The 56,821-nt window shown below is 71.7% G+C and carries 54 protein-coding genes and 1 pseudogene (1 of these 55 cut by a window edge); 21 read left to right on the forward strand and 34 right to left on the reverse strand.

From position 1 onward, the window contains the following. Both E1269_RS21950 and E1269_RS21955 read right to left on the reverse strand, forming a co-directional pair. Positions 1–781: sensor histidine kinase (locus tag E1269_RS21950; protein ID WP_203433967.1), on the reverse strand; the 781-nt coding region annotated here is incomplete at its 3' end. Next, the gene (locus tag E1269_RS21955; protein WP_131898531.1) at positions 778–1,815 is read right to left on the reverse strand and encodes a hypothetical protein; all 1,038 of its coding nucleotides are present in this window, start codon (positions 1,813–1,815) and stop codon (positions 778–780) included. The genes E1269_RS21955 and E1269_RS21950, both read right to left, overlap by 4 nt. 227 nt (positions 1,816–2,042) lie before the next feature. On the opposite strand from E1269_RS21955, the gene gatC reads away from it, so the two are divergent. From gatC to E1269_RS22005, 10 genes are all read left to right on the forward strand, one after another. Then, complete coding sequence (gene gatC, locus E1269_RS21960; protein WP_131898533.1) at positions 2,043–2,342, forward strand: Asp-tRNA(Asn)/Glu-tRNA(Gln) amidotransferase subunit GatC; 300 nt, start codon at positions 2,043–2,045, stop codon at positions 2,340–2,342. Continuing rightward, complete coding sequence (gatA, locus tag E1269_RS21965; protein WP_131898535.1) at positions 2,339–3,898, forward strand: Asp-tRNA(Asn)/Glu-tRNA(Gln) amidotransferase subunit GatA; 1,560 nt, start codon at positions 2,339–2,341, stop codon at positions 3,896–3,898. The genes gatC and gatA overlap by 4 nt, the downstream gene beginning before the upstream one ends. Continuing rightward, on the forward strand, positions 3,895–4,113 hold the full coding sequence (locus E1269_RS21970) for a hypothetical protein (protein ID WP_131898537.1): 219 nt from the start codon (positions 3,895–3,897) through the stop codon (positions 4,111–4,113). The genes gatA and E1269_RS21970 overlap by 4 nt, the downstream gene beginning before the upstream one ends. Further along, on the forward strand, positions 4,114–5,613 hold the full coding sequence (gatB, locus tag E1269_RS21975) for an Asp-tRNA(Asn)/Glu-tRNA(Gln) amidotransferase subunit GatB (protein ID WP_131898539.1): 1,500 nt from the start codon (positions 4,114–4,116) through the stop codon (positions 5,611–5,613). Between the two features lie 112 nt (positions 5,614–5,725). Next, positions 5,726–6,457 carry a M50 family metallopeptidase gene (locus tag E1269_RS21980; RefSeq protein WP_162606562.1) on the forward strand — a complete coding sequence of 244 codons (732 nt, stop codon included), beginning with the start codon at positions 5,726–5,728 and terminating at the stop codon, positions 6,455–6,457. Positions 6,458–6,483: 26 nt separating this feature from the next. Further along, positions 6,484–7,074, forward strand: coding sequence for a TetR/AcrR family transcriptional regulator (locus E1269_RS21985; protein WP_203433968.1), 591 nt, complete (start codon positions 6,484–6,486; stop codon positions 7,072–7,074). A 71-nt stretch (positions 7,075–7,145) separates the two neighbouring features. Further along, positions 7,146–7,529 (forward strand): nitroreductase family deazaflavin-dependent oxidoreductase, encoded by a 384-nt coding sequence (locus E1269_RS21990; RefSeq protein WP_131898543.1) that lies wholly within the window; start codon positions 7,146–7,148, stop codon positions 7,527–7,529. Positions 7,530–7,570: 41 nt separating this feature from the next. After that, a complete protein-coding gene (locus E1269_RS21995) occupies positions 7,571–8,653 on the forward strand; it encodes an FAD-dependent oxidoreductase (RefSeq protein ID WP_131898545.1) in 1,083 nt (360 codons plus the stop codon). Positions 8,654–8,686: 33 nt separating this feature from the next. Then, positions 8,687–9,529, forward strand: a complete 843-nt coding sequence (locus tag E1269_RS22000; RefSeq protein WP_131898547.1) for an LLM class F420-dependent oxidoreductase — start codon at positions 8,687–8,689, stop codon at positions 9,527–9,529. Positions 9,530–9,601: 72 nt separating this feature from the next. After that, complete coding sequence (locus E1269_RS22005; protein ID WP_131898549.1) at positions 9,602–10,423, forward strand: AraC family transcriptional regulator; 822 nt, start codon at positions 9,602–9,604, stop codon at positions 10,421–10,423. On the opposite strand, the gene E1269_RS22010 is transcribed toward E1269_RS22005, so the two are convergent. Beyond that, a complete protein-coding gene (locus tag E1269_RS22010; protein ID WP_131898551.1) occupies positions 10,407–11,078 on the reverse strand; it encodes an NADPH-dependent F420 reductase in 672 nt (223 codons plus the stop codon). The two genes, E1269_RS22005 and E1269_RS22010, sit on opposite strands and share 17 nt — an antisense overlap. A 148-nt stretch (positions 11,079–11,226) precedes the next feature. On the opposite strand from E1269_RS22010, the gene E1269_RS22015 reads away from it, so the two are divergent. The 3 genes from E1269_RS22015 to E1269_RS22025 all read left to right on the forward strand — a co-directional run bounded on the left by E1269_RS22015 (position 11,227) and on the right by E1269_RS22025 (position 13,647). Continuing rightward, the gene (locus tag E1269_RS22015; protein ID WP_131898553.1) at positions 11,227–11,616 is read left to right on the forward strand and encodes a hypothetical protein; all 390 of its coding nucleotides are present in this window, start codon (positions 11,227–11,229) and stop codon (positions 11,614–11,616) included. 505 nt (positions 11,617–12,121) lie between these two features. Next, complete coding sequence (locus E1269_RS22020; protein ID WP_162606563.1) at positions 12,122–12,697, forward strand: hypothetical protein; 576 nt, start codon at positions 12,122–12,124, stop codon at positions 12,695–12,697. Between the two features lie 182 nt (positions 12,698–12,879). Continuing rightward, on the forward strand, positions 12,880–13,647 hold the full coding sequence (locus tag E1269_RS22025; protein ID WP_131898557.1) for a hypothetical protein: 768 nt from the start codon (positions 12,880–12,882) through the stop codon (positions 13,645–13,647). Positions 13,648–13,760: 113 nt separating this feature from the next. Here the strand turns inward: E1269_RS22025 and E1269_RS22030 are convergent, their stop codons facing one another. Together E1269_RS22030 and E1269_RS22035 are read right to left on the reverse strand one after the other, a co-directional pair. After that, positions 13,761–14,573, reverse strand: a complete 813-nt coding sequence (locus E1269_RS22030; RefSeq protein ID WP_131898558.1) for a DUF4097 family beta strand repeat-containing protein — start codon at positions 14,571–14,573, stop codon at positions 13,761–13,763. Between the two features lie 119 nt (positions 14,574–14,692). Continuing rightward, the gene (locus tag E1269_RS22035; RefSeq protein WP_203433969.1) at positions 14,693–15,871 is read right to left on the reverse strand and encodes a PQQ-dependent sugar dehydrogenase; all 1,179 of its coding nucleotides are present in this window, start codon (positions 15,869–15,871) and stop codon (positions 14,693–14,695) included. A gap of 40 nt (positions 15,872–15,911) precedes the next feature. Between E1269_RS22035 and E1269_RS22040 the strand changes: the two genes are divergently transcribed. Continuing rightward, positions 15,912–16,871 carry a 2-hydroxyacid dehydrogenase gene (locus E1269_RS22040; RefSeq protein WP_131898561.1) on the forward strand — a complete coding sequence of 320 codons (960 nt, stop codon included), beginning with the start codon at positions 15,912–15,914 and terminating at the stop codon, positions 16,869–16,871. 48 nt (positions 16,872–16,919) lie between these two features. Next, positions 16,920–18,011 carry a WD40/YVTN/BNR-like repeat-containing protein gene (locus E1269_RS22045; protein WP_131898563.1) on the forward strand — a complete coding sequence of 364 codons (1,092 nt, stop codon included), beginning with the start codon at positions 16,920–16,922 and terminating at the stop codon, positions 18,009–18,011. A gap of 17 nt (positions 18,012–18,028) precedes the next feature. Here the strand turns inward: E1269_RS22045 and E1269_RS22050 are convergent, their stop codons facing one another. Both E1269_RS22050 and E1269_RS22055 read right to left on the reverse strand, forming a co-directional pair. After that, the gene (locus E1269_RS22050) at positions 18,029–19,561 is read right to left on the reverse strand and encodes an MFS transporter (RefSeq protein ID WP_131898565.1); all 1,533 of its coding nucleotides are present in this window, start codon (positions 19,559–19,561) and stop codon (positions 18,029–18,031) included. After that, positions 19,558–20,112, reverse strand: a complete 555-nt coding sequence (locus E1269_RS22055) for an alpha/beta hydrolase (RefSeq protein WP_162606564.1) — start codon at positions 20,110–20,112, stop codon at positions 19,558–19,560. The genes E1269_RS22050 and E1269_RS22055 overlap by 4 nt, the downstream gene beginning before the upstream one ends. Positions 20,113–20,220: 108 nt before the next feature. On the opposite strand from E1269_RS22055, the gene E1269_RS22060 reads away from it, so the two are divergent. Next, complete coding sequence (locus tag E1269_RS22060) at positions 20,221–21,447, forward strand: alpha/beta hydrolase fold domain-containing protein (RefSeq protein ID WP_131898569.1); 1,227 nt, start codon at positions 20,221–20,223, stop codon at positions 21,445–21,447. A gap of 25 nt (positions 21,448–21,472) precedes the next feature. On the opposite strand, the gene E1269_RS22065 is transcribed toward E1269_RS22060, so the two are convergent. From E1269_RS22065 to E1269_RS22100, 8 genes are read right to left on the reverse strand one after another with little or no spacing between them, the layout of a single operon-like run. Beyond that, entirely contained in the window at positions 21,473–23,581 is a 2,109-nt protein-coding gene (locus E1269_RS22065; protein WP_131898571.1) for an MGH1-like glycoside hydrolase domain-containing protein, read from the reverse strand. Positions 23,582–23,589: 8 nt separating this feature from the next. After that, on the reverse strand, positions 23,590–24,381 hold the full coding sequence (locus tag E1269_RS22070; RefSeq protein ID WP_131898573.1) for an HpcH/HpaI aldolase family protein: 792 nt from the start codon (positions 24,379–24,381) through the stop codon (positions 23,590–23,592). Positions 24,382–24,399: 18 nt separating this feature from the next. Then, on the reverse strand, positions 24,400–25,317 hold the full coding sequence (locus E1269_RS22075; RefSeq protein WP_131898575.1) for an aldo/keto reductase: 918 nt from the start codon (positions 25,315–25,317) through the stop codon (positions 24,400–24,402). 26 nt (positions 25,318–25,343) lie between these two features. Next, entirely contained in the window at positions 25,344–26,183 is an 840-nt protein-coding gene (locus E1269_RS22080; RefSeq protein WP_131898577.1) for an ATP-binding cassette domain-containing protein, read from the reverse strand. Next, positions 26,180–26,989: an ABC transporter ATP-binding protein gene (locus tag E1269_RS22085; protein WP_131898578.1), complete on the reverse strand. Its 810-nt coding sequence runs from the start codon at positions 26,987–26,989 to the stop codon at positions 26,180–26,182. Before E1269_RS22085 ends, E1269_RS22080 begins: the two co-directional genes overlap by 4 nt. Then, positions 26,986–27,894 carry an ABC transporter permease gene (locus tag E1269_RS22090; RefSeq protein ID WP_131898580.1) on the reverse strand — a complete coding sequence of 303 codons (909 nt, stop codon included), beginning with the start codon at positions 27,892–27,894 and terminating at the stop codon, positions 26,986–26,988. The genes E1269_RS22085 and E1269_RS22090 overlap by 4 nt, the downstream gene beginning before the upstream one ends. After that, positions 27,891–28,826, reverse strand: coding sequence for an ABC transporter permease (locus E1269_RS22095; protein ID WP_131898582.1), 936 nt, complete (start codon positions 28,824–28,826; stop codon positions 27,891–27,893). Before E1269_RS22095 ends, E1269_RS22090 begins: the two co-directional genes overlap by 4 nt. 3 nt (positions 28,827–28,829) lie before the next feature. Continuing rightward, entirely contained in the window at positions 28,830–30,383 is a 1,554-nt protein-coding gene (locus E1269_RS22100; RefSeq protein WP_203433970.1) for an ABC transporter substrate-binding protein, read from the reverse strand. A 188-nt stretch (positions 30,384–30,571) separates the two neighbouring features. Between E1269_RS22100 and E1269_RS22105 the strand changes: the two genes are divergently transcribed. Genes E1269_RS22105 through E1269_RS22115 form a run of 3 tightly spaced genes read left to right on the forward strand, consistent with a single transcriptional unit; the run spans position 30,572 to position 33,638 of the window. Continuing rightward, positions 30,572–31,765, forward strand: coding sequence for a four-carbon acid sugar kinase family protein (locus tag E1269_RS22105; RefSeq protein WP_131898584.1), 1,194 nt, complete (start codon positions 30,572–30,574; stop codon positions 31,763–31,765). Continuing rightward, the gene (gene pdxA, locus E1269_RS22110; RefSeq protein ID WP_131898586.1) at positions 31,762–32,763 is read left to right on the forward strand and encodes a 4-hydroxythreonine-4-phosphate dehydrogenase PdxA; all 1,002 of its coding nucleotides are present in this window, start codon (positions 31,762–31,764) and stop codon (positions 32,761–32,763) included. Before E1269_RS22105 ends, pdxA begins: the two co-directional genes overlap by 4 nt. A gap of 14 nt (positions 32,764–32,777) precedes the next feature. Further along, a complete protein-coding gene (locus E1269_RS22115; protein ID WP_131898588.1) occupies positions 32,778–33,638 on the forward strand; it encodes a DeoR/GlpR family DNA-binding transcription regulator in 861 nt (286 codons plus the stop codon). A 98-nt stretch (positions 33,639–33,736) separates the two neighbouring features. Here the strand turns inward: E1269_RS22115 and E1269_RS22120 are convergent, their stop codons facing one another. The 12 genes and pseudogenes from E1269_RS22120 to E1269_RS22170 form a co-directional block, all read right to left on the reverse strand. Next, positions 33,737–35,344, reverse strand: coding sequence for a flavin monoamine oxidase family protein (locus E1269_RS22120; protein WP_203433971.1), 1,608 nt, complete (start codon positions 35,342–35,344; stop codon positions 33,737–33,739). A gap of 132 nt (positions 35,345–35,476) precedes the next feature. Continuing rightward, positions 35,477–36,550: a hypothetical protein gene (locus E1269_RS22125; protein ID WP_131898590.1), complete on the reverse strand. Its 1,074-nt coding sequence runs from the start codon at positions 36,548–36,550 to the stop codon at positions 35,477–35,479. A 178-nt stretch (positions 36,551–36,728) separates the two neighbouring features. Continuing rightward, a pseudogene (locus E1269_RS34370) lies at positions 36,729–36,884 on the reverse strand (IS982 family transposase); the annotation flags it as partial. Positions 36,885–36,982: 98 nt separating this feature from the next. Continuing rightward, positions 36,983–38,485 carry a hypothetical protein gene (locus E1269_RS22130; RefSeq protein WP_131898592.1) on the reverse strand — a complete coding sequence of 501 codons (1,503 nt, stop codon included), beginning with the start codon at positions 38,483–38,485 and terminating at the stop codon, positions 36,983–36,985. 440 nt (positions 38,486–38,925) lie between these two features. Continuing rightward, complete coding sequence (locus E1269_RS22135) at positions 38,926–39,699, reverse strand: sugar isomerase domain-containing protein (protein ID WP_203433972.1); 774 nt, start codon at positions 39,697–39,699, stop codon at positions 38,926–38,928. Between the two features lie 4 nt (positions 39,700–39,703). After that, the gene (locus E1269_RS22140; RefSeq protein WP_131898594.1) at positions 39,704–40,987 is read right to left on the reverse strand and encodes a hypothetical protein; all 1,284 of its coding nucleotides are present in this window, start codon (positions 40,985–40,987) and stop codon (positions 39,704–39,706) included. Further along, the gene (locus E1269_RS22145) at positions 40,984–41,655 is read right to left on the reverse strand and encodes an N-acetylmannosamine-6-phosphate 2-epimerase (protein WP_131898596.1); all 672 of its coding nucleotides are present in this window, start codon (positions 41,653–41,655) and stop codon (positions 40,984–40,986) included. Before E1269_RS22145 ends, E1269_RS22140 begins: the two co-directional genes overlap by 4 nt. Beyond that, the gene (locus tag E1269_RS22150) at positions 41,648–42,598 is read right to left on the reverse strand and encodes an N-acetylglucosamine kinase (protein ID WP_203433973.1); all 951 of its coding nucleotides are present in this window, start codon (positions 42,596–42,598) and stop codon (positions 41,648–41,650) included. Before E1269_RS22150 ends, E1269_RS22145 begins: the two co-directional genes overlap by 8 nt. Next, on the reverse strand, positions 42,595–43,470 hold the full coding sequence (locus E1269_RS22155; RefSeq protein WP_131898598.1) for a carbohydrate ABC transporter permease: 876 nt from the start codon (positions 43,468–43,470) through the stop codon (positions 42,595–42,597). Before E1269_RS22155 ends, E1269_RS22150 begins: the two co-directional genes overlap by 4 nt. Then, complete coding sequence (locus E1269_RS22160) at positions 43,467–44,381, reverse strand: carbohydrate ABC transporter permease (protein ID WP_131898600.1); 915 nt, start codon at positions 44,379–44,381, stop codon at positions 43,467–43,469. The genes E1269_RS22155 and E1269_RS22160 overlap by 4 nt, the downstream gene beginning before the upstream one ends. 4 nt (positions 44,382–44,385) lie before the next feature. Beyond that, a complete protein-coding gene (locus E1269_RS22165; protein WP_162606565.1) occupies positions 44,386–45,684 on the reverse strand; it encodes an extracellular solute-binding protein in 1,299 nt (432 codons plus the stop codon). 73 nt (positions 45,685–45,757) lie between these two features. Further along, positions 45,758–46,540 carry a GntR family transcriptional regulator gene (locus E1269_RS22170; RefSeq protein ID WP_131898604.1) on the reverse strand — a complete coding sequence of 261 codons (783 nt, stop codon included), beginning with the start codon at positions 46,538–46,540 and terminating at the stop codon, positions 45,758–45,760. Positions 46,541–47,330: 790 nt separating this feature from the next. Between E1269_RS22170 and ilvD the strand changes: the two genes are divergently transcribed. Next, positions 47,331–49,022, forward strand: a complete 1,692-nt coding sequence (gene ilvD, locus E1269_RS22175; protein WP_131898606.1) for a dihydroxy-acid dehydratase — start codon at positions 47,331–47,333, stop codon at positions 49,020–49,022. A 56-nt stretch (positions 49,023–49,078) separates the two neighbouring features. On the opposite strand, the gene E1269_RS22180 is transcribed toward ilvD, so the two are convergent. The 7 genes from E1269_RS22180 to E1269_RS22210 are packed head-to-tail and all read right to left on the reverse strand — an operon-like array spanning position 49,079 to position 56,267. Continuing rightward, the gene (locus E1269_RS22180; RefSeq protein ID WP_203433974.1) at positions 49,079–49,975 is read right to left on the reverse strand and encodes an NAD(P)-dependent oxidoreductase; all 897 of its coding nucleotides are present in this window, start codon (positions 49,973–49,975) and stop codon (positions 49,079–49,081) included. Next, entirely contained in the window at positions 49,972–50,667 is a 696-nt protein-coding gene (locus E1269_RS22185) for an SDR family NAD(P)-dependent oxidoreductase (RefSeq protein WP_131898608.1), read from the reverse strand. The genes E1269_RS22180 and E1269_RS22185 overlap by 4 nt, the downstream gene beginning before the upstream one ends. After that, positions 50,660–51,574: a cupin domain-containing protein gene (locus E1269_RS22190; protein ID WP_131898610.1), complete on the reverse strand. Its 915-nt coding sequence runs from the start codon at positions 51,572–51,574 to the stop codon at positions 50,660–50,662. Before E1269_RS22190 ends, E1269_RS22185 begins: the two co-directional genes overlap by 8 nt. Further along, a complete protein-coding gene (locus E1269_RS22195; protein WP_131898612.1) occupies positions 51,571–52,938 on the reverse strand; it encodes an amidohydrolase family protein in 1,368 nt (455 codons plus the stop codon). Before E1269_RS22195 ends, E1269_RS22190 begins: the two co-directional genes overlap by 4 nt. A gap of 37 nt (positions 52,939–52,975) precedes the next feature. Continuing rightward, complete coding sequence (locus E1269_RS22200; RefSeq protein ID WP_131898614.1) at positions 52,976–53,956, reverse strand: alpha-ketoacid dehydrogenase subunit beta; 981 nt, start codon at positions 53,954–53,956, stop codon at positions 52,976–52,978. Then, on the reverse strand, positions 53,944–54,951 hold the full coding sequence (locus E1269_RS22205) for a thiamine pyrophosphate-dependent dehydrogenase E1 component subunit alpha (protein WP_131898616.1): 1,008 nt from the start codon (positions 54,949–54,951) through the stop codon (positions 53,944–53,946). Before E1269_RS22205 ends, E1269_RS22200 begins: the two co-directional genes overlap by 13 nt. Beyond that, on the reverse strand, positions 54,948–56,267 hold the full coding sequence (locus tag E1269_RS22210; protein WP_131898618.1) for a M24 family metallopeptidase: 1,320 nt from the start codon (positions 56,265–56,267) through the stop codon (positions 54,948–54,950). Before E1269_RS22210 ends, E1269_RS22205 begins: the two co-directional genes overlap by 4 nt. Before the next feature lie 148 nt (positions 56,268–56,415). On the opposite strand from E1269_RS22210, the gene E1269_RS22215 reads away from it, so the two are divergent. Further along, positions 56,416–56,821, forward strand: partial view of a helix-turn-helix domain-containing protein gene (locus E1269_RS22215; RefSeq protein ID WP_131898620.1) — the 5' portion only. Its footprint extends 350 nt past the window's final position; 406 of the gene's 756 nt are visible here — the first part of the coding sequence; it begins with the start codon at positions 56,416–56,418; its stop codon lies beyond the right edge, outside the window.

Here is a 56,821-nt window from a genome sequence, read left to right on the forward strand (position 1 = left end):
CGGACTCGAGGTCCATGGTGAGGCGGACCAGCCGCTGCTGCGGGCCGTCGTGGATGTCGCGCTCGACCCGTCGCAGCGTGTCCGCCTCGGCCTGGACGACGGCCTCGCGGCTGCGGCTGAGCTCCTCGGCGCGGGCCCGCAGCGCCGCGTTCTCGTTCGTCAGCATCCCCCACACCAGCGACGACTCCGTGACGGCCATGGCGCGCAGCATGTACGGCAGGGTGATGAGGAAGACGAGGCCGATGCCGGTGGTGAGCAGGATGTCGGCCAGCCGGCCGTCGCCGATGCCGATGAGCTCGGCCAGCGTCTCGTTGTCGGCGTCGTCGCGAGGCAGCGCCCACTCCCACAGGCCGTACGTGGTGCCGCCGAGGGCCGTGCTGGTCCAGGCGATCGTCATCGACCAGGTGAAGCAGCGGATCGGCAGGATGAGGATGCCGAATCCCCACTCCCGCCACGACAGCGGGTCGCGCAGGTAGCTGAACAGGCGGCCCAGGCCGCTGCCCGACGGCCGCCGGTGGTAGGCCGGCCCGACCGAGCGGCCCTCCATTGCGCCGACCCGGGCGCGCTCGGCGGCCGCGAACCCGCGGGCCACCCCGAGCGTCGCGATCCAGATGGCGAGGCCGAGGAACGCCAGCACGAACAGGCCCAGGCCCAGGGAGAACCCGGTGACCATGAGGGTGAAGGACGCGATGGCGATGGGGAGGCCCGGCAGCAGGTAGCCGACGTCGCGCGGGACCTGTCGCCAGCCGGCTCGGGGCCGGTCAACAGATGGCGTGTTCATGCCTCCACCTTTCCTGTTGCAGCGAGGGTAGACGAGCCGGTCAGCCGGTGGCTTCGACGTGGGGTTGTCCCTACCGCCGTGCCCGCTACGACCCGCTCGATCCGGCCCGCGACCTGGACCAGCACCGCGAGCACGGTGGCCGTGGCCACCAGCCGCGCGCCGAGGTCGTCGCCGGTGCCGAGCCGGCCGGCTGCCCCGGCGACGGCGGCGGCCGCCGGCAGATGCCAGAGCTGGACGGCGGGGAGCCGGCGGGCCACCCAGGCCAGTCCGCCCCCGACGGTGACCGGCGCGGCCCACCGGCGGATCAGCGGCCGGACGGCCAGCGCCAGGCCCACCTGCGCGGCTGTCGCGGCGAGCACCAACGCCGCGGATGGCAGGTCGGTCGTGTGGTCGGTGCCGGCCAGGGCGCCGAGGACCAGGGTGACGGCGACGACGCAGCCGCCCGCCGCGGCCAGGCCCAGCGCCGCGCTCGGCCGCACCCGGTCCTGCCGACCGGCCGCGATCAGGACGCCTGCCTGGTAGGCGGCGACCCAGGCCGCGAGCACGCCGAACCCGCCCACGACCTCGCCGCCGTACCCCTCGACGCCGAGCCCGACCACGTCGGCGGCGGCGGCGACCCCCGCGAGTCCCACGACCTCCACCCCGCGCCAGCGCCGGTGCAGACGCCGCAGGGCCGGTGCCATCGAGGTCACGAGCAGGAGCGCCGCCGGCAGCCACAGCAGCCGGGCGGCGCCCTCGATCAGCGGCAGTGCGATCGCCGCGAACGGTACGACCAGCGCCGCGAGTCCGCGTGCCTGCTCGCTCAGCCGCCGTACCGTCGCGGTGCGGCCGGCGGCCGCGGAGACGAAAGCGAGCGGTGCGGTGAGGACGATCGCCACCGGCCCGGCCGCGGCGACCGTCCCGCTCCCCGCCGGCTGCGGCCCGAGCCAATGCACCGCGACCAGCATCGCGGCGGCCGCCACCCCGACGACGTCCGCGAATCCGTCCCGCGGCGCCGGTACCTGCGCCGCTCTCGGGGACGCCGCTGTTCGCACGACACCCAGCCTGTCCGTCGGCGCCGTCTCGCACATCGCGGCCGACCAGACACTTCAGGGTGGGGCTATCCCCACCCCCGTCGCCTCGCCCCCTCACGGTGATCACGTCCCACCCGGGGTTCCCGCTGACCCGGAAGGCGGGTTGGGCCATGATCAACGGGGGAGGCTGGCGTAGGATCGCTGGGTCTGGCTCGCCGGCGTTTCACCACGGAGGAGTACCGCCCATCATGCCCTCGATCAGCCGCGAGGAGGTCGCGCATTTGGCGCGGCTGGCTCGTCTCGACCTCGCTCCCGACGAGCTCGACCATCTGGCCGGTCAGCTCGACCAGATCCTGGGCGCGGTGGCGCAGGTGACCGAGGTCGCGGCCGACGACATCCCGCCGACGTCGCACGCGCTGCCGCTGACCAACGTGTACCGCGACGACGAGCCGCGGCCGTGCCTGCCCGCCGAGTCCGTGCTGGCCGCCGCCCCCGCCGCGGAGGACGGCCGGTTCCGGGTGCCGCAGATCCTGGGGGAAGAGGCATGACCCTCACTCGCAAGACCGCCGCCGAGCTGGCGTCGTCCATCAAGTCCGGCGAGGTCAGCGCCGTCGAGGTCACTCGGGCGCATCTGGACCGCATCGCCGAGGTGGACGGCCCGGCCGAGTCCGGCGTCCACGCGTTCCTGCACGTCGACACCGACAGCGCGCTCGCCGCGGCCGCCGTCGTCGACCAGAAGCGGGCCGACGGCGACGAACTGGGCCCGCTGGCCGGCGTCCCGCTTGCGCTCAAGGACGTCATCACCACCGCCGACATGCCGACGACGGCCGGCTCCAAGCTGCTCGAGGGCTGGCGACCGCCGTACGACGCCACGATCACCCGGCGGTTGCGCGAGGCGGGCATCGTCATCCTCGGCAAGACCAACCTCGACGAGTTCGCGATGGGCTCGTCGACGGAGAACTCCGCGTTCGGGCCCTCCCGCAACCCGTGGGACCTCACCCGCATCCCGGGCGGCTCCGGCGGTGGCAGTGCGGCCTCGCTCGCGGCGTTCGAGGCGCCGCTGGCCATCGGCACCGACACCGGCGGCTCCATCCGGCAGCCGGCGGCCGTCACCGGCACCGTCGGCGTCAAGCCCACTTACGGCGGGGTGAGCCGGTACGGGCTGATCGCCTGCGCGTCCAGCCTCGACCAGGCCGGCCCGTGCGCCCGGACGGTGCTCGATGCGGCGCTGCTGCACAGCGTCATCGCCGGGCACGACCCCAACGACTCCACCAGCATCGACCAGCCGGTGCCCGACATCGTCGCCGCCGCCAGGAAGGGCGCCGACGGCGACCTCTCCGGGCTGCGCGTCGGCGTGGTCAAGGAGCTGGGCGGCGAGGGTTACCAGGCCGGCGTCGAGGCGCGTTTCAACGACGCGGTCGCGCTGCTGTCGAAGCTGGGCGCCGAGGTGGTCGAGGTGTCGTGCCCGCACTTCGCCTACGCGCTGCCGGCCTACTACCTGATCCTGCCCAGCGAGGTGTCCTCGAACCTGGCGCGGTTCGACGCCATGCGCTACGGGCTGCGGCTCGGCGACGACGGCACCCGCAGCGCCGAGGAGGTCATGAGCCTGACCCGCGGCGCCGGGTTCGGTGCCGAGGCCAAGCGGCGCATCATGCTCGGCACCTACGCGCTCTCCTCGGGCTACTACGACGCCTACTACGGCCAGGCGCAGAAGGTCCGCACGCTCGTGGCGCGCGACTTCGACGCCGCGTTCGCGAAGGCCGACGTACTGGTGTCGCCGACGACGCCCACCACGGCGTTCCCGATCGGCGAGAAGGTCGACGACCCCCTGGCCATGTACAAGAACGACCTGTGCACCATCCCGAGCAACCTCGCCGGCAACGCGTCGGCGTCGTTCCCGTGCGGCCTGGCCGACGAGGACGGCCTGCCGGTCGGCCTGCACGTGATGGCGCCGGTGCTGGCCGACGACCGCCTGTACCGTGTCGGCGCGGCGGTCGAGCAGGCATACGCAGCGCAATGGGGGGGAACGTTGCTGGAGCAGGCGCCCGCGTTGGACGGGCGCCGCGGTGAGAGCGCGACGGCGGACAGGGGAGTCGTATCGTGAACGTGAAGTATCTGGCCAAGTTCGGTGGTTCGGCGCTCGGCGCGGTCGGCGCGGTGCGCAGCCTCGCCAAGGCCCGCCGCGAGAACGACCGGCTGCGCTTGATCGACGCAGTGCTCAGCGTCCTCTCCGTCGCCGTCACCATCGCGATCGTGGTGCGCGAGCTGCGTGAGCAACAGAACACCAACTCCCGCGTGATCGAGCTCGAGGACCACTAGATGACCGTGACCACCGCCCTCCCCACCTTCGACGAGGCCATCGCCGCGTTCGAGCCCGTCATGGGCATGGAGGTCCACGTCGAGCTGGGCACCGCCACCAAGATGTTCTGCGGCTGCTCGACGACGTTCGGCGCCGAGCCGAACTCGCAGGTCTGCCCGGTGTGCCTGGGGCTGCCGGGCTCGTTGCCGGTGGTGAACCGGGTGGCCGTGGAGTCCGCCATCCGCATCGGCCTCGCGCTGAACTGCAGCATCGCGGAGTGGTGCCGGTTCGCCCGGAAGAACTACTTCTATCCGGACATGCCGAAGAACTTCCAGGTGTCCCAGTACGACGAGCCGATCGCGTTCGACGGCTGGATGGACGTCACGGTCGACGCCGAGACCTATCGCATCGGCATCGAGCGAGCCCACATGGAGGAGGACACCGGCAAGTCGCTGCACGTCGGCGGCGCCACCGGACGCATCCATGGCGCCAGCCACTCGCTGCTCGACTACAACCGCTCGGGCATCCCGCTGATCGAGATCGTCACCAAGCCGATCGAGGTCCCGCCCGCCGTGGCGCCGGCCGTCGCCCGCGCCTACGTCACCGAGCTGCGTGAGTTGATCCGCGCGCTGGGCGTGTCCGAGGCGCGCATGGAGCTGGGCCAGCTGCGCTGCGACGCGAACGTCTCGCTGCGCAAGGCCGGTGACCCGTACGGCACGCGGACCGAGACCAAGAACGTCAACTCGCTGCGGTCGGTCGAACGAGCCGTCACCTTCGAGATCCGCCGCCAGGCCGCGGTGCTCTCCGACGGTGGCCGCATCGTGCAGGAGACCAGGCACTGGCACGAGGACACCGGCGAGACCACCTCCGGCCGCACCAAGGAGGAGGCCGAGGACTACCGCTACTTCCCGGAACCGGACCTGGTGCCGGTCGCGCCGTCGCGCGAGTGGGTGGACGAGCTGCGGGGCACGCTGCCCGAGCCGCCGGCCGCGCGCCGGGCCCGGCTGCAGGCCGAGTGGGGCTTCACCGACCTCGAGATGCGCGACGTCGTCAACGCCGGAGCGGTGTCGCTGGTGTCGGCCACGGTGGAGGCCGGCGCGCCGGCCGGTGGTGCGAAGAAGTGGTGGCTCGGCGAGATCGCCCGGGTGGCCAACGAGCGCGGGGTCGCGCTCGAGGACGCCGGCATCGCGCCGGCCGACGTCGCCCGGGTCGAGGAGCTGATCGCGGCCGGTGCGCTCAACGACAAGCTCGCCCGTCAGGTGGTCGAGGGCGTGCTGGCCGGCGAGGGCGGGCCGGACGTCGTCGTGTCGGCGCGCGGTCTCCAACTGGTCAACGACGACGCCGCGCTCGGCACCGCGGTCGACGAGGCCATCGCGGCCCAGCCGGACGTCGCGGACAAGATCCGCGGCGGCAACCTCGGCGCCGTCGGCGCGCTGATCGGCGCGGTCATGAAGGCCACCCGGGGCCAGGCCGACGCCAAGCGCGCCCGCGAGCTCATCCTGGAGCGCCTCCAGCCCTGACCCATGGGAAATGATCACGTTCAGCACGAGATCTCGTGTCGCACCATGCTTGCAGGCATGGTGACGCACGGGATCCGCTGGTGATGGGCCGCCGATCGATGGGAAGCGCCTGGTGAGCTCCGCCGCCGACGGGGTCCGTGACTGGTTCGCCGAGGTCCGGGTCGACGAGACCGTCGCCACCCTGCCGTCGTCGACGGTGGTCGGCTTCGCGCTCGCCGGGGTCGCGGTCGCGATCTACGGCCCGACCTGGCGGTTCGCCGGCTACCCGGTCACCATCGTGCACGAGCTGGGCCACGTCGTCGCCGCGCTGACCGCGGGGTTCCGGCTGCGCGGGGTAACGGTGCGCGGCGACCTGTCCGGCGCCACGAACTTCTGGTCGCACAGCGGCCCCGGCACGCTATGGACGATGTGGTGGGGCTACCCGGCGCCGGCCGTCGTCGGGTGGGCGCTGATCTGGGCCGCGACCCACGGCTGGTCGCGACTGGCGCTGACGTTGCTGGTGGCCTGCCTGGTCCTGGTGTTTCTGCTGTCGCGCAGCTGGCTGACCGTGGCCGTGGTGCTGACGACGGGGGTCGCCTTCGGCCTGGTCGGGTGGTACGGGTCGGCGTGGCTGTGCACGGTGGTGGTGTTCGCGTTCGCGTGGCTGCTGACGGTGGGCGCGGTGCGCGGTCTGTGGGCCGTGGTGCGGGCGCACACCAGCGGCCGCGGGGTGCAGATGTCCGACGCACACCTGATGGCGCAGCGGTCGGTGCTGCCGGGCGGGCTGTGGCTGCTGACGTTCGCCGTCGTCATCGGGGCCTGTACGTGGTTCAACGCCATGTCGGTGGTGGACGCGGTCCGCTGAGCGGTCCGCTGCCTACACTTGTTGGCGTGCCGTTCACTCAGCGCTCGGAGGCGACGCGGACCTCGATACTCACGGCGGCCAGGACGCTGCTGGCCGAACGCGGTTTCGAGGCGACGACCATCCGCGCGGTCGCGGCCCGGGCCGGGATCGACCCGTCCATGGTCATGCGTTACTACGGGAGCAAGGACGGGCTGTTCCGCGCCTCGGTCGAGCTGGACCTGCGGCTGGACCTCGTCCCGCGAGAACCGCTCGACGGCGTAGGCGCGGCGCTCGCGCGGCACTTCCTGTCGCGCTGGGAGGGCGATCTCGCCGACGAGGCCATCACGCTGCTGCTGCGGTCGGCCGGCACGACGCCGATGGCCGCCGAACAGCTGAGAACGATCTTCGACGAGCAGGTGGCAGGGTTCGTCGGCGGGGTCATCCCGGGTGACCGCGCCGAGGCGGTGCACCGCGCGGGACTGGTCAGCACCCAGCTGCTCGGGCTGGCACTGACCCGCTACGTCCTGGAGCTGCCGCCCGTCGTGGCCATGGACGCTGGCACGGTGGTCGCCTCCGTCGGGCCGGTGCTGCAGCACCACCTCACCGGCGCCGTCGCGGAGCCTACGCCAGTCCGCTGACCGCACTTGCTGTCAACGGATGTTGGCCTACACTTGTGGACACAGGTGTCCGAGGGTGCTGAGGCGGTCCGATGGTCTTCTCGACGCGCATGGCTCGGTTCAACAAGGCCGTCACGAACAGGCTCACGCGCGTGATCGCGCCGTGGATGCCCGGGTTCGGCATGCTCACCCATCGCGGACGGAGCAGCGGGCGGGTCTACCGCATCCCGATCATGGTCTTCCGGGTCGACTCGGGATTCGCCATCGCGCTGACCTACGGCGCCGACACCGACTGGGTGAAGAACGTGCTTGCCGCCGGCGGCTGCGAGCTCCAGACCCGGCTCCGGCGGTATCACCTCGTCGAACCCCGGCTGGTCCACGACGAGGACCGCGCCGCGATGCCCGTCGGCGTCCGGCAGATCCTCGCACTACAGCGGGTCGACGACTTCCTCTTCTTCGACGCCAAGCCGGAGTGACCGCCGGGATGGGCCCGGGCGCCGTCGTCGTTGACGGTGGTATGGACATCGACCCCGGTACCGGCCGCGAGGCGGACGTCGTCGTGATCGGTGCCGGGCAGGCCGGCCTGTCGACGGCGTACCACCTGCGGCGGCTCGGCGCCGACTTCGTCGTCCTCGACGGCGCGCCGCGGCCCGGCGGGGCGTGGGCCGACCGGCCGCCGACCCTGACGATGGCAAAGGTGCACGGGGTCTTCGACCTGCCCGGGGCGACCCTGCCGCCGTCCTCGGACGACGAGCCGGCCGCGGCCGTCGTCGGGCGGTACTACGCCGACTACGAGCGGCGCTTCGACCTGCCGGTGCTGCGGCCGGTCACGGTGCGGGCCGTCGCCTCGCGCGGCTCGCGGCTGACGGTGTCGACGTCGGCGGGCGACTGGACGGCGCGCGCCGTCGCCAACGCCACCGGCACCTGGACCCGTCCGTACTGGCCGTCCTACCCCGGCGGGTCGAGCTTCGCCGGCCGGCAGCTCCACTCCGCGTCGTACCGCGGCCCGGCACCGTTCGCCGCCCAGCGCGTCGTCGTGGTCGGCGGCGGCAACTCCGCGGCGCACATTCTGTCCGAGCTCGGCGGGGTCGCGGCCGCGACGACGTGGGTGACCCGCCGGCCGCCGGAGTTCCGCGAGGGCGAGTTCACCGAGGATGTCGGCCGGTCGATCATCGCCGAGGTCGACGCCCGCGTCCGGGCCGGGCTGCCGCCACGCAGCGTCGTCAGCGTGACCGGCCTCGGCTACACGACGGTGGTCCGCGAGGCGCTGGCCAAGGGCGTCCTGGAGCGGCGGCCCATGTTCACCTCGATCCGCCCCGACGGCGTCCAGTTCGCCGACGGGTCGTTCGTCCCGGCCGACGTCATCATCTGGGCGACGGGGTTCCGCCCGGCCCTGGGCCATCTCGCGCCGCTGGGCCTGCGCGAACCGGGCGGCGGGGTCCGCATGGACGGCACCCGTGTCGCCGCCGATCCACGTGTCCACCTCGTCGGCTACGGCCCGTCCGCCAGCACCGTCGGCGCCAACCGGGCCGGGCGGGAGGCGGCACGGGAGATCACCCGGTTCCTGGACGAGCCGGCGGAGCTGGCCGAGGCCAGCTGAGCCGGCCATTGCCCGGCGTGCTTCACTGTCGTCGTGCGCTACGGACTGAAGCTCAGCCAGCGGGCACCCATCGACGAGTACCGCGAGGTCTGGCGGATCGCCGACGATGCCGGCTTCGACCACTGCTGGAACATGGACCACTTCGCCACCCTCGGCGACGACCCGACCGGCGACATCTTCGACGCCTGGACCCTGCTGGCGGCGATGGCCGAGGCCACCAGCCGGACCCGCATCGGCTGCATGGTCACCGGCAACACGTACCGGCACCCGGGCGTCCTGGCCAAGATCGCCACGACCGTCGACCACCTGTCCGGCGGGCGGCTGGAGTTCGGGATCGGTGCCGCGTGGGCCGAGATCGAGCACGTCATGCTCGGCCTGCCGTTCGGCACGGTGGGGGACCGGCTGGACCGCCTGGACGAGGCGTGCCAGCTGATCAGGTCGCTGTGGACCCAGCCGCATACCACCTTCGAGGGGCGGCACTACCAGCTTCGCGACGCCATCGCCGAGCCGAAACCCGTCCAGCGTCCGCACCCTCCCATCTGGATCGGCGGCAGCGGCCGTAAGCGGACCCTGCGGATCGCGGCCCAGTACGCCGACGTCTGGAACGCCTCCGGCGCCAGCCCCGAGGAGATGGCCGAGCTCTCCGCCGTCCTCGACCAGCACTGCGCCGACCTCGGCCGCGACCCCGCCACCATCCGCCGCACCGTCCAGGTGCGGCTGCCGCAGCCGGCCTCCGACGTGCTGCCGCTGGTCGAGCGGTACGCTCGCGCCGGCGTCGACGACATCATCCTGATCACGTACGCCGGCACCTCCCGAGCCGAGGCCGAGCAGGCCGCCGACCTGCTGCCGCGCCTGCGCGACATCGGCGCGGACTGACATTCGGGCAAGCTTCCCGGGTCGTTGCCGCGTAGAACCTGTGCTGAATCCGGTCGACGAAGGAGGACGATCATGGCGGTCGCCGAGCCGTGGAGTCCGGTCGACCTACCCAACGTCGTGATGCTGGACGGGCCGGCGCAGCCGTACCGCGGCAACGTGCACACCGAGCTGAAGCTCGTGCTGACGGAAGAGCCGTACGAGATCACGCGCCGCGAGGCCGTCCACGTCGTCCCGACGGGCCAGCTCATCGTGCTGCACGCCGACGAGGCCCACTCCGGCCGTCCGCTCGCGACGCCCTCCGGCCGGTGGCGCATCATCTGCGTCCCGCCGGCCATGGTCGCCGAGGCCGCGGGCGGCCCGGGCGTGCGGTTCGACCCGCCGGTCGTCGACGACGCGTCGGCGGCGAAACTGTTCGAGGCGGTGTTCGACCTGCTCGAGGACGACGTACCGGCCGACGAGCGACGTCAGGCGCTGGTCGAGCTGGTGGCGGCGCTGCTCCCGTACGCCGACGGGGCGCGTTCCGGCTCGGCGCCGGTCGCCATCGGACGGTTGCGGGAGTACCTGGAGCAGCACCGCGACCGCAACGTGGCGCTCGACGAGCTCGCGGCGGTCGTCGGCATGAGCAAGTACCGCATGGTGCGCGCGTGCACCGTCCAGTTCGGCGCCGCGCCGCACGCGCTTCACCTGCAGCTTCGGCTGGACCTCGCGCGCGACCTGATTCGCCGCGGCGTCCCGCTGGCCGACGTCGCCGTCGCCACCGGATTCCACGACCAGCCGCACCTCGGGCGCACGTTCGCGCGCGCCTACGGGCAGACGCCCGCGCAGTACCGGGCCGCGTGGTCCGGCGCCGGCGACACCCGCAAGCTGGCTTTCGGCGTCAGCGAACGACCTTGATGTTGAACATGGGGGTGCCGGCCGCGCCCCACAGCCGCAGCCAGAACCCGACGAACATCTCCGCGCCACGGGCCGTGGTGATGTCGCCGAGATCGATGACGTCGGCGTGGCCGAAGCTTTGCAGCAGCTCGGTGACCCGCGCCTTCGCCGTCGCGTCGTCGCCGGACACGAACACGGAATGGTCGCCGCCCGCCAGCAGCTCAGGGTCAGCCATCAGCGTGGCGTTCATGGTGTTGAGCGTCTTGACGACGCGGGCGCCCGGGTAGGCGCGCTGGAGCCGCTCGCCGAGCGAGTCCGTGTCCTTGACGAACAGCGTCGGAGGGACGCCGGCGGAGAAGTCCAGCGGGTTCGTGACGTCGACAACGATCTTGCCATCCAGGTTGGCCTCGCCGGCCCGAGCCAGGACGTCCAGGGCACCGGCCCCGTTGCCGGCGAGGACCACCAGCTCCGCCGCGGCCTTCGCGGCCTCGGCGAACGTCGCCAGCCGGACGCCGGGGTGATCGGCGGTCCAGGCGGAGAACGGCTGGTCGGGCTCGGACCGCGCCAGCGTGGCCGCCGGGTCCCGCGTACCTACGACGACCTCGTGGCCCAGATCCTCCAGCCGGCCGGCGATCGACCGGCCGACCATCCCAGTGCCGAGAACCGCTACTGGCATGAATGATCGAATCCTCTCGGTTCGTGCGGGCGACGTGCCGGATCCACTGTTCATCGCGCGCGGGCCGGAGGTCTTGTAGGAAGTTGCCCGGACGGGATCGCCGAGCGCGAGTACGGTGGGTCAACAAGCATGGTGGGAGGTGAGCGCCATGGGCGCCTTCACCGTCGTGTTCGACAACCGTCCCGGCCGGCTGGCCCAACTGTGCGAGGTGATGGCCGCCCGCGGCGTCAACCTCGTCATCTGCGGCGTCGCGCATGGCGAAACCGGCACCATCGCCTTCATCGCCGACGACGAGACCGCCGCCCGGACCGCCCTGCAGGACTCCGACCTACCGGCCACCGAGCGGCCCTCGCTGACCGTGCGGTTGAAGAACGCACCCGGCGCGGGAGCCGCCATGTTCCGGCGCCTCGCCGACAACGGCGTGAACGTCGAGGTCTTTCTCCCGGTTCGGGTCTCCGACACCCAGTTCATGGCCGTCCTCTGCGTCGACGACGACGAGGCGGCCCGCTCGGTGCTCGGCAGCCAGATCGCCGGCTGAGGTCGCGTTGGTTCCGGGCGGCCGCCGTGGTGTCGGTTGGCGCGGAGCATGACGATGTGGGCCTCATCGTGTCTGTCGATCGATTCGGCCCATGCGCCGGCGGGCGGGATCGGCATGGTGTCGCCCCGGTCGGGACGGGTACGGGAACCAGCCAGACCCGGCGACACCACTTGATCATCAACGATCCATCGCACCACTAGGACTGTGCGTGCTTCACCATGCATGTATGCCCCGTGAAGGACGTGATGTCCTGGTGATGGCCCCCGCCAGGCCGCAGCGATCCCGCACCGTTCACCGCACCTCCCCGGCCCAGCAGGTGACCGGAACGGCCTGTCACGATCGGTGGTGTGGGGGCACCTATAGGTGGTGACAGGGCCAATTCGACGAGTCCGGTGCGCCGGACGGCGGAAGAGTCGTAAGATCATCGGTTCGATTCCGCACGGTCGGGCGTTGGGAGACGCACGGAATGACGAGACGAACACACGCCGCGGTGGTGGCTGCCCTGGTGGCGGCGGTGGCAGCAGGCTGCGGAGGTGACCAGGAGGAACCGGAGCCCAGCGACCCGTCGCCCGCGACGACGGAGCCCGCCCTCACCGCCCCACCCACGACGACACCTGAGGAGCAAGCCGAAGCCGAGATCATCGCCATTTTCGAAGACCTGATCGCCGCGTGGGATGAGTTCAAGTCGAGCGCCAGCGACTACGGAGGCGGAAGTGGCATTGCTTGGAACGTGGAGCTGGTCGAGACGTGGCCGCTAAAAGCGCAGGCAAGCGTAGAACTAACGAATTGGGTGGCGGTCTGGCGTCAGACGGAGATTGAGCAGCGCGGTAACTCAGTCATCGTCGGACACGAGGTGGCCACCATCCAGTTCGATGCTGCCGGCAGTGGTCTTCATGAGGCGGCATCAACGGCGTGCCTCGATCTAAGTGCTCTGCGATACGTCACGTTCGATGAAGATGTCGCAGAACTGGATTACGTGCCTGACCGCTCGCAGACCTGGACTATGGACTGGGCATTCGGGCCAGATAAGGCTGATTGGCGGCTTGAGGCCATCGACATCACGCGAAACGAGCAATGTTGAGCCGGATGGCCAGGGTCGTTTTGTGCGTGTTGCTACTGCAGCTTGCGCTCAGTGAATTGGCTACGGCGGACGATGGTTGTCCTCCCGGCACCTTCTACAACGGTTCGGGTTGCGTGCACCCGGAGCCTCCTATTGATGACGAGCTGGGTCATCTCACCGGTTGCACGCAGCAGGAGCCACTGGTGGACCCAGCACCGTGCCAGATCGCTGGTTTCGAGTTCGCGGCAGTCCTTGATCGCTACGTCCGGCCACTAGAGCGCTACGAGAACGAGCTGTATCGGCCGCCGGATGGGGGGTTGAGTCACCTCGGGTACTGGGAAGGTCCGCCGGACCAGGGGTGGATGTACGAGTGGCGCAAGCTGGCGGGCTGGGGCGGCGGCATCCACTGGGGCGCGTATGGGCTGATGTGGTTGGCCGAGGCGCCCGGCACGGAGCAACCCGTCATCGATCCGGAAGCGGTGGCGCAGGGGATCCTCGACTCCATGCCGCGCGAGCCGGTGGAGATCGGGCTGGCGCCGACTCCGCTCGAACAGAACCCGGACAGCATCGGGCTGGTCGGCGCGCCGGTGTGGATGTGGGTCGCCGACCCGGAGACTACGACCTGGGGACCGCTGGAGGAGTCCGTCACCGTCGGCGGTGTCACGGTGACTGTCACCACCACCGTCGAGCAGGTCCAATGGGACATGGGTGACGGAGGCTCCATCACCTGCGGCACGCCCGGGCGGGAGTATCGCGTGGCGTACGGCGTCCGTGACTCACCCGACTGCGGCTACCGCTACGAGCACACCAGCCGCGACCAGCCGGGAACCGCCTACCGGGTCAGCGCCACCAGCACGTGGACGGCGACGTGGACGGCGACCACCGGAGCCTCCGGCGCGCTGGACGCGGAGCCGTTGACGTCCACGGTCCAGGTGCGTATCGGCGAGAGGCAGACCATCGAAATCGGCTGACCCGCGCATCGCGACGCCGGGCCATGCTGGCCTCAGCGGTACGGATCGGTCAGGGCGGTATGGACCGGCGGAGGCGGCGTCGGCCGGTGCACCGAGCCGGGCTGGCGACGCCGTCACTGCCGGATGCCGGTCACCAGGACGCTCCCGGCGCTGGAGAACGCCCTAATCTCGTGGCGGGCGCCGGACATCGTCGGCACCTCGACGCGGGCGTCGCCGATGCTGGAGTCGGTCTCGACGTCGTACGTGACGTCGTCCGGGACCTCGACGGTGACGTCGCCGGCGCTGGACTCCGCGTCCAACGAGGTCGGCGGGGTGACCGCGGAGACGTACACCGACCCGGCACTCGACGTCGCCTTCACGACCGAGGCGTCCACGTTCTCGAGCTCGACGGAGCCGGCGGCCGAGTGCGCGGTCACCGGGCCGCGGTGGTCCGACACCAGCACGTCGCCGGCGCTGGACTCCAGGATGGCCTCGGCCGACAGCCCTGACACCGACAGAGTCCCTGCCGACACCTGCGCGACGACGACGGCGTCGGCAGGTACGGTGATCGTCACGTCGGACTGGCACCACAGGCCGAGGAAGACGCCGGAGTCGCAGCCACCGGTCACCCGCAGGGTCGTCCCGTCGACCTCGTGGTCGATGCCGCCGTCGCGCAGCCACCCGGACCGCGCGGAGAAGTCGAGCGTGGTCTCCCCGTCCGGGGAGCCGACGACGTCCACCCGGCCCGAGGCGACCTCGATCTCGACCCGCAAGATCGTCTCCGGGACCGTGACCGTCTCGCTGGAGTGCGTGATCCAGTACAGCGCGGTCACGCCGGCGAACCCCACGGCGATCACGGCCGCCACGGACAGCCCGCGCCGGACCGGCCGCCGGACCGTGCGACCCGTGCCGCGCCTGATCGTTCTCGCCCCTGCCTCGTTGGACATGGTCCTACGTTAGGACCGGATACACCGCTCGCGGTTCCGACTCGATGACGAACGCTCCCTGATTCCGCGCCCAGGGTCCACCCTGACCCGAAGGCCGGGAACGCACCCTGCGACAGGCGTTACGGCGACAGCGTCAGCCGCAGGATCCGGTCGTCGCCCTCGCGCGCGTCCCCGCGCCCGTCGGTGTTGTTGGTCAGCACCCACAGCGTGCCGTCCGGGGCGACGACGGCGTCGCGGAGCCGGCCGTAGTCCTCGACGAACGCCACCGGCGAGCCCGCCGCGCCGTCGACGTACGGGACCTGCCACAGCCGTTCGCCGCGCAGGGCGGCGACGAAGAACGTGTCGCGTACGTAGGCCAGCCCGCTCGGCGACGCTTCGGCGGTGGGGCGCCATTCGACGACGGGGTCGACGTAGCGCTCGTCGCCGGCGATGCCCTCGACGTCGGGCCAGCCGTAGTTGGCGCCGGCCTGGATGCGGTTGAGCTCGTCGGCGGCCCGGTCGCCGAACTCCGAGGCCCACAGTTGGCCGTCGTCGTCGAAGGCGAGGCCCTCGATGTTGCGGTGGCCGAAGGACCAGATGGGGGAGCCGGGGAACGGGTTGTCCGCCGGTACCTCGCCGGCCGGCGTCATGCGCAGGATCTTGCCGCCGAGCCTCTCGAGGTCCTGCGCGTCCTCGGGGTTGCCGCTCTCGCCGGTGGAGATGTAGAGCATGTCGTCCGGGCCGAACAGGAGCCGGCCGCCGTCGTGGCGGGTGCCGGCCGGGATGCCGTCGATGACCACCTCGAACGGTCCCAGGGCGCCGTCGGCGTAGGTGGTGCGCTGCACGACGTTCTGCGAGCCCATGGTCGCGTAGACATACAGCGTGGACGGCGACCGCGGGTCGAACGCGATGCCCAGCAGGCCGCCCTCGCCCTCACCGTCGACCCCGGGCACCGCGCCGACCGGCGTCACCGAGCCGGTGTCGTCGACCAGCACGATGGTGCCCTCGTCGCGCTGCGTGACCAGGGCGCTGCCGTCGGGCAGGAACGCGATGCTCCACGGCGCGTCGAGCCCGGTGACGATCTCCTCGGCGGCCGTCGGGGTGACCGGGCCGGGCGCGGGAACGGGCGACGACGGCTCCGACGGGGTGCCGGTGTCCAATGTCGGCGCGGGCGAATCCGTCCCCGACGGCGAGCCGGACGCCGACGGCGACCCGCTGGACCCGTCCGAGGCGTCCTCGTCATCGGAGCCTGCGCACCCGGCCAGCAGGACGACTGAGGCGACGACGGAGACGGCGACGAGTGTTCGTCGGGCGGACACCGCACCATCCTGACACGCGGCAGCGGTAGGTTCGAGAGCCATGGTTGACGTACTCATCCCGTATCCGGCGCACTCGTTGGCTCTGCCGCCCGGCCTCGACGTGCACACCTGGGCCGGCGAGTCGACGGCGAAGTCCGGCCCCGAGCTGATGACCAGCGCCGACACGTCGGACATTCCGGATCAGGAGGTCTTGGACCGGGTGGAGCTGTACGTCATCCCGTACAGCTTCGCGGCACCGGCCACCGACCTGATCGAACGGATGCCGAAGCTGCGCGTCGTGCAGACACTGACCGCCGGCTACGAGCACGTCCTCCCGCACCTGCGGGACGGGCTGACACTGTGCAACGCCCGCGGCGTGCACGACGCCAGCACGGCCGAGCTCGCGGTGACGCTGACGCTGGCGTCGCTGAGGGGCGTCCCGGAGTTCGTGCGTGCCGCGCCGTCCGGCGACTGGCTGCAGGCGTGGTACGAGTCGCTGGCGGACAAGACGGTGCTGGTGGTCGGATACGGCGCGATCGGCCGGGCCATCGAGGCGCGGCTGCTGCCGTTCGAGTGCGACGTGCTCAAGGTCGCCCGGACCGCGCGGGAGGGCGTCGCCGGCTATGACTCCCTGCCGGAGCTGCTCGGTCGCGCCGACGTCGTCATCCTGATCTGCCCGTTGACCGACGAGACGCGCGGCATGGTCGACGCGGACTTCCTGGCGCGCATGCGCGACGGCGCGCTGCTGGTGAACGTCGCGCGCGGGCCGATCGTGCGGACCGACGCGCTGGTCGCGGAGCTGGAGACCGGCCGGCTGCGCGCGGGCATGGACGTCACCGACCCCGAGCCGCTGCCGCCCGGCCACCCGCTGTGGACGCTACCGAACGCGCTGATCTCGCCGCACGTCGGCGGGCTGTCGTCGGCGTTCCACCCGCGGGCGAAGCGGCTGGTGCAGTCGCAGCTGACCCGGCTGGCGGCTGGCGAGCCGATGGCGAACGTCGTTGTCGGACCCGAGGCGTAGCCTGGCTCCCTGACAGCAACGCCGCTGCACCCTGGGGAGGCGACCACCATGAACGACGTCCTGCTCGCCGTTGGCACGAAGAAGGGTCTGTGGCTGCTGCGCAGCGCCGACCGGTGGACGTGGTCGGTCGACGGGCCGCACTTCCTCATGCACTCGGTGGCCGCCTGCGCCATCGACTCCCGCGGCGAGCGACCGCGCATCCTGGTGGGCGCCAGCAGCTCGCACTGGGGCCCGGGTGTCTCCTGGTCCGACGACCTCGGCGGCACCTGGACCGAGGCGCGCGACGGCAGCGGCATCAAGTTCCCGCCCGAGGCGGACGCGTCGGTCGAGGCGGTCTGGCAGCTGCGCCCCGACACCGCCGAGCGGCCGGGCGTCGTCTGGGCCGGCTCGCAGCCGTCCGCGTTGTGGCGCTCCGAGGACAACGGTGAGACGTTCTCGCTGGTCGAGCCGTTGTGGGACCATCCGCACCGCCCCACCTGGGAGCCGGGTTTCGGCGGCCAGGCCATCCACACCGTGCTGCCGCACCCCACCGACGACCAACGGGTTCTGGTCGCCATGTCCACCGGCGGCGTCTACGTCTCCGACGACGCCGGCGCCAGCTGGAACCCGTCCAACACCGGTATCCGCACCGACTTCCTGCCCGGCGACCCGCCCGAGTACGGCCAGTGCGTGCACAAGGTGTCGCGCGACGTCGTCGACCCGGACCGCCTCTACGCGCAGAACCACGGCGGCGTCTACAGCTCCGGCGACGGCGGTGCCACTTGGCAGTCCATCGCCGACGGCCTGCCCGCCGACTTCGGGTTCCCGATCGTCGCGCACCCGCACCGCGCCGGCACCGCCTGGGTCGCGCCGCTCGTCGCCGACGGTGAACGCACCCCGCCCGAGCGGCAGCTGCAGGTGTGGCGCACCGACGACGCCGGCAAGACCTGGTCCCGCTCCGTCGACGGCCTGCCCGGCGGCTTCTACGGCGTGGTGCTGCGCGACGCCATGACCGTCGACGACGTCGAGGGATCGGCCGGCGTGTATGTCGGCACCCGCGACGGCTCGGTCTACGCCAGCGCCGACGAGGGCGACACCTGGACCGAGGTGATCCAGCACCTGCCCGACGTCCTGTGCGTCCGGGCGGCCGTCCTGCCCTGAGCGACGCCTACGCGCCGTCAGCCGCGCAGCATCGCCCGCGACACCACGGCCACGGCGATCATCACGATTCCGCCGACCGCGCCGACCACGTTGAACCCGCTGGTGAACGCGGTCTGCGCGGCGAACAGGACCGCGTCGCCGAACCCCGCGTCGGCCGTCGCCGGCGACGCCACCGCGGCCGCCGTCGCCGCCAGGCTCTCGTGTGCGGCGGCGACCAGCGGCTCCGGCGCCCCGGCCGGAAGCAGCTCGTCGATGCGCCCGCTGTAGACGGCGACGGCCGTGCTGCCGAGCGCGGCGACCCCGAGCGCGATGCCGAACTCGCCGGACGTCTCGGACAGCGCCGACGCGGAGCCGGCCCGGTCCGGGGGAGCGGCGGCCAGGATCAGGGTCATCACGAGCGCCATCGGCACACCCACGCCGAACGCTGACACCGTCAGCGCGGTTACCTGCAGCGCCAGGCCGTCCGCGCCCACCTGCGTGAGCAGCAGCAGGCCGGCGCCGGCCAGCCCGAGCCCGGCGGCCAGCAGATCGGGCGTACTGAACCGCTGCGCCAGGCGGGGCGCCAGCAGGGTGGCGGTGACCATGGCGACGTTCTGCGGAATCAGCCACAGCCCGGCCGTCAGCGGCGACAGCCCCAGGACGAGCTGCAGGTACTGTGCCGCCGCGAACGAGATGCCGGCCATGACGACGCCCACCAGCAGGAACGCGCCGAGCGACACCGTGAAGCGGCGGTTGGCGAACAGCCGCAGGTCAAGCAGCGGGTCGGCGAGGCGGCGCTGCCGGCGGACGAACGTCGCACCGAGCGCGATCCCGATCGCCAAGGTCGCCACCGGTACCGTGCCGGCGCCGTCGCGGGCGAACTCCTTGAGGCCGTAGATGGCCGGCAGCACCGCCGCGATGCACAGCGCGACACTGGCGAGGTCCAGCCGGCCGGCGGCGACGCCCTCGCGGTGCTCCGGCAGCAGCCCGGGCCCGACGGTCAACAGCAGGAGCATGACCGGCACGCCGAGCAGGAACGCCGACCCCCACCAGAACTGCTCCAGCAGCGCGCCGCCGACCAGCGGCCCGAGCGTCATGCCGCCCATGAAGCAGGAGAACCAGATGCTCAGCGCCACGGCCATCTGCTTGGGGTCCAGGAACATGGTGCGGATCAGCGCCATGGTGGACGGCATCAGCGAGGCGCCGGCGATGCCGAGCAGCGCCCGGGAGACGATCAGCATCTCCGGGCTGGTCGAGTAGGCGGCCAGCACGGAACAGGCGGCGAACGCGGCGCCGCCGACCAGCAGCAACCGGCGCCGGCCGATCCGGTCGCCGAGCGAACCCATGATCACCAGGAACCCGGCGATCATGAACGAGTAGATGTCGCTGATCCACAGCTGCTGCGTCGACGACGCGCCGAGGTCGGCGCTGAGCTGCGGCAACGCGAGGTAGAGGACGCTGACGTCCAGGGACAGCAGGAGGGTCGGCAGGGCCAGTACGGCCAGCCCGACCCACTCGCGCCGGGTGGCACGCGGTGCGGCTTCCTCGGTGCGATCGAGGTCGATGCTCATGAGAGGTGTCTCCGTTCATACGGTTGGACGGGTTCTGCTGGCGTGGTGAGCTCGGCGAGCGCCGGCGGGCCTGGGCCGGACGGCGGCAGGTCCCGTGATTCCGGGGTGGAGGGCAGCAGCACGAGCCGCCACAGCGGCGGCCAGCCGGCCTCGTGGGCGCGGCCGGCGAGGGTGCGCGCGACGTCGGCAGCGCCGGCCTGGCCGATCAGCAGCAGCCGGTCCGGGTCGCCGTCGATCTCACGTGCGTGGTCGGCCACCCACAGCAGCGCCGTCCAGACCGCCTCGACGTCGGCCGCCGCCCGCGGCTCGGGCACCGTCAGAGCGAGCACCATGAGCTGGGCGTCGGCGACGAGTGGGCGGGCCAGCCGCTCCGGCGGCACCAACCGGTCACCGGTGGACGGCGAGACGACGACGGCGACCGGTCGGGGCCCGGCGGGCGGCAGCGGCAGCCGCGGCCAGTGCACGACCCCGCGCACTGGCTCGGCCGGGCCGCGCAACACGATGGTCGCGCAGCCCGGCGCCAGAGTCGTCAGCGACTGGATCTGCGTCATGCCGACACCCTGTCCCCGGCCCTGGCCTGCGGGGAAAGGCCGTTGATGCATAGGCGTCATGCGCCATCGGCATGGGTGGATGTCTGTGACGTGGGCCATACTCGGGGCATGGCACACGAGCGACCAGCCCGGCTGATCGAGCTGCCGCGGGCACCGGAGGCGATCGAGCTGCGCCACCTGCGGGCGTTCGTCGCAGTCGCCGAGGAGCTCAACTTCAGCCGGGCCGCCGAGCGCCTGTTCCTGTCGCAGCCGGCTCTGAGCCGGCAGATCAGCTCGCTCGAACGGCTGCTACGGGTGCAGGTGCTGCGCCGCAACACCCAGCGGGTCGAGCTCACCCTGGCCGGCGAGGCGCTGCTGTCGCGCTCGCGCAGCATGCTCGCCGACCTGGACGACGCCGTCGTCACCACGCGGTCCATCGGCGGCGAGGTCGACGAGCGGGTCACCCAGCTCACCCGCCCGCTGGCCGAGGCCGCCAACGACCTCGACGAGTTCCGTGCCGCGAACGAGGCGCTCAACGCGCAGTTCCCGGTGCCCGCCGAGATCGGCATGCGCCCGGTCACCGCGGGCGGTGTGCCGTCGCTGGTGTTCGGCCGCGACGGCGGTGCCGGCCGCCCGACGGTGCTGCTCGCGCACGGCGGCGGGTATGTGGTCGGCTCGGCGTACGGGACGCGGCCGCTGGCCGGAGCGCTGGCAGCGGCGGCCGGCGCCTCGGTTCTGGTGCCGGACTACCGGCTGGCCCCGGAGCACCGCTACCCGGCCGCCGTCGACGATGCCTTGGCGGCCTACCGGTGGCTGCTCGAGCGCGCGGACTCGCCGGCCGACGTGGCGCTGGTGGGTGAGTCGTCCGGCGGCGGGTTGGCCATGTCGGTGCTGCTGAGGCTCAAGGCCGCGGGCGAGCCGCTGCCCGGCCGGGTGGTGCTGCTGTGCCCGTGGGTCGACCTGGCCTGCCGGTACCTGCGCGACGACACCGTCCACCCCGAGCAGGACGGTATCGCGCAGCTGGCCCGGATCAACGCGGAGCGCTACCTCGACGGGCACCCGCCCGGCGACCCCTTGCTCGACCCGCTGGGCGTCGACCTGTCCGGCCTGCCGGCGATGCTGGTGCAGGTGGCGACGGGAGACTTCGTCCTGCACGAGAGCCGGCTGCTGGTCGAACGGGCCCGGGCCGCGGGCGTCGACGCGCGGCTGGCGCTCTACCCGGTGGCCACCCACGTGTTCCACATCTACTGGTCGTTCCTGCCCGAGGCGGCGCTGGCGCTGGAGCAGGCGGGCGCCTTCATCGTGGGCGCGGCGGAGCCGGACTCGGCGGCGGAGACGTACGAGCGTCCGGCTTGAGCCGGGCGTCGCGCCGGCCGCGCGATCAGGTGAGCGGCACCCGCAGCGCGGCGAGCCCGAGCTTCGTCGTGGCCGCGGCCTCGACACCGTCGACCGAGACCCGCAGCCCGGCGGACCGGTCGTAGGTCACGTCCACGCGGCGCCCGGCCACCCGGAGCCCGGTCAGCGAGAATGACGACAACCCGATGTCGAGCGGGTCGACGGTGAGTCCCCGGCCGTCGTCGTCCACGCACAGCCCGGCGACGTGGCGGACGACGAGGTCGATGAAGTAGGAGTGCAGGTAGTCGACCTCGTCGCTGATGGGCTCGCCGGTGTCGCTGTCGTAGTGCTCGACGAGGTACGGGGTGCGGCCGTCGCGCTGCTGGAAGTGCAGCAGCGCGTAGGAGCGCAGCAGCCGCCCGAACTCGGCGTCGTACCGGTGCCCGAACCGCCGGCTCGTCGTGCCGACGCCGTCGATGACCACGCCGTTGGTGTACGGCCAGGTCGGTCCGTTCCACGAGCAGCCGTTGCGGCCCTTGACGTAGACGCCGCGCCAGGAGCCGGTGGGGCTGTAGACGGGGCAGTCCGGCGCCACCGACGGCAGCGGCGCACCGGTGTCGAACAGGTCCAGGGCCGCGTCCAGCCCGCAAAGGTGCTCGGCGCCGACCAGTCCGGCCCAGTACGGGTAGAACCCGACGACGTTGCGGACCATCGCCTTCTCGTCGGTCCGGTGGTGTAGGTCGTAGAAGAACCCCGTCGCGTCGTCCCACTGCTTGGCCAGGACATCGCCGGCGACGGCGTCGGCCAGCGCGTCGAACTCGTCGAACCCCGGCACCTCCAGCAGCCGCGCCAGCGCCGCCACCCCGCGGGCGTTGCGGTAGTGGTAGACCGCCCGGTCGACGCGCTTCAGCGGTGTGTAACCGGAGCGGTCGCGCGGGTCGTCGGGGTAGTCGTCGAAGGCCCAGTAACTGGGCTGGTACTCCTTGCCGGTCAGGATGTGCTCGGTCTCGATCGGCAGCTCGTCGCCGCCGGTGGCCAGGAGCTCGCGCTCGCCGCGGACCTGCGCGGCCAGCGACTCCAGCATCGCCGCCGCGTCCGGCACGTCGCGGTGGACCTGCGCGTACTGGTAGCTCGCCCAGCCCAGGAAGTTCGCGTACGCGTGGAACTCCTGGCCGACCGTCCGGCTGCGGTACAACCCGTCCTGGCCCTGCGCCGCCCGCAGCGTGCGCCACAGGCCGGCGCCCAGCGACGCGTCGGGGTGCCAGCGCACGTCGAGCAGGTGCATCGGGCTGGACAGCGGGATCAGCTTGCTGAACTCCCACCCGGCCGGGTCCCACGGCGCCTTGGTCATCTTGTGCGCGCGGCCCTCGTAGAACAACGGACCTTCCAGGCCGCCGTAACGCGGCATCGCCAGGTTGTGGCGCAGCAGGAACCACCGATACGCCCAGGTGCGGTCGAGCACCGGGTCGCTGCTGGTGAACGACGGCGCCTGGTCGAACCACTCCTGGTACTCCCGGACCTGCCGCTCGACGACGGCGCCGGGCGCGTGCCCGCCGGCGGTGCCCGAGCCGTCGACGACGGCGTCCAGTCGGCCCTCCAGCTCGTCGCGGGTGTCGGTTCCCGCCAGCCCCAACGCCGCCGCGACGACGACCTGCACCCGCTCGCCCGGCCCGACCACCAGGCCGTCCCACAGCGCCGCCACAGACGCGCGCACCACCGCCAGCACCGTGAAGCCGTGCCGCTCGACCGACCGGGACCCGGAGCCGTCGGCGCCGATCCACGAGCGGTCCACCTCCAGCCGCAGCGTCACCGGTGTCGAGGAATGGTTGGTCCACACCTGCTGCGACACCGCACAGTCGGACCAGGTGACGAACTTGTCCTCGACCAGCTCGACCCCGGATGCCGAGGACGCGCTGACCGACAGGTGGCTGGGCCGCCACCGCGTCTCCCACGGCTCCACCAGCTCCGCGCCGGTGACCGTGAACAGCAGCGGGAGGTTGAGCTTGTGCACCAGGTCGATCGCGCCGACGAAGCCCGGCCGTGGTTCCAGGTAGTCCGCCCACAGCCGGGCTCCGGTCGGCCCGAGCAGGAAGGTGCCGGGCCGGGTCCGCAGCCCGCGCCGCCCGGTGGCCAGTGCGTGGTCGATCGACTCCACGGGGCGGGTCAGTCTCGCGCCAGGTCAGCGCCTTGTGCCGCGCCGAGGTGCGCCGCCGCGGCCCGTTCGAGGTGCAGCAGGTCGGAGCTGACGGTCGCGAACGTGAAGCCCTGCCCCAGGCGCCGGTGCGCGGTGGCTCCGTCCGGGCAGTGGATGCCGGCGGCGATGCCGTTCGCCTCAGCCGCGGCGGCGACCCTGGCCGCGGCCTCGTCCAGCGCGCCGGCCACCGCGGCGTCCGTCGACGACGCACCGCCCAGCGCCAGCGTGAGGTCGGACGGCCCGACGTAGACGCCGTCCAGGCCGGGGGTTGCCGCGATCGCTTCGACGTTGTCCAGCGCGGTCATCGTCTCGACCATTACGACGCACAGCACGTGCGCGTTCGCCGCGGCCGGCGCCGGCCCGATGCGCAGCCCGGAGCGCATCGGCCCGTAGCTGCGCCCGCCCGCCGGTGGGTACCGGCAGGCCCGGACGGCGCCCGCGGCCTCGTCCGCGGTGTCGACCAGCGGGACGATGACGCCGTGCGCGCCGGCGTCGAGGGCCTGCCCGATGTAGGTGAGGTCGTTGGCGGGCACCCGGACCAGGCCAGCGCTGCGACCGCCGGCCTCGATGGCCATCAGCGCGGCCAGCCAGCCCTTGTAGTCGAGCAGGCCGTGCTGGGCGTCGACGCCGACGTAGTCGTAGCCGAGCCGGGCGATCCGCTCGGTGCCGACCGGGTTGTCCAGCGCGATCCAGTAGCCGATGGAGCGCTCACGGCGGCGGATGCGCTCGACGGCCCGGACCGCGGCGGTGCTGTCTCCCAAGGCAGGGTCTCCCTCTTCTCAGCGGTTGTACGCGGGCATGGGACCGCGCAGCTCACGTCCGACATCGTCGCAGCGTTCGACGACGTCGGCCGGCAGCGGGCCGCGCGCCAGTGCCGCCAGGTTCGCCGTCAGGTGTGCCGGCCGCGACGCGCCGACCAGCACGGACCCGACCACCGGCTGCGACGCCAGCCAGCGCAGCGCCAGCTCCGGCAGCCCGATGCCGGCGTCGGCCGCGATGACCGACAGCGCGCCCACCGCGGCGAACATCCGCTCGTCCCAGTACCGTTCCCGGTACATCGGCGACAGCTTCGACGTGGCGAACCTGCCCTCCTCGGGCGCGGCCTCGAAGGTGTACCGGCCCGACAACAGCCCCCCACCGAGCGGGTTGTACACGATGGTCTCGATGCCGCTGGCCTGGGCGAACGCGACGTACTCGTCGTCGATGCGCCGGGCCACCAGGTTGTAGAGCTGCTGCGCGACCACGGGCCCGGGCAGTCCGGCCGCGGTGAACAGCTGACGCAGCTCGGCGATCTGCCAGGCGGCGAAGTTCGACACGCCGACCCCGCCGACCAGCCCGTCGCGCACCAGCCCGGCGACCGCCTCCACGGTCTCGGCGAACGGTGTGGCCGGGTCGGGCTGGTGCAGATAGAACAGGTCGACGCGGTCCAGGCGCAGCCGCTTCAGGCTTCCCTCGAGGCACGACCGCAGCGCCCGCGCCGACAGCGGCGGGGCGTCGCCGGCGTCCGGGTGCGCGATGCCGGCCTTCGTGGCCACCGAGAACACGCCGGGCCGGGCCGCCAGCAGGGCGCCGAGCAGCTCCTCGGTGGCGCCGCCGGCGTAGACGTTGGCCGTGTCCAGCTCCGTAACGCCGGCGTCGCGCGCGAGGTCGAGCAGGCTGGCGGCGGTTTCGCGGTCGACGGTATCGCCGAAGGTCATGGTGCCCAGGACAGGGCGCGGAGGGGTCACGAGGCGGCTCCGGTGGCGGGGACGGCGGCGAACAGCCGGGGCTTGCGGCCGGCGATGAGGGCGGGGTCGAGCGCGGCTCGGCGCAGCTGCCGGGTGTACTCGTGCCGAGGCCGGCTCAGCACCTCCTCGGTGGGACCGTGCTCGACGAACGTGCCGCGCGACATGACCGCGACCTCCTGGCTGATCTCGCGGACCACACCGAGGTTGTGCGAGATGAACAGGTAGGCGATGTCCTCCTGGTCCTGCAGCTCCCGCAGCAGCTCCAGGACCTGCGCCTGCACCGAGACGTCGAGAGCGCTGGTGGCCTCGTCGCAGATGAGGATCTTGGGCCGGCTGGCCAGCGCGCGAGCGATGCCGATGCGCTGGCGCTGACCGCCGGAGAACTCCGGCGGGCGCCGGTCGGCGTGCTCACGCGTCAGCCCGACCCGGGTGAGCAGCTCGACGGCCCGCCGGCGCCGCTCGGCCCGGTCGGACACGCCGCGCAGCCGCAGCGGCTCGGCGACGATGCCGGCCGCGGTCAGGTGCGGGTCGAGCGAGCCGTACGGATCCTGGAAGATCATCTGGATGTCGCCGCGGAGCGGTCGCAGCTCGCGCTCGCCGAGCGTGGCGAGGTCGCGGCCGGCGTAGCGGATGGAGCCCTCGGCCGGCGTCTCCAACCGCACGAGCGCGCGGGCGAGCGTGGACTTGCCGCAGCCGGACTCGCCGACGACGGCCAGCGTCCGTCCGGGCGCGAGGTCGAAGCTGACGCCGTCGACCACCCGGTTGCGGCGCCGGTCGACGGTGTAGTCGACGCAGAGGTCGCGCACCGCCAGCAGCGGCTCGCCGGTCGGGGTCATGCCACACCTCCGTCGGTCCAGGCTCCCAGCCGCGGAACGGCGTCCAGCAGCCGGCGGGTGTAGTCCTGCTGAGGCGCGCCGACGACGGCCTCGACTTCGCCGCTTTCGACGAAGCGGCCGTCGCGCATGACGTGCACCCGGTCACTGACCAGCCGGGCGACGCCGATGTCGTGCGTGATCATGAGGATGCCGGCGGACGTGCGGTCCTGCAGGTCCAGCAGCAGGTCGAGGATGCCGGCCTGGACGGTCACGTCCAGGGCGCTGGTCGGCTCGTCGGCCACCAGCAGGTGCGGATCGATGGCCAGCGCGATCGCGATGAGCACCCGCTGCAGCATGCCTCCGGAGAGCTGATGCGGGTAGGCGTCGAGCTGACGGCGCGGGTCGGTGATGCGCACGGAGTCCAGCAGGTCGGTGGCGCGCTCGCGGCGGGCGGAGCGGGACAGTCCCGGTTCGCTGCGGGCCAGCACCTCGCCGAGCTGCCGGCCCACCGTGGCGACCGGGCTGAGCGCCGTCATGGGGTCCTGCGGAATCATCGCGATGGTGCGCCCGCGCAGCTTGCCCGCCTCACGCGGCCGGGCCACGACGTCGACGCCGTCCACCACGCACCGGCCGGACACCACCGCCAGCCGCTCCGGCAGTAGGGCCTGCACCGCCATCGCGGTAGTGGACTTGCCGCTGCCGGACTCGCCGATCAGCGTGACCGTCTCGGACCGGTCGACGGTGAACGAGATGCCGTCGACCGCGCGGACGACCCCGGCCTCGGTCATCAGCTCCACCTGCAGGTCCTGCACGTCGAGCAGCGTCATTGCGGCTCTCCCTTCCCGCCGCGCGACCGCGACACCCGGTCGCGCAGCCCGTCGCCGAGGAGGTTGACCCCGACCACCAGCAGCACGATGACCAGGCCGGTCAGCGTCACCAGCCACCACGAGGTGGTGATGTAGCCCTGGCCGTCGGCGATGATGCGGCCCCACGTCGGGTGCGGCCGCTCGACGCCGGCGCCGAGGAAGCTGAGCGCACTCTCCAGCAGTACCGCCTGTGCCAGGAGCAGCAGCATGACCACGACCACCTGGTTGACGATGTTCGGTACCACGTGGCGGACCAGGACGCCCGCCCGGCGCAGGCCGAGCACCCGGGCCGCGGCAACGTACGGCTTCTCCCGCTCGACCAACACCATGGCGCGGGTGAGCCGGGCCGGCTCCGGCCACTGCGCGAACGCGATGACCAGCGTGATCACCGTGATCGACGGACCGAACAGGGCCACCACGAGCAGGAGCAGGAGCAGCAGCGGCACCGACAGCTGCGCCTCGAGCAGCCGGGAGACGACGGCATCGACCCACCGTCCGTAATAGCCCGCGGCCGCGCCCGCGACGACACCGACGACGCCGGAGACCAGCACCGCGAGCACGCCGATGGTCAGTGACACCTGGCCGCCGTGCAGAATCCGCGAGAGCAGGTCGCGGCCGAGCTGGTCGGTGCCGAACAGATGGCCGTCGGTGAACGGCGGCAGCCGGCGCTGGGAGAGGTCCTGTTCGAGCGGGTCCGGCAGCGGCAGCACGTTCGCCAGCAGGATCGGGACCACCACCACGCCGGCCAGCACCGAGCCCAGGACGATCTTGAGCCGGCTGGCGCGTCGCCGCAGCGCCGCCGCCGAGTGCTCGAGCCGGTCCGGTGTGACGGCGCTCGGACGGGCCGCCTGCACCTCGGATGTCATCGCGACACCGCCTTTCCGACGCGCACCCGCGGATCGAGCAACGGGTACAGCAGGTCGACGAGCAGTTGTACCCCGATGGCCAGCAGGCTGGTCACCAGCACGGTGGCCTGGATGAGCGGGTAGTCGCGCGTCTCCAGGGCCCGCACCACCAGTGAACCGATGCCCGGCCAGGCGAACACCACCTCGACCACGACGACCCCGTTGAGCATCGACGCGAACCTGGTGCCCAGCGCCGTCAACACCGGGATGGACGAGTTGGCGAACGCGTACCGCCAGGTCAGCGCGCGCTCGGCTGAGCCGCGCGAACGCGCCACCGTGACGTACGGAGCGGCCAGGTTGGCGGCCATCTCGCGGTGCACCAGCCGCGAGATCAGCGCCACTTGCAGCAGTGCGATGGTGACGGCCGGCAGCACCAGCCCCGACCAGGTGGTGAAGCCGGACGCGGGGAAGATCGGCACGACCACGGCCAGCAGTGTCAGCAGCATGATGCCGGTCCAGAACTCCGGCATGGACTGCCCGGCGATGGTGCCGACGTTGGCGCCGAGGTCCCAGCCGGTGTTGGCCCGCCGGGCGGTGAACACCCCGAGCGGGATGGCGACCAGAGCCGTCAGCAGGATCGCCGCACCGGCCAGGGTGATGGTGTAGGGCAGCCGCTCCAGCACGACGTCCAGCGCCGGCTCGCGGAACGAGTACGACATGCCCAGGTCGCCCTGCAACAGCCCGGTGATGAAGTGCCAGTACTGCTGCGGGACGGAGTCGACCAGACCCATCTCCTCGCGGATGGCCTGCAGGTCCTCCGTCGTCGCCAGCGGCCCGCCCACGGCCGCGGCCGGGTCGCCCGGCGCGAGGCGGACCAGCACGAACACCGTCGAGACGATGAGGAAGACGGTCAGCAGGCTCTGCGCGATGCGAAGTGCCAGGTAGCGGGCCACGGGTCAGCCCTCCTCGAGCCGCACCGCGGCGAGGTCGTAGGAGTTGATGGGCAGCAGGTCCAGGCCGCTCACGGTGTCGCGGTGTGCCAGCAGCACGTCCTGCGTGAACGCCCACATCGCCGGCCAGAGGTCCCAGATGGAGCGCTGGACGTCCTCCAGCAGCACCGCCCGGCGTTCGTCGTCGGTCTCGGCCGCGGCCGCCGTGATGCCGCCGGCGATGTCGTCGTAGACGAAGCCCATGAACGCGTCGCCGGTGGCTTCCATCTCCGGGGTGCCGGCGAACAGGCCCTGCAGACTGGTCAGCGCCAGTCCGGTCTGGTTGCCGTAGCCGTTGCCGATGATGTCGAAGTCGCCGCCGCGGCCCTGCCGCCAGGTGGGGAGGTCGCCGCCGGGCTCGAACTGGCGCAGGTGCGCCCGCACGCCGATGTCGCCGAGCATCTGCGCGACCGCCTCCATGACGTAGGCGTCGGAGGCGAACTCACCGGACTCCCAGATGATGGTGAGCTCGAGGTCGTCCACACCCTCGGCGTCGAGCATCTGCCGGGCCCGGCGTGGGTCGAACTCGAAGCTCCCGACCTCGTACGCGCCGTCCAGGCTGAGCGGGACGACGCCGTCGGTGGGTGTGACGCTGTCGAGCAGCACGTCGCGCACGATGCTCGGGCCGTCGATGGCCAAGCTCAGCGCCCGCCGGACCGCCGGGCGGGAGAGCGGGTGCTCCGGCGGCTTGCGGAAGTTGTAGAAGAGCTGGACCAGGCGGGTTCCCTGAGCCTGCAGGAGGTTCATGCCGGGCAGCCCGTCGAGCTGCTCGGCGGAGTCGGGGGAGATGGAGTCGATGACGTCGACCTCGCCGCTGCGCAGTGCGAGCACCCGGCTGGTCTCCTCGGGCAGGAAGCGGATGCTCACCCGCTCCACGCCCGGCGCCGGGCCCCAGTAGTCGGGGTTGGCCCGCAGCGTGTAGTCGCCGGTGCCGCGGTTGGCCTCGGTGACCAGGTACGGGCCGGAACCGACGCCGTCGGACAGCTCCTCCGGCAGGTTCGCCGCGGCCGGGGAGATGAGGATGTTGCTCATCAGGGCGTCGAGACCGACCAGCGGCCGCTGGGTCACGAGGTCGAACGTCTGGTCGTCGACCTGCTCGACCTGCGGCCACTCCGGGAACTGGTTGCCGACGAAGGACGCCTCTACCTGCTGGTACATCTCCAGCGCGGTGGCGACGTCGGCGACAGTGACCGGCGTGCCGTCGGAGTACACGGCCTCGGGGCGCAGCCGCACCCGCCACGCGGTGGGCGAGGCGAGCTCGAAGCTCTCGGCCAGCACCGGCTCCGGCCGCAGCCCGTCGCCGATGCGTGTCAGCGCCTGGCGTACCGCGCGCTGGACCGTGACGTGCGCGTCGAACTGGTTGAGCTTGTTGTCCAGGCTGACCAGCGACCGGTTCAGCGCCAGCGTCAGAGTGCCGGCGCCGGACGTGCCGGTCGGGCCGGCGCAGGCCGCGAGGACCGGGCCGAGCGCCAGGCCGGCGCTGGTCGCGAACCCGGCCCGCAGGAGGTCGCGTCGGCTCATGCCGCGACGCGACCGACCACTGCCGTCCATCGTCACCTCCGGAAGTCCGCGAGTCGTGCGGATCACATTGGCACCTTTGCGCGAAACGCGCAAGTAACGTAGCGTTCACTCTCGTCCGGGAGGGTTCGGCCGCGGACCATCGCGCAAGGCGTGCAAAGCGGGCGAAGTGGCAGGAAGGAGCCTTGATCATGGTGGCTCCCGTGCTGCTCGTGGCGGACGACCTGACCGGGTCGGCCGAGGCTGCGGCCGCTTTCCTCCCGCGCACTGTGCGCATTCGATGGTGGTCGGAGCTGCGCGAGACGCGCGATTCTGGCGACGGTCGCGAGGGTGATGTACTCGCCGTCGACACCGACTCACGGTACGTGCGCGCGGACGAGGCCGCCCGGCGCTGCCGGTCCGCGCTGGCGTTGCTGCCGGCCGGCGGCACCGTCGTCAAGAAGGTCGACTCCACGCTGCGCGGACCACTGGCCGCCGAGCTGGCGGCGCTGCGTGCCGACGGCGCGCCGCTGGTCGTCGCGCCAGCGCTGCCCGCCCTGGGCCGGACCGTCATCGGGGGAGCGGTCCGGGTCGACGGCGTGCCGCTGGAGCGCAGCGCCTCGTGGGCCGCGGAGTCGCGGCCGGCACCGTCGTCGGTGGCCGAGGCGCTGCGGCCGCTGCCGGCGGTCGTCGTCGGTCTCGACGTCGTGCGCGGGGCGGCCGACCGGCTGGCGGCGGCGCTGCTGGCCGCGGCCGACGCCGCCACGCTGCCGGTCTGCGACGCCGAGACCGACGCCGACCTCGACCACATCGTCCACGCCGGTGCGCTGACCGGGCGGCCGGTGCGCTGGGCGGGGTCGGCGGGGCTGGCGCACGCGCTGGCCCGCACGAGCCGGGCGCCGGCGGCTGGGACGACCCCGCCGGCGCCCACGGCCCGGCCACCGGCGCTGTTCGTGGTCGGCAGCGCGGCGCCGTCGGCGCGGGCCCAGCTCGACCGGCTGACCGGGTGGACCGACACCGTCGTCGAGCTGGAGCCGGCGCTGCTCACCGATCCCGGTCTCGCGGCCACGGTGGCCGGGCGCACCGCCGGACGCAACGCCGTCGTCCACCTGGCCGCGGCCGACGGAGCAGAACGCTCGCCCGACGTGGTCGCGGCGCTGGCCCGCGCGGTAGCACCGGCCGCCGCCGACCATCCGACCCTGGTGCTCACCGGCGGCGAGACCGCCCGAGCCGTCCTCGCCGCCATCGGTGCCGGCGAGCTGCTGGTCCGCGACGCGTGGGACGACGGCGTCGTCGTCAGCACCGCGCCGGACGGGCACGTCGTCGTCACCAAGCCCGGCGCGTTCGGCGATCCGGACACCCTGCTGCGAGTCGCCCGGCGGCTCACGCACGAGGAGGACACATGACACCACCACTGGTCGCGGTCACCATGGGCGACGGCGCCGGCGTCGGCCCCGAGGTGGTCGTCCAGGCGCTCGCCGACCCGCGGGTGGGCAAGCTGTGCCGGCCGGTGGTCGTCGGCGACCTCGCCCGGCTGCGCGACGCGGCGCGCATCTGCGGCGTCGACGTCGAGCTGCGCGCCGTCGCCGGGCCGGAGGACGCCACCTTCGCCGACGGTGTCATCGAGGTGATCGACCTCGGCCTGCTGCCCGCCGACCTGCCCTACGGCGAGCTGTCCGCCGTCGCCGGCGACGCCGCCTACCGGTACGTGAAGGCGGCCAGCGAGCTCGCGGTGACCGGCCGGGTCCAGGCCATCTGCACCGCGCCACTGAACAAGGAGGCCCTGCACGCCGGCGGGCACCGCTACCCCGGCCACACCGAGCTGCTGGCCGAGCTGTGCGGCGTCGACGAGGTCTCGATGATGCTCTCTACGCCCACCGTGAAGGTCATCCACGTCACCACCCACATCGGGCTCGTCGACGCCATCGAGCGCATCGACGCGCCGCTGGTCGAGCGGACCATCCGGCGCGGTCACGCCACCCTGCGCGACTCCGGCGTCGACGCCCCACGCCTCGGTGTCTGCGGCATCAACCCGCACGCCGGTGAGAACGGGCTGTTCGGCCGCGGCGAGGAGGAGAGCAAGATCGTGCCGGCGGTGGAGCGCTGCCGCGCCGACGGCATCGACGCGCAGGGCCCGCTGCCCGCCGACACCGCGTTCTTCCTGGCCAGCCGCGGTGACTACGACCTCATCGTGGCCATGTACCACGACCAAGGGCACGGCCCGGTGAAGGTGCTCGGCCTGGAGGCCGGCGTCAACATCACCGTTGGGCTCCCCGTCATCCGCACCTCGGTCGACCACGGCACCGCGTTCGACATCGCCGGCACCGGCGCCGCCGACGCCGGTAGCATGATCGAGGCGCTGCGCCAGGCGGCCGCGCTCGCGCCGAGCCCGTCCGGCCCGTAGCGAGGCGAGGTGGGATGAGCGAACATCCGACGAGCGAGTCGCGGATCGAGCGCGAACTGGAAAAGCTGATCGGGTCCCAGGGTCGCGGGCGGCTCCCCGCGCGCGAGCGCCGCAGCGCCATCGTCGACCTCGCCTGGACCGACGGCCGCGCCGAGGTCGAGGTGCTCGCGGACCACTTCGGCGTCACCGCATCGACCATCCGGCGCGACCTCGCGCTGCTGACGTCGCAGGGCAAGCTGGCCCGCACGTTCGGCGGCGCCATGGCACACGCACCCGTCGGCGAGACGTCCCTCGGCCAGCGCTCCCACGAGGCGTTCCGGCAGAAGCACGCCATCGCCGGCTGGGCCGCCGAACAGATCGGGACCGACGAGACCGTCATCCTTGATGCCGGCACCACCACCGCCCACCTGGCCCGGGCCCTGCGCCATCGCGACCGCCTCACCGTCGTCACCATCGGCCTCACGGTCGTCACCGAACTCGCCGACGCCGATGGGGTGGAAGTGCTGTGCCTGGGCGGTCGGCTGCGCCACATCAGCCACGGCCTGGTCGGCCCGCTCGCCGAAGCCGCCCTCGAACGGGTCAGCGCCGACCGCGTCTTCCTCGGCGCCGACGGCATCACCGTCGACGACGGCATCTGCGAGGCCAACCTCGAGCAGACCCGCCTCAAGGAGCTCATGATGGCCCGCGCCGCCCAGGTCTACGTCCTGGCCGACGGCACCAAGCTCGGCCAGCGGCCGTTCCATGCGTGGGCCCGGATGCCGGCGTCCTGGACCCTCGTCACCGACGAGGGCGCCGAGCCGGCCGAGGTCCAGCGCTTCCGCTCGGCCGGCGTCGACGTCATCGTGGTCGACGACCGCTCCCGCCCCGTCGACTGACAGCGCCCCGTCGCCGTCCCCTGCTCGCCGCGCCGCCACCCGCCCGGCTTCTCGTGATCAACGCGGAGGTGATGGGGGTGACGGGTCAGGGGAGCGGATCAGGGCGCGGTCGTGGTCGCTCGGGTGTGCAGGTCGGTGACGACCTTGCGCGCGGACAGGAAGGCGCCGTTCTGCCAGGCGGTGTAGTAGCTGAGGTGGTCACCGGCGAAGTAGACGTTGCCGTCGGGCTGGAGCAGGTGCTGGTAGGCGGCGCCACGGCCGCCGGGCCAGCTCACCCAGGCGCCGAGGCTGTAGGGCTCCTTGGGCCAGGCGACGGAGAAGGAGTTGTCGTACTCCTCGCGGTACACCTCGCCGTGGATCTTGACGCCCTGCTCGACGGCGCGGGTGGCCCGGTCGGGCACCGGGATGTTCGTGTACGCGCCGGAGTAGTAGCCGACCAGGACGCCCGTGCGCTGGAAGTAGCCGTACGAGGGGTAGTAGATGCCGGAGACGTCGAGGTTGGTGTGGGTGACGCCGCCGTAGATGTCGAAGTCCTCCTCCCAGAAGCGGCGCTTGAACTGGATGCCCATGCGGCCGCTGTTGGCGCCGACGGGCACGGCCAGCGCGTCCTTCGTCGCCTGCGAGAAGTTGGACGACAGGTTGCGCAGCACCATCGGCGGGATGGTGACGACGCAGTAGTCCGCGTCAAGGGTGCGGGCGCGCCCGTTGGAGCGGTAGCTGACGCGGACCCCGTCGCCGGTGTTGGTGATCGCTGTGACCGGGGCCTCGTAGGTGATGCGGCGGCGGCCGCCGACGGCGTCGGCGAGGGCGGCGCTGATGCGGTCCATGCCGCCGACGGGCTGCCACATCATCATGGCCTGGTCGAAGCCGAACTCGAACGCGAACCTGGTGCCGAGCTGGCTCTGCAGGACCGCTGACATCGACGGCGGCGGGCCGGCCACCACTCCGGGCTGGTCGCCGGCACCGCGCGGTTCGCTGTAGCCGCGCCGGTTGTTGCCGACGTAGCGGCCGCCGCTGAGCCCGCCGAGGCTGCTGGCCAGCTCGACGAGGCGTTCGGCGTCCTGCGCGTTGAGCAGCTCGTCCAGAGCGCCTTGGTCCACGGCCTGGGCGAGCAGTTCGCAGATGTAACCGTAGACGTCGGCCTTCGCCTGCCGGTGCGTGACCCGGGTGCTGGCCAGCGGTCCGTAGTCGGTGGTCGTGGTGTTCTCGTGGTAGTAGAAGCCCTGTGCGTTCGCGTTCACCATCGGCTCGATCGCGACGCCGAGCTCGCGACAGTAGTCGATGGTCAGGTGGTGGCTGGGGATCCGCGACGGCCCGGCGTTGTAGTACTGGCCCTGGTCGAACTGGCACACCTGGGTGACGCCGTCGGTGTCGGTGAGCCGGTCACCGCGGCGGATGGTCATGGCCCGGCCACCCGGCTTCGACCGTGCCTCCAGCACGTGACAGTCGTAGCCGGCCTTGCCCAGTTCGTAGGCGACGGTGAGCCCGGCGGTGCCGGCGCCCAGGATCGCGACCTTGGGCGCGGCGCCGTTCAGGTCACCCTCGCGAAGTGGCTCGAAGGTGTCCTGCTCGGCGTTGGCCGGCGACGCCAGCAGGCCCAACGCCTCCATCGTCCCGTACAGCGCTGTCGCGCCGCCCACCGCACCGACTCGCCTGAGAAACCTGCGCCGGCTCACGCCGTCCGGCGTACCTGCGGTCGCTTCCACGCGAAGACCTCCTCGATCGGTCGGCTCGCCGGGCGCAGGCCACGGAGGGGCGTGGCCCCCTCGGCGAGAACTGCCCCTCGCCCAGATCTACGGGCGAAGGGTCGAGAAGGATTGCAAACGTCGCATTTCGGATTACAACGTCAACGGTGAAGCCCCTGCCGGCACCGATCGCGGCCGCGCGGCGAGGTTCCAGGCGTCCAGCAGGCGGGCCGACGAGCCGCCGACCGGGCCGACCACGTCGGCCAGCGTCTCCGCGTCCGGCAGCTCGGCCGAGGCCACGGCCTGCACCGCCGCCGAGGCCGCGGTGATGGTCGACGAGCAGACCCGCAGCAGGTACTCCGGAATCTCCAGCGCCGGGTCGACGCAGCCGACGACAGGCACCCCTGCCGCGACGATCAGCGGGAACACCGTACCGGGAATGCCGATGGCCGCCTCCGCCCGAGCCGAGGCCTGCAGCGACGCGACCGGGCTGATCTCGTAGCGACTCCACAGCGACGGGTCCTCGCGCGGGTGCAGCCCCACCAGGATGTGCTTGCCGGCCGCCTCGAGCGCGGCCGCTGCGTCCAGGAGCAGCTGGGTGCCGGGCGCGGCGCCGCCGGTCTGGTCCGGATAGGTGACGCTGGTCAGGACGAGGACGGTGTCCGGCTCCGGCGCTGGCACCGGCAGCGTGTCGGTCTGCGGCGAGCCCACGACGCGCACCCGCCGCCGGGTGCCGAGGTGCGCGGCGAACGCCCGGCCCTCTGCCGGGGACGACGACGTCACCAGCCGCAGCCGGTCGCGCAGCTCCCGCGCCCGCGATGCCTCGGTGGCGTTGAGGTACGCCAGCGACGTCGCGACCAGCGGTACCCGCCGGCCGAACGTGGCGACGCAGTCGGCCGGCCAGTCGGTGGCGCCGGTGACCACGAGCAGGTCCGCGTCCGGGTCGTCGTCGAGGGTCACGACGGGTACCGTCTCGTCCGGCGCGATCTGCGACAGGTCCGGTACCAGCTGGCGCACGTCCCAGCCGCGTCGGACGATCTCCGGCAACAGCGGCCGCACGTGGTACGTCCCCCACGGCTCGTTGGTGGCGACGAGCACCCGCGGAGACGCCGCCCGGTCCGAGGGCGCGCCGAACGCCGTCGTCCTCCCGAGAGCGGCGAGCCCACCGGCGGCGAGCGCCCCGGCGACGAGCGAGCGACGGCTCGGCAGCTGTCCAGCGTCAACCATGGCCGCGACCGTACCGGGCGCGGTCGGCGCCGACGTGAACGCCCGGTGAAGCTCGCCGCCCGCCGCTGTTCGCCCGACCGAACCTCGTGCTGGGGGAGCAGGTCGTGGTCCGGGCGGACGCGAACGTCGTCGACGCCGCCCACGCACGCAAACAGGGCGCGGCGAGGCTGCGCCGGCCGCGTCGCTCCGATGCGAACCCGAGCAGGTGCTGCGCCACTGCCAGACAGATCAGCTCGGCGTCGGACAGCCGTGGCTTGCGGCCCGGCACATGATCACCGGTCCATCCCAGCGCGGGGAAGACACGATCCTCGACATCGACATGGAGTGCGGTCAGGAGGGCGTCAAGATCATTGGTCCCACTCTGATCACCGACGCCCTCCGTCCACGTCTACCGGCACCGACACGCCGCAAGATCAAATACGGCTCACTCATCTAGGTGCCGAGGTGGGATGCGAGCAGTTCTCGATCTGCAGGGCGCCAATTTTTTGTGATGAGCTCGGCGTGGCGTGACAGGTGTCGCACTGCTGGATTAGGTGAGGTCCGTAGTCGATGGGTCACCGCTGGGAGCGCCTCGAGACCGTCGTGGACGCGCCGCAGATCGTCGGAGCTCATGATGCCACGCTCAAGGTTGTGTCGGAGTATGAGTGGGTCAGCTTGAGCGGCAGGGGAAAACAATGACTTGCCGAAATAGTATGCATCGTGCATGGACAGTAGATCGTCAATATCTTGATCAGTTGCACTGTCGCCAAAAACGGCTTGACCGAGAAGCACGCGGAAGGCGTCGTCGGAAAGGTCGGGATTGCGGGAATATTCGCGATATGCGGTGCGATTGACGGCCACAAGTGGGTCGGTGTAGGGGTTCTCGTCCAGTCCGATAACTTCGATTCCGAATGGATGGAGTTGGCGCCCGATCACGCTGGTATCGCCGATTTCGGCGTGTTCGGGCACATAGGTGAAGAACTCGTGGGAGGGCAGGTAGCCGGCGAAGCCATTGTCTCGCGCGTACTTTACGCTGGCCTGCACGTATCGAGGCGACTTGTCGAGGACGTCGAGGTCGAAGTAGTACGCGTAGGACGCACGCTTTGCCAACTCCAAATTGACTGTCCATGGGGTGAAGAACAGGCCCCAGCGAGGGTCATAGGGCATATCTGCGCCGTTGGGTGCGCCAGTAAAGTAGTGCGGATAAACTAAAATCTGGGCACCCTGGTTGTGAGCCCATACCTCTTCGGAGATCTGCTGCACAAACTCGTACTCGATCTCGTAGTAGCGGGTGGGGCCGCCGCAGTCACCGCCGAGGCAGATGTCGATATCCGCGGACTCGATCAGAAGTCCATCGGCGTTGGGGTAGAACTCGAAGTACATCTCGCGCACATAGTCGAGCATAAATCTCTTGGTGTCCGTCTTGGTGGGGTTGAGGTTGTAGCCCCAAGAATGGATGCCTTGCAAACGGGCCAGGTTCCCGTTTGCCTGTATCCCCTTCAGGTCCGGTCGTTGGAACGCGTACTGGTTCGTGCCGTCGTAGGTGTAGGGAGTGAAGCCCAGCAGGATCTTGATATTGCGGCGGTGCGCATAGTCGATGAGCGGCCCGACGAAATTGTGACGGACGTTTTCGTGTTCCTTATTGTACTGCCAGGTGATGGGGTACTTGCGTGATCTGAATGCACCGCCTAGGTACAGGACTACATGGTCGACACCATCCTCGGCAAAACTGTCCATAATGGACCGCCATGTCTCGAGAGTTACGGTGGGAATTCTGCCGAACGTCAAGTAGTAGCCGCGTGATCCTACGCCCAACGGTGACGATTTGGTCGCTACGGCGGAGGTGGCGGGTTGCGCCCCGGCAACCAACCCGCCAAAGGGTGAGTTAGCCACAAGACCCGCTGCTCCTGCTGCGCCGGTAAGTTTTAAGATTTCGCGTCTGTTGAGCTGCTTCATGTGATCATCTCTCCTGACTCGGATGGGACGTGAAACCACGTCAGCGTGCCAGCGAAACGCCCTTTCCTTGGGTCCTGCCTTGGACGGGGTGCGACAAGAGGACTTCGACCGCGAGATGGCGAACTGATCGGAGCTTGTGGGTCTGGCCACGGACCGTCTCTATTTGATTGGTTTGTATGCTCCAACGGAACCCCGGCATTAACCCAACAGCGCAATCGAGATTGCGAGGCGTGTCGCGTTATGCAGTGGACCAGTTTGATTGTGCGGACGAAGGCCGATCTCACCCTGCGCAAGGCCCGGGATCTGACTAGTTTGGGCCTTTCATAGGGTTGGTGAGAGCGAGAGTTGTGGCGTTTTGGCTGGCCGTTTCGCGGTGATTCTTTGCGGTTCGGTGCGACAGGGCACCTGGATGTTGCCTCGGGCTGGGCGGCTCCCCCGGCTCACGGCTCCGTCGGGCGCAGCCGCGTGCCGTAGCGGGCAAAGAGCGCCTCGTTGTGCGCGTCGCCCTCGGGGACGTTCGCGGAGACGAGCACCGGCACCTCCGCGCCGGCCGCGAGCAGGAGCCCGCACACCTCCGTCACCAGCAGCTGCGCGATCAGCACGCCCGTCAGCGACGAAGTCGGGGTGATGCGGACGCCGGCGGGCAACGCGAGCGCGGCGTCTCCGCGCGGAGCACCGTTGTCGATCACCACGTCGGCCAGCTCGAACAGCCGCTGGCCGGACGGGTGCCGCGACGTGATCTGGCCGCTGTGCTCGGCCGACGTGATCGCGATGACGGGGTGCCCGCCGGCCTTGGCCAGCCGTGCCATCTCGACCACCGAGCCGTTGCCACCGGAGTTCGAGGTGATGACGAAGACGTCGTGGGGGTGAATCTCGGCGAGGTTCAGGATGCGCTGGGCGAGCGCCGGGTCGCGCTCGCACGTGGGGTCGAGGATCTCGCGCGGGTCGGCGCCGCCGTACATGACGAGGTCCTTGATCGAGAGCGCGTTCGCTGGGACGAGACCGCCCGCCCGGCCGACGATCTCGGCCGTGATCGAGCGGGAGTGACCAGTCGCGAACGCCTGGATCAGCCCGCCGGCGCGCAGTCCGTCGGCGATCAGCCGGGCGGCCGCGGAGATGGCGTCGGCCTGCGTGGCGATCAGCCGGTCGGCCGCTTCCCGCAGGATGCGCGCGGCGGCCTGCTGGCCGATCGGCTCGAGGTCGGTCGCAGTCACGTGATCAGCCTCCGTGGGTGGGTCGATGGGCGAGCCCGTGCAGTGCCCCGGCGACGTGTGCGGCGGCGTCGGGGCAAAATGGGGAGATGAGGACCTCGTAGGCGGGCGTCTTGAAGTCGTCGGCGGCGGGAAGGTAGCCGGCGTAGCCGTTGGCGTACCCCAGCAGCACCGACGGACCGTCCACGTCCGGCGGCGTCACCGCGTCGCGCAGCGAGAGGAACGGCTCGCCGCCGATGCCGCGTAGCGTCAGTGCGCCGAGCCGGACCGTGGCCAGCTCCACGGTCACGTCCGCGGTGTCGTCGGCCCGAGCCGCCGCCGCCTCGACGCCTTGCAGCGCCGTGATCGCTGCCCGGCCCGCCGGATCGCCCGGCGCCGTCGTGGCGAGATGCTCGGCGAAGGCGTCGCGGAGCCGGTCGAGCCTGACCCGGTCGTCCCGCCGGGCCGACAGGGTCAGTGACCGCCGGGCCGCCGCGATGCCGTCGTCGGCGGTCCAGGGTCGGCCTGGTCCGGCCGCGAGCAGGGCGGCCAGCTGCTGCGCCGCCAGCTCCGCGAGCCGCCGGCCCTCGGCCTGGGTCTGCCCGGTGCGCGTCCACCGGGTGCTGATGTCGCCGGCCGCGCCGGTGGCGACGACCACCCACGGCGGCTCCGCGCCGGCCAGGTCCTCGTCCCCGTTACCCAACCGGGTGCGAAGCGCATCGCGGATCCACGCGGTGAGGTCGCCGCTGACGACGGACGACTCCGCGGGCAGCACCGTCGGGTGCACGGGCAGCACAGCCAGCACGCCCGCGAGCCGCTCGGCGCCGAAGCGAAGCACGTCCACCGGCACCCGCCGCTCGCCGGTGGCGACGCTGCGGCGGGCGCCGACGCCGTCGAGCACGCCCTCGTGGTGACCCGCGGCGCACTCGGTCTCCGTGGCCGTGGCCTGCCGGGCCGCCTCGACCGCCGCGTCCGCGACGGCGGACAGCCAAGCCGCGGGCGTCGTGCCGCCGCCGGGCCGGGAGCCGATGTCGGGGCCGGAGTGGGTGTGGGTCGCGCACACCCAGACGTCCGCCGGCACGCCGTCCAGCGCCGCCGCGACCCGGCTGCGGACCTCCGCGGCGAGATCGGCGTTGACGCCGACCAGTTCGGCCACGACCAGCAGGAACCGGTCCGCTCCCGCGGCGATCGACACGCAGTCGACCTGCAGGGGCGCCAGCGCACCGGACGAGGGCTCGGTGCGGGCGGCATACCCGCCCATCGGCGTGCCGTCGGGCACGCTCAGCAGCGCGGTCCCGTGGCCGGCCCTCATCGCACCGCCTCGACCAGGCGCCGGGTGATCGCCATGGGATTGGTGATCGCGGTCCCGACGACGACGGTGTGCGCCCCGGCCTCGAAGCCCGCGAGCACGTCGTCCCTGCTCCAAAACCGGCCCTCGGCGACGATCGGGCAGTCAACCTCGGCCGCGAGCTCACGGACGAGCGCGAGGTCGGGCCCGTCGCCGTCGGCCGACTCGCCGGTGTAGCCGGCGAGCGTGGTGCCGACCAGATCGACGCCTGCCGCCCGCGCGTGCCGGCCGGCGGCCAGGGAGTCGACGTCGGCCATGACGGGGACACCGAGCCGGTCGTGAATCGCGGCCACCAGGTCGGCCAGGCTGGCACCGTCGGGCCGTGGCCGCGGCGTCCCGTCGAGAGCGATTACCGTCGCGCCGGCCCGCACCACCGCGGCGGCCGACTCGAACGACGGCGTGATGTACACGCCGGCGCGATCACCGGTCTTGTTGATGCCGAGGATGGGCAGGTCGACGACCGCGCTGATGGCGGCCACGTCGTCCGGCCCATTGGCCCGGATCCCGGCCGCCCCGCCCGCCGCGGCGGCTCGCGCCATGAGAGCCATCGGACCTGGCCCGTGCAGCGGGTTGTCCGCGCCGGCCTGGCAGGAGACGACGATGGAGCGAAAGGGGAACACGGCGTCAGACATGGGCGTCACTCCCGGCGGTCAGCATCAGCGGTGTGTATGGACCGAGCCCGCTGGCCAGCAGCCGCACGGCGCCGTCGAGCGGGTTCCCCAGCGGCTCGTGCACCAGCACGCCCGGGCAACGGGCGCGTACGGCGTCGAGAAACGGCCGCCGCACGAGGTCGTCGATGGCGAACAGTCCACCGGTGTACGACAGCGGGACCTCGCCGCCACCGGGGTCCGCCCGCCGCACCACGGCGGCCGTCGTCGCGACCAGGTCGTCGACGGCGCCGGCCCAGATGTTCCGGGCGACCGGATCGCCGGCGCGGGCGACCGCGGCCACCCACGAGGTGCAGCTCGCGATGACCCGTACGGGTGCCGGCGAGGTGTAGATGTGCTGCGACAGGCCGGCGAGGTCACCGAAGGCGTCGCGCGCGGCGTCGGTCAGCGCCGTCGCCGGGCCGCGGCCGTCGCGGGCGGCCAGCACCGCGCGCAGTGCCGCCCGGCCGATGGCGAACCCGCTGCCGGAGTCGCCCAACAGGTAGCCGTGGCCGTCCGCTTGGTGCGCCCCGCCGCTAAGGTCGATGCCGAGGCAGACCACGCCGGTGCCGGCCGTCGTCACGACGCCGGCCGTGCCGCCGAGCGCACCGGCGTGTGCGGTGACCATGTCGGGCCCGAGCCAGACCTCGGCTCCGCCGAGCCGGTCGTGGATGGACTCCGCCAACCGCCGGCGCCGGTCCGGCTGCAGCGGCGCCGCGGTGAGGCCGAGGCAGATCCGCCCGACTCCGGCCGGCGCGCCGAGTGCGTCGAACGCCTCGGTCACCGCGTCGGCGACGCTGTCGAGCAGGTCGGTCCCGGCGCTGTAGGCGAAGCCGCCGGCATGGGCGATCTCGGCGACGGCACCGTCGCGGACCAGGGCCATCCGCAGGTTCGTCTGCCCGCCGTCGACGGCGATCTCAAGGCTCACTTGATTCCTGCCGTCATGGTGATCCCTTCGACGAACTTGCGCTGCAGGACGAGGAAGAGCAGCAGCGTGGGAAGCAGGGCCAGCAGCGCAGCGGCCATCATCATCGGGATGCCGCCGGAGCCCAGGTTGTTGGCCTGCATCGCCGCAAGCCCGACGGGCAGCGTCCGGTGCTCCTCGTCGTTGCCAACCAGCAGCGGCCACAGGTGGCTGTCCCAGTTCGTCATGAAGATGAACAGCGCCAGCGCCGCCATGGGTGAGGCCATCATCGGCGTCACGACGTTCCAGAGAATGCGCAGCTCGCCGGCGCCGTCGATGCGGGCTGCCTCGAGCAGCTCGTCGGGCAGTCCGTCGATGCTCTGGCGCATCAGGAAGATCCCGAAGGCGCTGGTGGCCGACGGGATGATCAGCCCGGCGAAGCTGTTCACCCAGCCCAGGTCGAAGACCAGCGCGTACAGCGGGACGTAGATGACCTCGAGCGGCACCATCAAGGTCGCCAGCACGACGACGAACAGCACGTTGCGCCCGCGGTACACGAACTTCGAGAAGCTGTACCCGGCCAGCGTGCACGTGATGACGTTGAGCACCGTTACCGAGACGCCGACCACGGTGCTGTTGAGGTAGTACCGCGCGAACGGCGCCTGTTCGAACGGCAGCGCGACGTTGCCCCAGAGCCACTCCGTCGGCAGCCAGCGCATCGGGTTCGCCAGCACCTCGTCGGCCGGTTTCACCGCGGACAGCGCCGCGTAGACGAACACCGACGCGAACACCAGCCCGCCTGCGATCAGCAGCACGAACACCGCGATCCGCCCGACCGGGCGGCGCCGGCGCGACGCGGGCGCCGTCGTCGGCCGCTCGATGACCCCGGCGCTCATGCCGACTTCCGCAGGGCGCGCAACTGCACGAACGTGACCATAAGCAGCAGGATGAACATGACTACGGCGACGGCGGAGGCGCGGCCCATGCGGGCGCTGGCGAAGGCCGTCTTGTAGACGAACAGGTTGATCACCTCGGTGCCGAAGCTGCCGCCGGTGAGCACGACCTGCGGGCTGAACGACTGGAATCCGCGGATTATCGCCATCACGAGGACGACGACGGTGATCGGCTTGAGCAGCGGCAGGGTGACGTAGCGCAGCCGCCGCAGCGACCCGGCGCCGTCGAGGGCCGCGGCCTCCTGCAGGTCTTTCGGGATGTTCTGCAGGCCGGCCAGGAAGATGATCAGAAAGAAACCGACCTCTTTCCAGATGGCGGCGATGGCGATGGCCCACTTGGCCCAGGTACTCGACGTCAGCCAGGGGATGTCGGTGTTCAGGGTCTGGTTGAGCAGTCCTTCGGGTTGGAGGACCAGACGCCAGATGACCGACACCGCCACCCATGACGTCGCCACCGGCGCGAAGTACAGCAGGCGGACGAACGCGCTGCCCCGCATCCGGGTGTTCAGGCCGAGCGCCAGCACGAGTGCCAGCAGCACCGCGGGCCCGTAGGTGACGACGACGTAGAACAACGAGGCGCCGAGCGAGGCGAGGAAACGCTCGTCGCCGAAGAGCAAGCGGAAGTTGTCCAGCCCGACCCAGACCGGCGGGCTGGTCAGGTTGTAGTCGTACAGGCTGAGCTGGAACACCCGCAGCATCGGATAGATCGCGAACGCCGCGAAGAGCACCAGCGCGGGCAGCGCGAACGCGAGCCCGACGGCGTTGCGGCGGCGCCGCCAGCCGCTGCGGCCGGGCCTCGGGGCACGGGCTCGCCCGGAGCGGGCCCGTGCTGGTGCGGTTCGAGTCAACGCCATGCGACTAGCTCGTGACGCTCTGATCGACGGACTCCGAGGCCTCCTCGAGGCTCTCGGCCGGTGGCTGCCCGTCGAAGATGGACCGCTCGACGGCCGCCTTGATCGCGTCCTGCACCTCGCTCCAGTGCGGGCCGACCTCGTCGAACTTGCCCTGCTGGTAGGCCTGCGACCAGACCTCGAGGAACGGGATGTTCGCCGCCGCCTCGGACTGCTCCCAGTCCTTCAGCGGCTGGACGAAGTTCACGTCGGTGAGCCAGCGATCGTGCTGCGAGGTCATGTACTCGATGAACTTCCACGCCTCCTCCTGCTGCTCGGAGGCCTTGTTCACCGCGAAGTAGTAGCCGTACCAGCGCCCGGACGGGTTGGCCGGGTCGACCTGCGGGAGCGGGACGACGGCCAAGTTCTCGAAGGTCTCGGGGTTGTCCTGGGCGATCTGCTCGACGGCCCACGGGTAGATCATCGTCATCGACCGCCGGCCCGAGGCGAAGTCCTCGAACGGCGAGGTCGCCTCGCGCGAGGCGGTGTCGGCGTTGCCGACCTCGTCCTCGCGGATGAGGTCGTGCCAGATCTGCAGCGCCTCGACCGACTTCGGCTCGGTGAGGGCGGAGGCGGTGCCGTCGTCGTTGAGGATCGAGCCGCCGGTCTCGTTCAGCAGGGTCTGCAGCTGCTGGGTGTACCAGCCGGCGTGCAGGTAGACGAAGTTGAAGCCCTCGTGCCCGGCGGCGACCAGCTGCTGGCCGTACTCGGACACGTCGTCCCAGGTGGCCGGCGGGTTCGCCGGGTCGAGACCGGCTTCGGCGAAGTGCTGGGTGTTGATGGCGAACGCCGTCGCGTTGAACTCGCTGGGCACGCCGTAGAGGGTGCCGTCGTCGCCCTTCGCGCCGTCGAGCGTGCCGTCGACGTAGAGAGCCTCGAGCTCCTCGACGGACTCCGCGCCGAAGGCGGACGGTTCGATCGGCGCGAGCAGCTGCTTCGGGATGTACTCGCCGCGCAGTGCGCTGTCGTCCATGTTGATGATGTCCGGGCCGGAGCCGTTGCTCAGCGACGTCAGCATCTTGGTGCCGAAGTCGTTGTTCGGGATGGTCTCGTATGTGATGGTGACGTTCGGGTTCGCCTCTTCGTACTCGGCGATGAGTTGCTTGTTCAGTTCGGTCATCGGCGGGTGCGTGTGAGTCCAGTAGGTCAGCTCGATCTGGTCGCCGCCGTCGCCGGTCGAGTCGCCGTCGGAGCCGCAGCCGGCGGCGACCGCCAGCAGGGCCAGGGCCGGTATCAGGACCGTGCGGGTGCGCGGACGTGCACTCATGGGTTGCTCGCTTTCGTCGGGCCGCCCACGGGGGGCGGCACGGAAGATCAGGCGCGTCGCTGGGCCTGGTGGCTCAGCGGGTGGACCGGCCGGCGGGTCTGACGCCGCGGGCATGCCGGCGTGGGATGGGGGCGGGAACGGGCCGCAGCTCGGCCGTGAGCTGGAACCGGTCGCCGCGGAAGATGTCCGTGCCGCACTCGACGACCCGGCCGTTGGCGCCGAACGTGACGACGTCGAGCTGGAACGCCGGACGTCCCGGCTCGGTGTGCAGCAGGGCGGCGCCCTGCTCGTCGATCAGCGTCGGCTCGATGGTCGTGCGGCCGGTGAGGATCGGGATGCCGTAGCGGCCGGCCAGCAAGTCGTACCAGGATCCGTTCAGGTCCGCCGGCGTCAGGCCGGGGACGACCTCGTCGGCGACCCAGGTGGTCTCCAGGCCGATGGGGTCGCCGTCGGCCGTGCGGAGCCTAGTGAACCGGACGATCGGGGTGTGGACGGGGATGCGCAGCGTGCGGGCCTGCCGTGGGCCGGCCGGGAGCCGCCGGAACTCCAACGTCTCGCTGCCCGGGACGAGACCGCGGCTGCGCATCTCCTCGGAGAGCGAGGTCGTCGCGAGACGGCGGACCAACTTCGGTCGCGCGACGAAGTTGCCCCGGCCGTGCTCGCGCACGACGAACCCGGCCGTCGTCAGGTCGTCGAGGGCCCGCCGCAGGGTCATGCGGGCCACTCCCAGGTCGTGCGCCAGCCGGCGTTCCGACGGGAGCGCGACGCCTTCGTCGCCGTGGTCGATGAGCTCCAGCAGGCGACCGCGCACATGGGCGACCTTGCCGGTCGCCGCCCCGAATGCGTCGTTCGCCATGGTGTGCGCTCCTCGGCGTGGGGTTGAGATGCGCCCCTTTATAGTCCAGGCCGCCAGGCGGCACCAGAGAACGGCCGAACCTGCGTTAGACCAGTCGTCCGCAGTTGGACGTGGTGATGCCGCAGGCCAGCGACCTTTCAACCGGGTCGCGTCGCAACTGGTCCAATCCCGTCCATTCGCTGATCGTCGCGACAGGACCTGACGGCGACAGAGGGGCAGTCGTTGAAGGCGTCGAGGTTACGACGTAGTCGGGGAAGCCCAGTGCCAGCGCCAGGTCCTAGAACATCGCTCCGGTAACTGCCCACGTTCCCGCATTCAGTGAGCCCTGCGGGCATTGCGCCTCCGTCGCCGCTCAACGATGGATCAGATTCAAACCGAGCTGGTGGGCGATGCTTGACGAGATCGAAGGGGCGGCGCAACGAATGGCCGCCGCCGACCCGTCGCCGTGGGAATCGATCGACCGCGGCTGGGTGGCCTACGTCAAGGCCTACGCCTGCTCCAGCTCACCGGTGGGCACGGGGTTGGCCAGCCACCGGTAATACGGCTGGCGGGCGAGCTTCAGGACCCGGCAGGCCACCGCGACCGGCACCCGGACAGCGGCGTCGGCGGCGGCAAGATCACGGACTCACCAGCAGCACGCTCAAGATCGTGAGCCATCGAGGTATACGCACCGGGTCAGGTGGTGCGTATAGGTGCTCATTGGAAGGCGTGGTGGTGAGGCTGGGTAGGACGAAAGTCCGGATTCCGGACTCGCGTCTTTTCAACTGGACGACGGGACTAGCGTGAGCGCATGACCGTGACTCCCTCCAAGCCCGACCTCAAGCCGCACTCCCGGGCGGTCACCGACGGTCTCGAGCGCGCCGCGGCTCGCGGCATGCTCCGCGCCGTAGGCATGACCGACGACGACTGGGAGAAGCCGCAGATCGGCGTCGGCTCGTCGTGGAACGAGATCACCCCGTGCAACCTCTCGCTGGACCGCCTGGCCAAGGCGTCGAAGGAGGGGGTGCACGCCGGCGGCGGCTATCCGCTGGAGTTCGGCACCATCTCGGTGTCCGACGGCATCTCGATGGGCCATGAGGGCATGCACTACTCGCTGGTGTCGCGCGAGGTCATCGCCGACTCCGTCGAGACCGTGTTCGGTGCCGAGCGGCTCGACGGCGCGGTGCTGCTGGCCGGCTGCGACAAGTCCGCGCCGGCCATGCTGATGGCGGCCGCCCGGCTCGACGTCGCCGCCACCTTCCTCTACGCCGGCTCCATCCTGCCCGGCAAGGTGGGCGACCGCGAGGTCACCATCATCGACGCGTTCGAAGCGGTCGGCGCCTGCGCCCGCGGGCTCATCACCCGCGAGGAGGTCGACGAGATCGAACGGGCCATCTGTCCCGGCGAGGGCGCCTGCGGCGGCATGTACACCGCCAACACCATGGCCAGCGCGGCCGAGGCGCTGGGCATGTCGCTGCCCGGCAGCGCCGCGCCGCCGGCGGTCGACCGTCGCCGCGACGGGTACGCCCGCAAGTCCGGCGAGGCCGTCGTCAACCTGCTGCGCCTGGGCATCACCACCCGCGACATCCTGACCAAGGAGGCGTTCGAGAACGCCATCGCCGTGGTCATGGCGGTCGGCGGCTCCACGAACGCCGTCCTGCACCTCATGGCCATCGCGCACGAGGCCGGCGTCAAGCTGGAGCTCGACGACTTCAACCGCATCGGCGACCGCGTGCCGCACCTGGCCGACGTGAAGCCGTTCGGCCGCTACGTCATGACCGACGTCGACCGAGTCGGCGGCGTGCCGGTCATCATGAAGGCGCTGCTCGACGCGGGTCTGCTGCACGGCGACACCATGACCGTCACCGGCAGGACGATGGCGGAGAACCTCGCCGACATCGCGCCGCCGGACGTCGACGGCAAGATCATCCACGCGATGTCCGACCCGATCCACAAGACCGGCGGGCTCACGATCCTGCGCGGCTCGCTCGCGCCGGAGGGCGCCGTCGTCAAGTCCGCCGGGTTCGACACCGCCGTCTTCGAGGGCACCGCGAAGGTGTTCGACGGCGAGCGGGGCGCCATGGATGCGGTCGAGAACGACACGCTGGAGAAGAACGACGTCATCGTCATCCGCTACGAGGGCCCGAAGGGCGGCCCCGGCATGCGCGAGATGCTCGCCGTCACCGGTGCCATCAAAGGCGCGGGCCTGGGCAAGGACGTCCTGCTGGTCACCGACGGGCGGTTCTCGGGCGGCACGACGGGGCCCTGCATCGGCCACGTCGCACCGGAGGCCGTCGACGGCGGGCCCATCGCGTTCGTCCGGAACGGCGACCGCATCCGCCTGGACCTCGCCCATCGCACCCTGGAGCTGTTGATCGACGACGACGAGCTGGCGCGCCGCCGCGCGGCCTGGACGCCGCCCGCGCCCAAGCACGAGCGCGGTGTGCTGGCCAAGTACGCGAAGCTGGTCGGCTCCGCGGCCAACGGGGCCGTCTGCGACTGACCAACTCCATGATCATCAACGGTTGGCGACGTCATCACGTCGCCAACCGTTGATGATCATGGGCCGACGTCCAGGAACCCGGCCAGCGCGCTCATGTCCTGGGACCCGAGGCCGGCCGCCAGCGCGGCCTCGACCACGTGCTGGTTGGTCGCCGCCTGCGGCATCCGCGTCCCGGTCCGCGATGCCAGGGCCAGGATGAGATCCAGGTCCTTCGCCACGAGGTCCAGGGCGAACGCCACCGGCGTCTCCTCCGGCTGCTCGAAGGCCGCCCGCTTGTACAGCACGAACGGCGCGGCGACCGCGCTGCCGGCGAACACCTCGTAGGCCGCCGATCTCTCCACCCCGGCGCGCTCGGCCAGCACCAACGCCTCCGACAGCGCCTGGTTCAGCGCGTGCACCAGCGCGTTGACCGCGAGCTTCATCGTGGAGCCGGTGCCGGTGTCGCCGACGTGGAAGATCTGCCTTGCCAGCTGGTCGAGCACCGGCCGCGCCCGGGCCAGGTCGCCCGCGGACCCGCCCACCATCACCGTCAGCTCGCCACGCTCCACCAGCGGCACGCTCCCGGACACCGGCGCGTCCAGGAAACCGCCGCCGCGCTCGCGCACCGCGGCCGCCAGCGATGCGACCGTCCGTGGGTCGACCGTGCTGGTGTCGGCGACGACGGTGTCCGGCCCGACCCCCGCGGCCAGGCCGTCCGGTCCCGCGTACACCGACCGGCAGGCGTCGTCGTCGGCCAGCGACACCAGCACGACGGTGCCTGCCGCGGCGGCCTCCCGTGCGGTCCCCGCGACCCGCGCACCGGTCGCCTCCGCCACCGCCCGGGCCCGCTCCGGCGTGCGGTTGAACACGACGACGTCCCGGCCGGCCCTCCGTAGCCGGCCAGCCATCGCCGCGCCCATCCGCCCGGCACCGACCAGGCCCACCGTCCTCCCACCCGCCCCGGCAGCCGTCACGTCAGCAGCCAGCCGTTGTCGACGCTGAGGTTCACGCCGTTCACCGAACCGTTGCGGAGCAGGAAGTCGACCGCGTCGGCGACGTCGGCCATGGTCGGCAGCCGCCCGCCGGGCGTGCGGGCACGCACCGCGTCCAGCCGCTTGCCGCGCCAGTACGGGCTGTCGCCGACGATGCCCGGGTGGATCGCGTTGACCCGGATCGGCGCCAGCTCGACGGCCAGCGTGTGCACCAGGCCGCCCACGCCGCCGTTGATCGTGGACACCGTGGTCGATCCGGGGTACGGGCGGTCGCGCGCCTGCCCGCCGAACAGCACGACGGCGCCGTCGCGGGACAGCCGGGGCAGCAGCGCGTGGATCACCTCGGTGTAGCCGACGAGCTTCAGCGTGACCAGCCGGGCGGCGCGGGAGAAGTCGTAGTCGGCGGCCGTGTTCTCGTCGCGGTCGATCGCCGCCACCACCAGGTGGTCGAGGCGGTCGATGACGGCCAATGCCGCGGCGATCCCCGCCGGGTCGGAGAGCTCGACCGCGACCCCACGGACGCGGTCGCCGATCTCGGCCGCGACCTTCGCGGTCCGTTCGGCATCCCGGCCGGTGATGACGACGTCGTCGCCGGCGGCCGCCCGACGCGCGGCCAGCTCGCGGCCGATGCCGGACGTACCGCCGACCACGACCAGCGTGCGGCGCTCAGTCATGGTCACCTCCCAGCGTCTCCCGCAAGTAGTCCCAGTCGCGCGCGAACCGGTATGAGTACCGGGGCGGCGGCTGCGGCGCCTGCGTCTCCAGCCAGCGGACGGTCCCGTCGCCGGCGTTGGCGAACGCGTGCACGCACCCGACGCCGGCCCACGCGATGTCGCCGGGCTCGAGCAGGTAGCGCTCGCCGTCGAACGACGCCTCGACCGTGCCGTCGAGGATCAGGTACGTCTCCTCGAACGGGTGGTCGTGAGCGCCGGCCGCGCCGTCCGGGTCGTATTGCACCATGAACATCGAGGTCAGCTGGGCGCCGAGGTCGCTGTCGACCATCATCTTGACGGTGATGCCGCTGTAGACCAGCAGCGCCGTGCGCAGGCTGGCCGAAACGGCGAGCAGGTCCTGCGACTGCTTCGAGGCGTCCATGTGCGACGGGGTGATGTTGCCGAAGCGGTACGTGCGCGGGTCGCGGACGTCGACGGGGCTGGCCCCGGCCGCCACCTCGCCCGCCGGCAGTTCCGGCACCAGGAAGGTGTCGTCGTCGAAGCGCCCCCGCGGCTGCGGGCCCTGCATCTCCGCCCACCGCACCACCTCGTCGCCGTCGTTGCGCCACGCGTGCCGGAGCGCCACGGGCAGCAGGCCGTAGTCGCCCGTGCTCACCCGGTGTGCGCCGTCCGGCGTGCTCACGACCGCCGAGCCGGACAGCACGTGGAAGCTCTCCTCGAACGAGTGCACGTGCGCCGGCACGGAGCCGCCGGGGTCGAGCTCGCAGACGCCGAACCCGGTGTGCACGGCGCCGGCGGCCTCGCCGACCGCCGTCCACCGCCGGTATCCGGTGGCGCCGGCGGCCCAGCCGGCCGGCTTGTCGTAGCCGGCCCGGGCGGCGCGCCGGACCAGGTGCCGCGACGTCATGCCGCCTCCGTTCTGCGCTTCCCCAGCTCGTCGACGAGGAAGTCGCGGGAGGACTCGACCAGCTCCCGGGCCCGGACGGTGTCCGCGACGAGCGTTCCGTCCCGCTTGCGCACGACGCCGTCGACGATCACGGTCTCGACGTTGGACACGTCCGCCGCCAATGCGACGGCGGCCACCGGGTCGATCACCGGTGCCACATTGAGCGCGGTGGCGTCGATAAGTACGACGTCGGCCCGCTTGCCCGGCGTCAGCGAGCCGGTGCGGTCCTCCAGCCCGGCCACGTGCGCGCCGTTGATCGTGGCCATCTCCAGCACCTTGCGGGCGGTGAGCATGCTGTCCGGCACGGCGGTGTCGGCCTCCCAGCAGGTGGCGTTGACCCGGGCCCGGTCACCGGCGAACGCGGCACGCATCTGGGTGAACATGTCGCCGGGCACCGTCGTGACCACGTCGATCGAGAGGCTGGGCCGCAGCCCGAACCGGTAGCTCTTGCTCACCGGCGGCCAGCCGTGACCCATCTGCAGCTCGACCTGGGCCGCGATCGACACCGTGCCGCCGGTGTCGGCGACCCGCCGCCATTCGTGGTCGCTGAAGTAGCAGCAGTGGACGTAGGTGGTGTCCGGCCCCAGCAGGTCGAGCCGGTCCAGCTGCTCCACCATGGCGAACCGGCCCGCGAGCCGCCCCATGGCGACATGCACCGTGATCGGTATGCCCAGCTCGCGCGCCAGTCGCCACTCCGCCAGGACGACGTCGTCCTGGCAGAACCCCGGACCCCGGGTGGCCAGCGCCAGCGTGAGCAGGCCGTCGTCGCCGGGGATGTAGGTGTCGCGTATCCGGCGCACGTCGTTGTCGGGGATGACCTCCGCGCTGTTGAACCAGTACTTCGCCAGCGACGTGTTGGCCGAGCCGTAGGCGTACTGGGCGCGGATCCCGCTCTCACGCAGCCCGGCGATGGCGGCGTCGGGGTGCTGGCTGGTGTTGTTGATGTGCGACCAGTCGACCAGTGTGGTGATGCCGGCGTTCAGGCACTCCAGCGACCCGGCCAGGTTGCTGGCGTACACGTCCTCCGGCCGGTACAGCGGCGCGAAGCTGTCGAGCACCTCGACGAAGTAGTCGTCGAGCGTGGCGTCGGGCGCGCAGGTGCGGATCGCGGTCTCCCAGGTGTGCCGGTGGGTGTCGACGAAGCCCGGTAGGACGATGCGGCCGGTCGCGTCGATCACCTCGGCGTCGTCGACCTGCGCGGACAGGCCGGGGCGCACCGCGGCGATGACGCCGTCCTCGATGAGGACGTCCCCGCCGGGCAGGTCGCCGATCTCCGGATCCATGCTGATCACGTGACCGTTGCGCAGCAGCAGTCGGGTTCTCATGGACCATCCCTTCGTTGCGATGGTTCTGGTGCTCGGGTCAGTAGTCGACGAGTGCCTTGACGGTGTCGACGACCTTGTCCACGGTGGGGATCACCTGGTCCTCCAGCGCGTCGGCGAACGGCAGTGGGACGTTGGCCCCGGCCACCCGCCGCATCGGCGCGTCGAGCAGCGCGAAGCCCTCCTCGGCGACGACGGAGACGACGGTGGCGCCCCAGCCGCCCTGGTACGGGTTCTCCTCGACGACGACCAGCCGCGACGTCCGCTCCACCGAGCGCAGCACCGACGACACGTCTAGCGGCAGCAGCGTGCGCAGGTCGACGACGTCGGCCTGGACACCCTGCTCGGCCAGCCGGTCCGCGGCGGTCAGCGCCAGTGGGACGGTGGAGGCGAGGCCCACGATCGTGACGTCGGTGCCCTCCCGGAGCAGCGCCGCCTGGCCGAACGGCACGACGTGCCCGTCCGGTGCCGGCGCGCCCTTGCTCGCGAACAGTCCTTTGTGCTCGAAGAACACGACGGGGTCGTCGCTGCGGATCGCCGTGGCCATGAGGCCGACGACGTCCGCCGGCGTCGACGGTGCGGCGATCTTCAGACCCGGCACGGTCAGCGCCCAGTTCTCCACCGACTGCGAGTGCTGTGCGCCGAACCCCAGGCCGCCGCCGTTGGCGGTGCGAACGACCAGCGGGACGGTCACCTGCCCGCCGGTCATGTACCTGACCTTCGGGATCTCGTTGGCCAGGTAGTCCCAGCAGCAGGCGAGGAAGTCGCTGAACATGATCTCGGCGACCGGGCGCATGCCGGTCATCGCCGCGCCCATGGCCGCGCCGACGATCGCCTGCTCGGAGATCGGGGTGTCCCAGACCCGCTCCGGCCCGAACTCGTCGAACAGCCCGACCGTGGTCTTGAAGACGCCGCCGGCCGCGCCGATGTCCTCGCCCAGGCACACGACGGTGTCGTCGCGGCGCATCTCGCGCGCGATGCCCTCGGCCACCGACTCCCGGTACGTCGTCACGTCCGCCACTCGGCACCCCCGTCCGCCCACACGTCGGTGAAGGCCTCGGCGAGGTCGGCGCCGGGCGCGGCCTTCGCGGCGTCGACGGCGGCCTCGACGGTCGCCGCCGCGCTCTCCTCGGCGGCCCTGATGTCGTCGTCACTGGTGCCGAGGGCGCGCAGCTGGTTCGCCGAGACCGTCAGCGGGTCGCGTTCGAGCCACCGCTCCAGCTCGCCCTCCGGCCGGTACGACGCCGGGTCGGTGCGGCTGTGCCCGTAGTGCCGGTAGGTGCGTGCCTCCAGGACGGTGGGTCCGTCGCCCGCGCGGGCCCTCTCCGCCGCGCGGGCGACGGCGTCCTCCACCGCCACCACGTCGTTTCCGTCGACCAGCTCGGCCGGGATGCCGTACGACGGCGCGCGGTCCGCCGCCGGGTTGGCCGCGGCCGTGACCGTGCCGATCGGGGTGTACTCCATGTAGAGGTTGTTCTCGCAGACGAACAGCACCGGGAGCTTCCACACCGCCGCCAGGTTCAGCGACTCGTGGAACGCGCCGATGTTCGTCGCGCCGTCGCCGAAGAACGCGACCGCCACCTGGTCGGTGGCGCGCAGCCGGGCGGACCAGGCCGCGCCGACCGCCATCGGCAGGTGCGCGCCGACGATGGCGTACGAGCCGAGCATGCCGCTGGCCGCCTTCGTCAGGTGCATCGAGCCGCCCTTGCCCTTGCAGCTGCCGGTGGCCTTGCTCATCAGCTCGGCCAGGCACTCCTCGGCGGTGGCGCCCCAGGCGATGGCGTGGTGGTGGCCGCGGTAGGTGGCGAACGCGTAGTCGCCGTCGCGCAGCGCCCCGCGAGCGCCGACGGCGACCGCCTCCTGCCCTGCGGCCAGGTGCGTCGTCCCTTTGACCAGGCCGGACATGAACAGGTCGTGTGCGGCCTTCTCGGTGCGCCGGATGACGGCCATGGTCTCGTGCCGGCGCAGCAGCTTCGCGGCGTCGGTGCCGGTGGTCGTCGTCGTGGCGTCGGTCATGGCCGCGACCTGGAGCCCGCGGGCGTGTTGAGGTGCGACTGCGACTCGCGCAGTGAGTTCAGCGGGCCGCCGACCGTCCAGTACGTGCGGCCGGCGACCAGCAGCTCCTCGGCGGGGAACTTCGTGATGACCTCGCAGCCGTCGGCGGTCACCACGACCTCCTCCTCGATGCGGGCTGCGGACCAGCCGTCGGCCGCCGGCCAGTAGGTCTCCAGCGCGAAGACCATGCCCTCCTCGAGCACCTCCGGGTGGTCCAGCGACACCAGCCGGGAAAAGATCGGCTTCTCCCAGATCGACAGCCCGACGCCGTGGCCGTACTGCAGCGCGAACGCCGCCTCCTCGTCGGCGAACCCGAACTCCTCCGCCCGCGGCCACAGCGAGACGATGTCGGCCGTCGTCGCGCCCGGCTTGACCGAGGCGATCGCGTGGTCGATGAACTCGCGGCAGCGGGTGTACGCGTCGCGCTGGGCCGGCGAGGCGCTCCCGACGGCGAACGTGCGGTAGTAGCAGGTGCGGTAGCCGTTGTAGCTGTGCAGGATGTCGAAGAACGCCGGGTCACCGGGCCGCAGGGCCCGGTCGCTGTAGACGTGTGGGTGCGGCGAGCAGCGCTCGCCGGAGATCGCGTTCACGCCCTCGACGTACTCGCTGCCCAGGTCGTAGAGGACCTTGCTCACCACGCCGACGCACTCGTTCTCGCGCACGCCCGGGCGCAGGAAGCCGTACAGCTCGTCGTAGGCCGCGTCGACCATGGACGCCGCCTGGGCGAGCAGCGCGATCTCGTCCGGGGTCTTGATGCGCCGGGCGTCGAGGAAGACCTGCTGCCCGTCGACGACGTCGACCTTCTGGGCGGCGAGCGCGGCCAGCACCGGCATCTCGGCGAGGTCGACGCCGACGGGGTCGTCCTGCAGGCCGTGGTCGGCGAGCACCCGGGCGATCTTCGCGGCGACGTCGTCGGCGATGCCGGCGTCGGGGTGGAACGCCCCGCGCAGTGTCGAGATGCCCGCGCGGGCCCGCTGGGTGCCCTCCAGCCACGGGTTGTACAGCTGGTGGTGGCGGGCCGCGGAGCCGAAGTCCCACACGATCGGCTCTCCGCCGCGGGGAAGCAGGGCGAAGCGGATGAGCTTGTCGATCGCCCAGGTGCCGATGTGCGTGGACGTCATGTAGCGGATGTTGGCGAAGTCGAAGGCCAGCAGCGCGCCCAGGTCGGAGCGGTCGAGGGCGGCGCGGAGGCGGTCCAGCCGCTCGCGGCGCAGCCGGTCGAGGTCGATGCGCTCTTCCCAGTCCACCGCGTTCGGTCCGTAGGTGCGTATCGACATTGCGCAGGCACCTCCTCGGCGGCTCGCCGAGTGGTCCGCTTCGGCGAGAACCTGTTCAGCTACACTTACCATCCGAGTTAAGCGAAGGCTGGCGACGACGTCAAGCCGGCAACCTTCGATCAATCGCGTTCAACGGAACGGAGGCCACGTGAGCCCGTCGGCAGTGCCCCCGATCGGGGAGCGCATCCGCCAGGAGCGGATGCGCAAAGGTGTGAGTGCCCGCGGCCTCGCGCGCGAGATCGGGGTCTCGGCCAGCCTGATCTCCCAGATCGAGACCGACAAGAGCCAGCCGTCGGTGAGCACCTTGTACGCCATCACCACAGCGCTGGGGATCTCGATCGAGGACATCTTCGCCACAGCCGACGGCACTCCCGACGACGGTTCGGAGGCCGCGGCCGAGATCACGCCGGATGCGTCCGCCACCGCCGCGGTCCCGGTGGGCGACTCCGCGGCGCCGGTCGACGACGCGGCTGGTGAGCCGTCCGGCGACGACGGCCTGGCCGCGGCCTCCGTCTCGGGGACGATCAGCGCGTTGCGCGTCCTCGGCTCCGCCC

This window comes from Jiangella asiatica, assembly GCF_004349065.1.
GTDB lineage: Bacteria > Actinomycetota > Actinomycetes > Jiangellales > Jiangellaceae > Jiangella > Jiangella asiatica.

Coding starts and splice junctions, on each gene's coding strand:
- E1269_RS22045 (WP_131898563.1), top strand. CDS start 16,920: ATGAACGACGTCCTGCTCGCCGTTGGCACGAAGAAGGGTCTGTGGCTG.
- E1269_RS22005 (WP_131898549.1), top strand. CDS start 9,602: ATGGCGGTCGCCGAGCCGTGGAGTCCGGTCGACCTACCCAACGTCGTG.
- ilvD (WP_131898606.1), top strand. CDS start 47,331: ATGACCGTGACTCCCTCCAAGCCCGACCTCAAGCCGCACTCCCGGGCG.
- E1269_RS22205 (WP_131898616.1), bottom strand. CDS start 54,951: ATGACCGACGCCACGACGACGACCACCGGCACCGACGCCGCGAAGCTG.
- E1269_RS22055 (WP_162606564.1), bottom strand. CDS start 20,112: ATGACGCAGATCCAGTCGCTGACGACTCTGGCGCCGGGCTGCGCGACC.
- E1269_RS22130 (WP_131898592.1), bottom strand. CDS start 38,485: ATGAAGCAGCTCAACAGACGCGAAATCTTAAAACTTACCGGCGCAGCA.
- E1269_RS22155 (WP_131898598.1), bottom strand. CDS start 43,470: ATGAGCGCCGGGGTCATCGAGCGGCCGACGACGGCGCCCGCGTCGCGC.
- pdxA (WP_131898586.1), top strand. CDS start 31,762: ATGACACCACCACTGGTCGCGGTCACCATGGGCGACGGCGCCGGCGTC.
- E1269_RS22090 (WP_131898580.1), bottom strand. CDS start 27,894: ATGACATCCGAGGTGCAGGCGGCCCGTCCGAGCGCCGTCACACCGGAC.
- E1269_RS22195 (WP_131898612.1), bottom strand. CDS start 52,938: ATGAGAACCCGACTGCTGCTGCGCAACGGTCACGTGATCAGCATGGAT.
- E1269_RS22185 (WP_131898608.1), bottom strand. CDS start 50,667: ATGACTGAGCGCCGCACGCTGGTCGTGGTCGGCGGTACGTCCGGCATC.
- E1269_RS22015 (WP_131898553.1), top strand. CDS start 11,227: ATGGGCGCCTTCACCGTCGTGTTCGACAACCGTCCCGGCCGGCTGGCC.
- E1269_RS22030 (WP_131898558.1), bottom strand. CDS start 14,573: ATGTCCAACGAGGCAGGGGCGAGAACGATCAGGCGCGGCACGGGTCGC.
- E1269_RS22060 (WP_131898569.1), top strand. CDS start 20,221: ATGGCACACGAGCGACCAGCCCGGCTGATCGAGCTGCCGCGGGCACCG.
- E1269_RS22210 (WP_131898618.1), bottom strand. CDS start 56,267: ATGTCGATACGCACCTACGGACCGAACGCGGTGGACTGGGAAGAGCGC.
- gatC (WP_131898533.1), top strand. CDS start 2,043: ATGCCCTCGATCAGCCGCGAGGAGGTCGCGCATTTGGCGCGGCTGGCT.
- E1269_RS21990 (WP_131898543.1), top strand. CDS start 7,146: ATGGTCTTCTCGACGCGCATGGCTCGGTTCAACAAGGCCGTCACGAAC.
- gatA (WP_131898535.1), top strand. CDS start 2,339: ATGACCCTCACTCGCAAGACCGCCGCCGAGCTGGCGTCGTCCATCAAG.
- E1269_RS22115 (WP_131898588.1), top strand. CDS start 32,778: ATGAGCGAACATCCGACGAGCGAGTCGCGGATCGAGCGCGAACTGGAA.
- E1269_RS22125 (WP_131898590.1), bottom strand. CDS start 36,550: ATGGTTGACGCTGGACAGCTGCCGAGCCGTCGCTCGCTCGTCGCCGGG.
- E1269_RS22160 (WP_131898600.1), bottom strand. CDS start 44,381: ATGGCGTTGACTCGAACCGCACCAGCACGGGCCCGCTCCGGGCGAGCC.
- E1269_RS22165 (WP_162606565.1), bottom strand. CDS start 45,684: ATGAGTGCACGTCCGCGCACCCGCACGGTCCTGATACCGGCCCTGGCC.
- E1269_RS22105 (WP_131898584.1), top strand. CDS start 30,572: ATGGTGGCTCCCGTGCTGCTCGTGGCGGACGACCTGACCGGGTCGGCC.
- E1269_RS22080 (WP_131898577.1), bottom strand. CDS start 26,183: ATGACCCCGACCGGCGAGCCGCTGCTGGCGGTGCGCGACCTCTGCGTC.
- E1269_RS22170 (WP_131898604.1), bottom strand. CDS start 46,540: ATGGCGAACGACGCATTCGGGGCGGCGACCGGCAAGGTCGCCCATGTG.
- E1269_RS22075 (WP_131898575.1), bottom strand. CDS start 25,317: ATGACCTTCGGCGATACCGTCGACCGCGAAACCGCCGCCAGCCTGCTC.
- gatB (WP_131898539.1), top strand. CDS start 4,114: ATGACCGTGACCACCGCCCTCCCCACCTTCGACGAGGCCATCGCCGCG.
- E1269_RS22085 (WP_131898578.1), bottom strand. CDS start 26,989: ATGACGCTGCTCGACGTGCAGGACCTGCAGGTGGAGCTGATGACCGAG.
- E1269_RS22050 (WP_131898565.1), bottom strand. CDS start 19,561: ATGAGCATCGACCTCGATCGCACCGAGGAAGCCGCACCGCGTGCCACC.
- E1269_RS21995 (WP_131898545.1), top strand. CDS start 7,571: ATGGACATCGACCCCGGTACCGGCCGCGAGGCGGACGTCGTCGTGATC.
- E1269_RS22190 (WP_131898610.1), bottom strand. CDS start 51,574: ATGACGTCGCGGCACCTGGTCCGGCGCGCCGCCCGGGCCGGCTACGAC.
- E1269_RS22100 (WP_203433970.1), bottom strand. CDS start 30,383: ATGAGCCGACGCGACCTCCTGCGGGCCGGGTTCGCGACCAGCGCCGGC.
- E1269_RS22010 (WP_131898551.1), bottom strand. CDS start 11,078: ATGCCAGTAGCGGTTCTCGGCACTGGGATGGTCGGCCGGTCGATCGCC.
- E1269_RS22140 (WP_131898594.1), bottom strand. CDS start 40,987: ATGAGGGCCGGCCACGGGACCGCGCTGCTGAGCGTGCCCGACGGCACG.
- E1269_RS22145 (WP_131898596.1), bottom strand. CDS start 41,655: ATGTCTGACGCCGTGTTCCCCTTTCGCTCCATCGTCGTCTCCTGCCAG.
- E1269_RS22040 (WP_131898561.1), top strand. CDS start 15,912: ATGGTTGACGTACTCATCCCGTATCCGGCGCACTCGTTGGCTCTGCCG.